This window comes from Pseudomonas sp. GW823-FHT02E01 (assembly GCF_058797535.1).
On the sequence record NZ_JBXAJS010000006.1, the window covers coordinates 454,154 to 499,793 of the forward strand.

Below are 45,640 nucleotides of genomic sequence, written 5' to 3' on the forward strand. Positions count from 1 at the left end.
CACGGTGTGCGCGGCTACGTGCGGATGCTCGCCAACCTGTCGGCGATCATTCAGTTTTTGCCTGAGGACCTGCGGGATTTTTCCGAGCGTCACCCACAGGTCAAGACCGACCTCGAAGAACGCCCCAGCGCCGGGGTGATTCAGGGCGTGCTCGACGGCGTGGCCGACCTCGGGATCTGTTCCATCGACAGTGACATCAAGGGCCTGCACAGCGTGCTGTATCGTCAGGACAAACTGGTGGTGTTGATGCCGCCGCACCATCCATTGGCGAGTCGGTCCAGCGTGGCGTTCGCCGATACGCTGGACAGTGATTACGTTGGGTTGCATGCCGCCAGTTCGATCAACATGCGTACCCATGCGGCGGCGCGCCAGGCCGGCAAGGTACTGCGGGTTCGTATTCATGTGCCGGGGTTTGATGCGATGTGTCGGATGATCCAGGCCAATATGGGCATCGGCATTTTGCCGCACAAGGCTTATGAATTGTTTGGCCGGGCCCTGGGTTTGCACGCGGTGCCGCTGACGGACGAATGGTCGGACCGGGCGTTGATTCTGGTGGTGCGCGATGAAGCTTTGTTGTCGCCGGTGAGCCGGATGTTGTTTGAGCATTTGCGGGGTACAGCCTAATAGTTCTCGGCTGAATGGGCGGGCCTCATCGCGAGCAAGCTCGCTCCCACACTGGGTCGGCGCCGCACTGAGGATCCCTGTGGGAGCGAGCTTGCTCGCGATGACTGACCTGAGGCCACGACAATTTCCCAGAGCGTTCGCATTTCGCGAACGCCCGTTGCCAACTGAAGGTTGGATTCCCGAGCTACCTGTCCTCTAGCCTTGGCACATATTCCAAGAACAAGAGGTACCCCGCGATGACTGCCCCTTTGAGTGCGATCAAAGTGATCGAGATCGGCACGCTGATCGCCGCGCCGTTTGCGGCGCGCATACTGGCCGAGTTCGGCGCCGAGGTGATCAAGATCGAATCCATGGGCCAGGGCGATCCCCTGCGCAAATGGCGCAAGCTGCACGAAGGCACCTCGCTGTGGTGGTACCTGCAATCGCGCAACAAGAAGTCCCTGGCGCTGAACCTCAAATCCCCTGAAGGCATCGAACTGGTCAAGCAACTGGCGACCAGCGCCGATGTACTGATCGAAAACCTGCGCCCCGGCGCCCTGGAAAAACTCGGCCTCGGTTGGGACGTGTTGCATGCGCTCAACCCCAACCTGACGCTGGTGCGGATTTCCGGTTACGGCCAGACCGGTCCGTACCGTGATCGTCCGGGTTTCGGTGCCATAGGCGAGGCCATGGGCGGGATTCGCTACACCACCGGCACACCCGGTTCGCCGCCGGCGCGGGTCGGTGTGAGCCTTGGCGATTCCCTGGCTTCGCTGCATGCGGTAATCGGTGCGCTGATGTCACTGCTAAGGGTCAAGACCGGGCAGGGCGGCGGGCAAGTCGTGGATGTGTCCCTGGCCGAAAGCGTGTTTAACGTCATGGAAAGCCTGGTGCCGGAATACGACATGCTTGGCCATGTGCGCGAGCGCAGCGGCGGTGCCTTGCCGGGCATCGCGCCGTCCAACACCTACCTGACGGCGGACGGCGCCTACGTGGTGATTGCCGGCAACAGCGATCCGATCTACAAACGCCTGATGCAAACCATCGGCCGCGCCGATCTGGCCGAGGCCCCGGAGTTCGCCCACAACGACGGGCGTGCAGCCAAGAGCAACCTGCTCGACGCCGCCATCACCCACTGGACCAGCAGCCTGCCCATCGACGAAGTGCTGGCCGCGCTGGAGGCCGCCGAAGTCCCGGCCGGGCGCATCTACTCGGTGGCCGACATCGTCGCCGATCCGCACTATCAGGCGCGGGACATGCTGCTCAATGCCGAGTTGCCCGGTGGCGCCACGGTGAAGATGCCAGGCATCGTGCCGAAACTCTCCGAGACGCCCGGCGGCGTGAACTGGTCCGGCCCCGGGCTGGGCCAGCACACCGACGGCATCCTCGCGCAATTGGGCCTGACTGCAACAGACATCGAACGCCTGAAAGTCGAAGGAGTGGTGCAATGATCACCGATTATTCCAACAGCCTGATCGTGCAGGAAGTGTCCCCGCGCGACGGTTTGCAAATCGAGCCGACCTGGGTTGAAACCCACGACAAGATCGCTCTGATCGATCAACTGTCGCTGGCCGGGTTCAGCCGCATCGAAGCCGGTTCGTTCGTGTCGCCCAAGGCGATTCCTGCGTTGCGCGATGGCGAGCTGGTGTTCAAGGGCATTAGCCGGCAACCTGGGGTGATCTATGTCGCGCTGATCCCCAACCTCAAAGGCGCGCAACGGGCATTGGCGTGCAGTGTCGATGAGCTGAACCTGGTGATGTCCGCGAGCCAGACCCACAACCTGGCGAACATGCGCATGCGCTGTGAAGATTCGTTGGCCGCGTTCGGCGAGATTGTGCAGTTCGTCGGCGACAGCCCGGTGCGACTCAACGCCAGCATCGCCACCACCTTCGGCTGCCCGTTTGAAGGCAAGATCGATGAGGACCGGGTACTGCAAATCGTCGACGCCTATCAGGAGCTCGGCATCCAGGGCATCACCCTGGCCGATACCACGGGCATGGCCAACCCGCGTCAGGTCGACCGGCTGGTGCGTCGGGTGCTGCAACGGGTCTCCCCATCAGACCTGACCCTGCATTTTCACAACACTCGCGGTCTTGGCCTGTGCAACGTGTTGGCCGCTTACGAAGCTGGTGCCCGGCGTTTCGACGCAGCCCTCGGCGGCCTCGGCGGCTGCCCGTTCGCACCGGGGGCATCGGGAAACATCTGCACCGAGGATCTGGTGAACCTGTGCGATGAAGTCGGCATTCACACCGGCATCGATTTGCCGCTGCTGCTGAAACTGTCCCGGGGACTGCCGGCGCTGCTCGGCCATGAAGTGCCCGGTCAACTGGCCAAGGCTGGGCGCAATTGTGACCTGCACCCCGTGCCCTCCTGAGCAAACTGCCCTCCTGTAGGAGCGAGCATGCTCGCGATGGACGTCAACGATAACGCTAGATGCCAGATACCCCGCGGCGATCTCAGGTTCATCGCGAGCGAGCTCGCTCCTACAGTGAAATCGAACATTTACCAGACAACAAAAACAATCGGACACCCACGGGAAGTCCGCCTGGAGAAACGCAATGAGCCTTAATGCACTGGAGGCCGGCGCGAGCCCGGCCGTTAGCCACGACGAAGAAAAAGCCCTGGTCAGCAAAGTCGCCTGGCGCCTGATGCCGCTGATCATGGTCTGCTACCTGTTCGCCTTTTTCGACCGCATCAACATCAGCTTCGCCAAGTTTCAGCTGCAGGCCGACCTGAGTCTGAGCGACACCGCTTACGGCCTCGGCGCCGGGTTGTTCGTGGTCGGTTATGTGATTTTCGAAGTGCCCAGCAACATGATGCTGTACAAGGTCGGCGCCCGGCGCTGGATCGCCCGGATCATGATGTCCTGGGGCCTGGCCACGGCGGCCATGGTGTTCGTCAACAGCGAATGGCAGTTCTACGTGCTGCGCTTCGTGATCGGCGCGATGGAGGCGGGTTTCGCTCCGGGCGTGCTGTATTACCTGACCCTGTGGTTCCCGCAGCACTATCGCGGGCGCATCACCTCGATGCTGTTCCTGGCGTCGGCGTTCGCTGGTCTGGTGGGCGCGCCGTTCTCCGGCCTGGTGCTGCAACACCTTGACGGTGTGCTGCAAATGCGTGGCTGGCACTGGCTGTTCCTGCTCGGTGGCGTTCCGTGTATCGGCCTCGGTTTGCTGGTGCTGACCCTGCTCAAGGACCGCATCGAAGACGCCCATTGGCTGACGCCTTCGGAGAAGACTTTGCTGGCCAGCCGTATCGCTCAGCATGAGCCGCACAAGAGCGGTGGTTCGCTGCTCGCCGCGCTGCGGATTCCGGGCTTCCTGACTTTGGGGCTGATCTATTTCCTGATTCAGGTGGCGTCCTACGGCTTGAATTTCTGGGCGCCGCAACTGATCCGCAGCGCAGGTACCGAGAGTCCGGTGATGATCGGCTTGCTGACCGCTATCCCTTATATCTGCGGCGCCATCAGCATGGTGGTGATCGGACGGCTGTCCGATGCTTCTGGCGAGCGGCGCAAGTTTGTCGCCGGTCTGGTGGCGGTCGGTGCGGTCGGGTTCTTCTGTGCGGGGATCTTCGCCAGTCACACGACCTTCCTGATTGTCGCGTTGGGCCTGCTCGGTGCCGGGATCATCGCCTCCATCCCGAGCTTCTGGACCCTGCCGCCGAAACTGCTGGCCGGTGCTGGCGCGGGCGCGGCCGGCGGGATTGCGGTGATCAACACCCTGGGCCAGTTCGGCGGCATCGTCAGCCCGGTGATGGTCGGCCGAATCAAGGACCTGACCGGCAGCACCACGCCGGCGCTGTATGTCATTGGTGTATGTGCGCTGATTGCGGTGGCGCTGTTGCTGTGGGGGTTGCCGCAGAAGTTGCGCACACTCGATAAGTTTTAAAAGATCGCAGCCTTCGGCAGCGCCTGCTCGGACCACGCATCCCGGTAGGCGCTGCCGGAGGCTGCGATCTTTTGATCTTCAAGAAGTCGCTGTCATCGCTTTTTCCGCAGCGTCACTAAACTGAATCAACACCACCCCGGCCATCAACAGCACCACCCCAAACACCTTGGGCAAGCTGACTGGCCGCTCCACCAACCCAAACCAGCCGAAGTGATCCAGCAACAACGACGCCACCACTTGCCCCGCCAGCGCCAATGCCATGAACCCCGCGGCACCCAGCTTGGGCAGCAGCACCAATGCCAGGGAAATGAATATCACCCCAAAAGCGCCACCGGCCCACATCCAGAGCGGCGCCTTGCTGATGAATGCCAGTGATGGCAACGGCAAGCGCATCGCAACGATGATCGGCATCAGCACCACGACGCTCACCAGCAACGAGGCGAGTGTCGCCCACAGCGGATGGCCCAACCCGCGCCCGAGATTGACGTTGATCGCGCTCTGAAACGGCACCACCGCCCCGGCGATCATCGCCAGTCCAATCAGACCGGCCCAATGCAACGTACTCATGATCGATCTCCAACAGGTTTTGCTGGACTCTAGGGTATTCGTCGCGCAGATTTAAATTCCGTTTTGTTATCCAGAACATGCAGCAGATGAATAATCTTCGCCGTATCGACCTCAACTTGCTGGTGATCCTCGACGCCTTGCTCAGCGAGCAACACGTGACCCGGGCGGCCGAGCGTCTGCACTTGAGCCAGCCAGCGGTCAGCCATGCGCTGGCGCGCTTGCGTGACCTGCTCGGCGATCCGCTGCTGGTGCGCGCCGGTGCCGGTCTTGTGCCGACTCCGCGAGCGCTGGAACTCGTGGTACCGCTGGCCGCAGCCCTGGCCCAGGTGCAAGCGCTGCTGGCGCCGAACGCCTTCGATCCCGCGACCACCCAGCGCACCTTCCGTCTGGCGATGTCCGACTACGGCGCCGCCATTGTCTTGCCGGGACTGATCCGAACGTTGCGCCGCGAAGCGCCGGGCATCGACCTGCAAATCAGCCATGGAAGCCGCGAAAGCATGCTCGAAGGGGTGCTCAACGGTGACATTGATGTCGCCGCCGGTGTATTCCCGGAAATGCCCCATGAGCTGCGCAGCACGCCCCTGTTCGAAGAGCACTATGCCTGCCTGGTGGACCGCAACAGCCTGCCCGCCGATGGTGGCCTCGACCTGCCCACTTACCTGGCTCGGCCTCACGTCCTGCTGGAAATGCGCGGCAGCGGCACCCCGGAAATCGAACGTGCATTGACTGCATTGCGCGAACGTCGTCGTGTGGCTGTCAGCCTGCCACACTGGAGCGTGGCCCCGGAGCTCATCAGCGGCACCGACCTGATCCTCACCGTCGCGTCGCGCGGCTTGCGCGATATCGATCAGTCTTCATTGGTTGTCGTGCCACCGCCGTTTCACATTCCGTCGTTCACCTTTGTGTTGGCGTGGCATAAACGGCGGGGTGGGGATCAGGCGTTGAACTGGTTGAATGAGCGGATCGTCCAAGGGACCCACCGTTGACTGATTTCTGTCGCGATCAGGCAGTCGGCAGTTGAGGTCCTGATATAGACTGGCCATCATTCACCAAGCCGTTCAAAAGGACTCCCCATGACCCCATCGTTGCTAATGGCCGTGCTTGCCTCGGGTTTTATCTACGGCATCACCCCGGGGCCGGGTGTGCTGGCGGTGTTCGGCATTGGCGCGGCCCATGGGCGACGGGCCGGGGCGGGGTTTCTGTGCGGGCATTTGCTCGGTGATGTGGTCTGGTGCAGCACGGCGCTGATTGCGATTGTCGGTGCGCGGGAGATCGGCAGTACCGCGTTCGACGTGCTCGGTGTGCTCAGCGGCCTGTACCTGTTCTGGCTCGGCTGGCGTGCGGTGCGCGCCCGGCGTAGCAGCGGTGATGCGCCGCAGGGCCCGGCGCGGCAGCCGTTCTGGCACGGCATCCTGTTTGGCCTGACCAATCCCAAGGCCTATCCGGTGGCGGTGGCGACGTTCACGGCATTGCTGTCGAGTCGCGCGGAACTGCTCAACTGGTCAATGCTGCCGGCGCTGATCGCCCTGAGTTTCGTCGGCGGGTTGCTCGCCTACGCTATTCTCATCGGCATCGTCGGTGCACGGCGAGTGCGCACCTTGTACCAGCGTCATGAACTGGCAATCACCCGGTTGTGCGGGGTAATGTTCATCGGTTTCGCCATCAATGCGCTGGTCCATGCGTTGCCGGGGCTGATGCCGGAAAAGGCTTGAATGTAATCACAGGGATGCAAGGCTGACGGGGCAGGGATGATTGAAGAGCGCTGCATTATCGGGGCACCCACGCTGAACCATGGAAAACCGGAATTCCGCGCCGCTGGCGAGTTATATCGATCTGTTGCTGGACGCCGTCTGTGCGGTGGATAAGCAGGGCCGCTTCGTCTTTGTCAGCGCGGCATGCGAACGCATTTTTGGCTACAGCGCCGATGAGATGATCGGCGAGGCGATGATCGACATGGTGCACCCGGGCGATCGCCAGCGCACCCTCGACGCCGCCCGGGAGATCATGGGCGGTGAGCCCAAGCTCAACTTCGAAAACCGCTACCTGCGCAAGGATGGCAGTGTGGTGCACATCCTCTGGTCGGCACGCTGGTCCGAGGACGATCAACTGCGCATCGCCGTTGCTCGTGACATCACCGAGCGTAAGCAGGCCGAGTCCCGGCAGGCAGCGTTGTATGCGATTTCCGAAGCGGCCCATGCGGCAGAGGATCTGCTGGCGTTGTTCAAGCGCATCCACATGATCATCGGCGAATGGCTGCCGGCATTGAGTTTTTCCGTGGCGCTGTACGACCAGCACTGCGCACAGCTGAACTTTCCCTATCACGTCGATGACCACGAGCCACAGCCCGAACAGCCCGGAACCATGACCGGGCGCCTGTGTGTCGAGGTGATCTGCACGGGGCAGCCGATCCTGTTGACTCCGGGCCAGTGCCCACCTCTTGCCGGCTTCGAAATGCTGCAGACCGAACAGAACGCACCCTGTTGGCTGGGTGTGCCGCTGAGTTCGCAAAACGGCACCATCGGCGCGCTGGTCGTCAAAAGCATTCCGGGCGGCGAACGCTACACCGAGCAAGACAAGGAGCTGCTGCAATACGTCTGCGCCCAGGTCGCCACGGCCATCGAGCGCAAGCAATTGCACGCCCGCCTGCAACACATGGCCCAGTACGACCAACTGACCCAGTTACCCAACCGCGAGCTGCTGCGCGAACGGCTCAAGGCGTCACTGCAAGTGGCCCGGGAGGGCGGCGGGCGCATGGCGCTGCTGTACGTCGACCTTGACCGCTTCAAGCAAGTCAACGACACCCATGGGCACGCGGTCGGCGACATGCTGTTGCAAGCGGTGGCCAACAGGCTCAAGGGCTGCGTGCGGGAAATCGACACCGTGGCCCGCATCGGCGGCGATGAGTTCGTGGTGTTGCTGCACAGCATTCACGCGGCGGACGATACCGACCTTGTGGTCGAAAAAGTCCGTCAGGTCCTGGGTCAGCCCCTGCGCCTGGACGGGCACAGCCTGAATATCCAGCCCAGCATCGGCGTCGCCCGATACCCCGATCACGGCACCGAAGAGAAGCAATTGTTCCGGCATGCCGACGAGGCGATGTACTGCGCCAAACGCGAGCATCACCTGCGACTGGTCTGAAAAACCGCGCACCGTTCGTCGTGGCATCCACGTAATTTTCTAAACCTTTTGGGGCGCGCAAATTCAGATTCTATGCGGGCTACAGCTCGCCGCGACTACCACCAAGAGGAAGAGAATCATGCCTAATTCAAGAAACTCGAACTCGGGGAACTTCGCCAACGATCGAACGAAGGCCTCAGAAGCCGGTCGCAAGGGTGGGAAAACCACCACGACGACTGTCGACAAAGAGCCTGCGAAACCCGACATGGGCCGCAAGCCCGGACAGAAATCCAAGTAATGGATGATGGTGGTTTTGATTGAGAAGCGGGGGCGAAAGCTCCCGTTTGAATTTGAAGAGGAGGGCGCGACCATGAACCGGATGGCCACCCGATTATGTAATACCAGTCTTGCCACGTTACTGGGCCTGTTTGCCAGCGGCGTCTTTGCCCAGTCGACTGCCGAGTTCATCGACGAGGCCTCGGCAAAAGGTATTGCCGATATTGAAGCAAGTCGCCTGGCACACCAGAAAGCCGAGTCCAAAGAGGTCAAGGACTACACCATTATCGTCATCAACGACCGCACCACGGCGAACCAGCACCTGGCGAAAATCGCCAAGCAACTGGATATACCGGTCGCCCCTCGGGAAGAAATTGTCGAAAAGGCCAAAGCCCTGATGCCACAAGTCATGGATGGGGCGACCTACGATGAGGCCTATACCGTCAGTCAGGTGAAGACCACCCAGGAAGCCATCGAACAGCTGCAGCAGGAGGCGCAGACCACCGACGTGCCGCAAATCAAGGCGTTCGCCGAAGAAACCCTGCCTAAATTGCAAAATCACCTGGAAATGGCCAAGGCGTTGCAAGCCAGTCGTTGACCTGAAGGTTTGAACACAAACGGCGCGGGGCTTCAGTCACGCGCCGTTTTTCTGTTCAGCACAGATCCAGATGCGGCTTGGGGTTATGCGTTGGATTCAGGCCATTGAGGTCAAACACTCGACGTGATCGAAAAGGTTATTTTCTGAAACCTTTAGCGGTGCTCGCCGCGGTATCGTAGCGTCCCGAGGACAACGTACCGACAGGAGAACGCAATGAGTTGGTCCGCCAAACAGTACGTCGCTTTTGAAGATGAGCGCACCCGTCCCGCCCGTGACCTGCTGGCGGCCGTCCCCGCCGGGGACGTGCGCTTGGCCATCGATATCGGTTGTGGGCCCGGCAACTCCACCGAGTTGCTGGTCGAGCGTTTTGCCGATGCCACGGTGCGTGGGCTGGACAGTTCCAGCGACATGATCGACGCCGCGCGCAAGCGCTTGCCGCATGTGCAATTCGACATCGCCGACATCGACACCTGGAATGACAGTGGCCCGTTCGATGTGATTTTCGCCAACGCGGTGTTGCAGTGGGTGCCTGATCACGCCACCTTGCTACCATCGCTGGTGAGCAAACTGGCGCCGGGTGGCAGCCTGGCCGTCCAGATGCCTGACAACCTGAATGAACACTCGCACCGCTTGATGCGTGAAGTCGCCGCTGATGGCCCATGGGTCGGCAAACTGGCAGGTACCGCCGGGCAAAGGACCGAAATGGCCGATGCCAGTGGCTACTATTCGATTTTGAAAGCCTGTTGCACCCGCGTCGATGTGTGGCGCACCACTTACCATCATCCGCTCGCGGGCGGTGCATCTGGCGTGGTGGAGTGGTTCAAGGGCAGTGGCTTGCGACCGTTTCTCGATCCGCTGGACGAGGCGGAGCGGGCGCAGTATCTGAAGCAATATCAGACTGCTATCGAACGGGCGTATCCGGCCCTGGCCGATGGTTCGGTGCTGTTGCCATTCCCGCGACTGTTTATCGTCGCGACCCGCTGAAGCAAAACAGGGACAGTTGATGAGCGTCATCTGCCCCTTTTTTCGATTTTGAAAAATCACTGTGGCTTGTTCTTTTTTGAGCGCCGGGCACTCAAGTACTCAAAGGCAAAGGAGGCAAAGCCGAACAACCCGATCAATGAAATGATCATGATTCCCAACTCTGAATTGTGCATGTTGATCTCGAGGCGAAGGATGAGCCGGGAGAATAAGGGAACTGTTGTTGGGCTCAACGCAGCTCTACGGCTTCTTTACTCGCTTACGGTGATCTATACGCAAAAGATATGAGCGTCCAGGTGGCAGGGTCACATTCAGTGCTGAACACCAACCCACTGTTTTGAGTCATATCAGGGGCTCCAATCAGTTACTCGATCACGTCGATTTCCACCAGTGCCCACGTACAGCCAGCGTACCTTGGATTAGATGTGTGCAGGGTAACGCTGCTGGCTGAGGGGAAGGGTGCACCGTTCTCGGCGAGCATCTCGAAATACCCCTCAATGGCTTGTTGAACCATGGCTATTGCATCTTCCAGATCTTCACCGGCGCTATAACAACCTGGCACATCCGGGACTTCAACGCCCCACGCATGTTCGTCGTCCATGAAAATCGCAATCGGGTAAAACATGTTCATGGTCCTCCGTGAACACAGCGGGTGAGGTTATGAACCCCAAAGGGCGCCCCCGAAAGGCGCCGGGTGGACTGTCAGGATGGTTCTGCATCCATGCGTCGAGCGATAACGTCCAGCACATCGCAACCATCGCGCAATGGCACGCAGCAGAGCAATGCGAAGTCGCTCAGGACCACGGTGTCGGAGGTCAGGTCGCCACGCATCGCGAGGTTTTCCAGGAGCTGGGTGACGGCTCGAATTCTGTAACTGGCGGTGCTGAGCAGGGAATGCAGGGGTTGGGTGGTGTTGACGTAGAGGGAGGGGAGGTCGTCGGCGTTGCTGGTTAAAGCCATATATTCATTCATGAGTGATTCCTTGAATTGAAGTGAACTACCACTCAGTGTCGCCAAACAAAAGGTGGTAGCTGTACGCAGGTTGGCGAACCGGGACAAGGCAAACCGGTAGACCCAAAGGTCTCCCACGCACAGCCACCATAAACAGGTAGCCAAGTGCGTTCAGAAACGCTCCGAGATTGCTCGGAGGTTCCTATGCTTTGTCATCGAGTCGCCAAACCCGATACGCCATTTGGACGCGGTCGGACTATAGGTCTCATGACAAAGGCACAGCAATGCGCAAGTCTACGGACATTTCCCAGTGTCGTGTAGGACGTTGCTTTTTCTAACGTTGATCTCTGTTTGGCCTTTAAAAACGGGACCTTAACATTAGCGTTGGCAGGCGCATCACCAAATCCCGCGCAAAAAAACCGGCCACTTGGGCCGGTTTTTTCTGTCTCTACATCCCCGGGAAAAGGTGACGGATATGTTTATCAACGTAGAGCTGGATCGGTCATGATTCGACCAAATTCCGGGTACAAAAAAGGCTAAAAGTGCCTTTTTTTACTTAATCCACCTCTCATCTTTCAATCCTCAAACGCAGAACGCACAGCCTCCACAACGCGCTCTGCCACGAGCTCATCTTCAAGTTGCGGATACCCTTTCTTCAGCTTGCCCGACACCGTCCAGCCATTCTCCTTGATAGAGCGAATGATGCGATTCGCGTCCTGGTCTGGCATTTCCAATACCTCTTTCAACTGTTCCTGTGCTCGCTGAAAGATCACCAGTACTCTGGCTTCATCCGCCATTTCCTTTTTAATCGTGTGCTCGATAACGCGTGCGGTGTACAGGACGTGTTCGGTCAGATCGGGATAGCGCCAGGCAAAACGCGCGTCCTCATATTCATCGAAGATGAAGTTGCTGCGAGTACCGTCCTCGTAGGTCACGAGTTCGCCGAACCGATGGGCCGTCGCGTAACGTCGCATGAACGGTCGCGAGAATACTTCGAGCGTACGATCGTAGCCGGCCCTGAAGTCGATCGAGCTTGTGATTGTGGCAGAGACCGGCAATATCACGCCGTCGGGCACAGCCTTGTCCCGAACCAGGGTGTCGTTGATCAGGAAGCGGTGAATCCGGCCATTTCCGTCGCGCATGGGATGGATGTACACGAAGCCAAATGCCAACACTGCGGCACGTGCCACTGACTCAGCACCACGGGTTGCGACCTCAAACTCGTTGAGGCCTGCCAAGAGCTGAGCGAGGTCTGCGAAATGGGGGGCAATGTAATGCACGATGTCCTCGCGCATCGTGGCTTGCCCCACAAATACGGGAGAGCGCCGCAAGCCCAGTCCGATGGCGTCATGTCCAAGAATGCCAGCTTGCAGGGAATGCAGGCTGTCGTTGCTCAACGGGTCTTTGATATGACCGCAGTGCTGGGCAATGACATGGGCAAACCGCTGGATGCGATCCGCCTGGCCGGCTTCCTTTTCGATGAGAAAACTCGCGCGCGATTCCTTGAACGTCAGCCAACTGGCCGTACGCATCAGGATGTCGGCACCAAAGGCCTGATCCAATTCACCCAATGCTTCGCGCAGATTGAATTGCAGAGCTTCTCGCACTGGCACCGTACGACGAACCAAGGGGCAGAACTCAGCCGTCCCCGGCAGGTTGTTGTTGATGCGCCAACGACGAGTTCGCAGAGCGTCGCGACGAGTCAGATAGTCTTGGGGCGAAAGTACATCAACATAGCCGCCATTGGTCACGTCAGGCACATCCAGGCGTTCGCCTGTCAGCCATTCGTAGAGGAACCCCGTGCGGCGGGCGTATTGACCGAAAGGCTCCCGTCGACACCACTCTTCGACAGGCTGCGGGCCTATGGTTGCAAACAGGCGGGCGAAGAACTCGAGGTGGATCTCTTCGTACTTGAGGCCGAATTCGAAATGTCCTGCGAAATCGTCTGCGGGCCGATAGCTTGTCGGGTATCGGTTCTCCACATTGCCGTCGGTTTCGCGATTGACACGTACAGTGCCGATCATGGATTCGACGCGCAGAGTCTGTGCCAGTGCGATGTCGTAACGGGTCGCGAGGGTCTTGAAACCGACTTGCATTGACGAAATCCTTTACTGGGGCAAGAAAAACGTTAACAGAACCTTGATCTTATGCGAAAACGCTAATTTCGAAACGGTGAAAACACTAATGTCGGATTGAATTTGATAACAAATCCGTACTTTTCGAAAAAAACGCTAACAGGTCTCAGGATAGACGCTATCGCCCAAGGGCACTTGCTAATCGATCAGGGAAAATGGCGGAATGGCTGAAGAAGCAAAATCCACCAAATCCCGGACACAAAAAAACCGGCCATCAAGGCCGGTTTTTTCTGTCTCTGCATCCCCCGTCAAAACAACCCTGACGTGAGATCAAAATTCAATTGGAGCGGGTGAAGGGAATCGAACCCTCGTTATCAGCTTGGGAAGCTGGAGTAATGCCATTATACGACACCCGCTCAGAGCGCTGACTTTGTACCAGATACGGCTGCGGATTTGAAGTTTTTCTTTACGTGGAGCGGGTTTAACGCAGATGTGACAAAAAAGCCCGGACCGCATGACGGTCGATCGCGGGCAAGCCTCGCGCCTGCAGAATACGTTTAACGCAGCAGGGCGGGGCTTGCTCGCGATGACGCTACTTCAGCCTGCCAATGCATGGTGTTCCTGGGCGTTGTGGTAACGCGGTCGGCTTTCGAGTTGCGCTGGTTTCAGGAAGCCCATCAGTGCGTTGCGGCTGTCTCGGCAGGCGGCTTTGTGCTCCATGTCGAGAAAGTGACCGGTGGCCTGAATGGTGCTGAACGTGCTGTGTTGCACGTGGCCGGCGAACAACCGGGCATCGTCGGCGGCGGTGTATTCGTCCCATTCGCCGTTGAGGAACAGCACCGGCACGTCGATTTTCTTCGCCGCGTGCAGGTAGCACTGGCGGTCGCTGTGCAGCACGTCGCTGATGTGGAAGTGCATCTGCCCGTACTCATGTTCGGCCAGGGAGCTGACGTGGCGATAGTTGAAGCGCTTGAACAACGACGGCAGGTGTTTGCCGATGGTGTCGTTCACCAGGTGCCCGACCCGGTCGCGGTCCAGGTTGCCGAGGTGTTCGACGCCGCGCTCGAGGTAGTCGAGCATGTGCGCGTTGATCACCGGGGAGAACGAGCTGATCACGGCTTTTTCGATGCGCCGTGGCCGTTGCGACAATGCCATCATGGTCGCGGCACCGCCCCAGGAAAACGACAGCACGTGCTCGGCGGCGAAGTGGTCGATCAGCTCAAGCAGGATCTGTCCTTCGATTTCCTTGGTGAGCATTTTTTCATGTAGGTTGTGGGCTTTTGACCGGCCCGCGTAGGGCTGGTCGTAGCAGACGACGTTGAACTGCGGATGGAGGTTTTTCACGGTTTGTGCAAACGACGCAGTCGTAGCCATCGAGCCGTTGACCAAGATAATGGTCTTCTCTGCGGCGTCTGCGCGATAGAACTCCGTGTAAACCCGATACTGACCCTGTATATCCAGCACAGCGATTTCTGGCCTCATGTCATAAGACTCCTGGCAAGCGGGTATGCGCGCAAATGAGATTGCACGAGCTTTGTGACAGGTAGGCATACGCCTGGAATTTGAGAGGCCCATGTCGATCCATTGCAGTCCGGTCGACGGGTATTGTTATTGGCGGGCAGTCTGCCGGATGAGGCCGGAACCCTAGGGTTCCTACCGGCAAAAAGTTTCTTAGAAGTATGGGGTGACTCGTCGGTCACATTTCGGCCGACGTCCTGATTCAAGCAGGGGTCACATCATTGCGCAAGTGCCGTTGGTAAATTGTTCGACAACTTTCTGCTGAGCGGTCGCGCGCTTAGATCGATCCGATCTCTTCGTCGGTCAGCGGGCGGTATTCGCCCGGTTTCAAGGCGTCGTCGAGCACCAGCGACCCCATGCGTTCGCGATGCAGGCGCATCACCTTGTTGTCGAAGTGGCCGAACATGCGCTTGACCTGGTGATAGCGGCCCTCGACGATGCTCAGGCGTGCGCATTTTGGCCCGAGCAGCTCTAGCCCGGCGGGTTGCGTGGTGAGGTCTTCGAAGGCGAAGTACAGCCCTTCGTTGAATTTGATCGCGTATTCGGGGCCGATGTCCTGCTCGGTTTCGACGTAATAGACCTTGGGCAGTTTGGTCTGCGGTTGGGTCAGGCGCCGCGACCAACTGCCATCGTTGGTGATCAGCATCAGGCCGGTGGTGTTGAAGTCCAGGCGTCCGGCGATGTGCAGTTCGTCCTTGTCCGGTTCATGGATCAGATCGAGCACGGTCGGGTGCTGCTGATCCCGGGTGGCGCTGACGCATCCGGCGGGCTTGTGCAACATGAAATGGCGCAGGGGTTTACCGACTTGCAGCACCTCGTTGTCGACTTCGACGCGGCTGAATTCGCGGACTTCGCTGTGCGGGTCGCTGACGACTTTTCCGTCAACCCTGACGCGTTTTTCCACCAGCAACAGGCGCACCTGCTTACGGTTGAAGCACGGCAGGTTGCTGAGGAAACGGTCGACACGCATGACTTAAGGATCGGAAAGGACAGGGGCGCGCATCTTACTTGATCGACCCGGACGCTGCTTGCAACTGCGCCTCGACCTCAGCGCAGCGCGGGCACAGGCACGAGGCGTCGCGCAGTTCCGCCGGCAGCGCCTGGAGCACCGCCGGGTCGATGCTGACGCCGTAGCACCAGCAGGCGCGGTCGGCGGTTCGCGGGTCGGCCAGGGCGCAGTCGTTGGATGCACCGCAGGCCGGGCAGAGGTCAGGCTGGTTCATAGCTGAAGTGAGGTTTTTCCACGCAGGTTCGGTTACGGCCAGTTTGCTTGGCCCGATACATCGCATGATCCGCCCGTGACAGCAGGCTGTGCAAGGTATCATCGGGCTGCTGGGTGGTGATGCCGATGCTGACGGTCACATGCAAGGCCTGACTGTTGTAGGCATAGCGCTGTTGTTCCACGTGCTGGCGAATTTTCTCGGCAATCATCAGGCCGGTCTTACCGTCGGTGTCCTTGAGCAGCACGATGAACTCTTCACCACCCCAGCGGCAGACGATGTCGGAGTGCCGCAGGCAACTTTCCAGATCCCGGGCGAAACCGATCAGTACCTGGTCGCCGGCCAGGTGGCCGTAGGTGTCGTTCAGCGCCTTGAAGTGGTCCAGGTCCAGCAGCAAAGCGGTCAGCGGCTTGGGCTCGCGCCGGGCTTCGTGCATGGCCTGCGCGGCCAGCAGGTCGAAGCCGCGACGGTTGGGCAGTTCGGTCAGGCTGTCGAGGATGGCCTGGGCCTGGATCTTGTCCTGATAGCGTTTGATCACCCGGCTGAGCAGGGCCAGCACGATCAAGGTGACCAGCAGGCAGATCAGCAGGTTGAGGTACAGCGACTGGCGGATTTCACCTAGGGCACTGTCTTCGCGTTTGTCGACGAACAGGTACCAGTTCAGCTCCGGGATAAACCGCACGTTGAGGAAATGCCCCTGGCCCTGCACGGAGTATTCATAGCTGCCGCTGTGGGGTTTGGGCAGCCGGCTGACCAGGTCTTTCATGCTGTCGAGTTCGCTGAGTTTCTGCCCGATGTGCGCACCCTGCGGACCCCCTTCGGCGCCGGTGAGCACCAGGCGCCCGAAGTTGTCGACGAAATACACACTGCGTTGATAGCGCTGCTGGTACTTGTCGATCAGCTTGATCACGGCATCGACGGTCAGGCCAACCCCGGCCGCGCCGATGAATCGGCTGTTGTAGTCGTAGACCTTGTAGTTGATGAAGAAGGTCAGGTTGTCCTTGTTGGCGAGATCCGGGTCGACGTTGATCTCGTACGGATCCTTCATGTCCCGCACGCGAAAGTACCAGGCATCGCGGGGCTCGGTGGTCTTGACCTGCTTGAGCACACCCTTGGCGTGGTAGTAGGTCAGGCTGGTGTTGGAGACGAAGAACGCGGTGTAGGCGCCGTAGTGGGTCATGACCTCGTTGAGGTAACGGGTCATCTGGTCGGAATCCTTTTCACCATTGACCACCCAGTCGCGCATGAAGGTGTCGCGAGCCATCATCGAGGAAATCAGGATCGGCCTGACGAGGTCTTTCTGGATTTCCGAGTAGACCGTATCCGAGGTCAGCGGCAGTTCGGTGTTGACGATGTTGTCGCGGATCGAGGCCCGGGAGGCGTAGTAACTGAGGAAGGAGGTGGCGAGGAAACCTGCGCCCAGCAATGCGACCAGCGTGAGCACCAACGAACGTTGAGAGTACAGCGGCGAGCGAAGCGGCATGGCAGTTCCATTGGCAGTCATCCGATGGTTGCATTCTAATGGCACTGCGGGGAAATAACTGCTCCATGTGTGCCGCGAATGGTCGTTCCCACATTCCACGAAGGGTTACGCCCGCCGCCAGCGTGAATGAGGCGGCACTTTGATGGTGCTCGTGTGCACCGCATTGGAACCTGTCCGCCGCTGATCAGACGGTGGGTGTGACGTCGCACTTGGCAGGGGATTGCCAGTCAAAACAGGTGTAAGTCGGAGCGTGCCGACTGCTGTTACAGGTCTTTACGGAGGCCGCCATGTTGCGTCGATTATTGTTAGGTGCAGTACTGGGTCTTGGATTGTCTGGCTGCTACTACTACGCCGGTCCTGCCGACGTCTACGGGGGACCTTATTACTACCCCGGCTACTACTCGCCCTATTACTACGGTTACTACGGTCCGCGTTATTACGGTGGTTATCGCGCCTATTACTACGGTGGGCATGGTTACTACCGTGGCCACGGCGGCGGACACGGACATCATGGCGGTGGACATCGAGGTGGCCACCGTTAATCAGGGCGCGAATGGATGAAAAACCTTTCATCGGCCAGATGTTTCCACTTGTTTCGATGGCGCACCAGATTCCGAATTCGGTGTCTGATCTTTCGACAGTCACCGAACATTTGACTGTCGCCTGCCAGCGTCGCTGGTGTGGCTTACCCGCGGTCCAGGAGGCCGCCATGCTCTGTCGAATTCTTCTGCTAGCTGTGTTGGGATTGTCCCTTGGTGGATGCGTGCCTTATTACGATGAAGGAGGCAGTTACTACAGTTCCGAGGTCTATACCTCGCCATCGCCAACCTATTACGCCGGGGGGAGTTCCTACTACTCCAATGGTGGCGGTTACTACACACCGCCGCCCCGGTACTACGTGCCGCCAGCGCGGTATTACCAGCCGACACCGCGCTATTACTCACAGCCACGGATCTATCAACCGTCGCGCTATTACTCGCAGCCGCGGATGTATCAACCATCGCGCCATTACCAGTCGGCCCCTCGTTACTATCAGCCGTCGCGTGGCGACTACCGCACGCATCACAACCATGGCTGGGACGGCCGTAACCGCGGGAACTGGAACAACGACTATCGCGGTAACGGTCGAGGCTATCGCAGCGGGCGGGGCGGCCACCGATAGCTTTGTACAAAACACAACTCTGAATGTGGGAGCGAGCTTGCTCGCGAAGGCGGAGTGTCAGTCAACATCAATGTTGCTGAGATGACGCTTTCGCGAGCAAGTCGAATCGTCGCACCGCCGCTCCCACAGTGTTGTGTGCAGTTTTCAGTATTCGGACAAATCCGCCAGCGGATGCCGACCTTCCCAAGCCTTGTGAAAATGCGCCTCTACCACCGCGTCCGGCACGTTGTTGATGTCCGGCCAGTGCCAGTGCGGCTTCTGGTCCTTGTCGATCAGCCGGGCACGTACGCCTTCGCTGAATTCCGGATGCCGACAGCAGTTGAGGCTCAGGGTGTATTCCATCTGGAAGACTTCGGCCAATGACAGGTGTCGGGCTCGAATGATCTGCTCCCACACCAGACGAGCGGTCAGCGGAGCGCCTTCGCTCAGGGTCCTGGCGGCGCGGCTCAGCAACAGGTCGGTGTGATCGCGCAAGGCGCTGATGGCCTTCCAGGCGCAACGCACGTCGCTGACATCCAGCAGTTCGTCGATCTGCTGGCGGCGCGGCAGCCACTGGGCTTCGGGCATCTGCGCCACGGCTTCCTGCTGCAAGGCCTTGAGCAGGCTGTTGAGCTGCATGGGTGTCTGTTCCTGCCAGTTCAATTGCAACAGGCCTTCGATCAATTGCGGCTGCTGCTCATCGAGCAGGAAACGATCGGCCAGGTCCAGGTCGATGGCATCGCGGCCGTTCATGTGCGCACCGGTCAGGCCCAGGAACAACCCGAGCTTGCCGGGCAGGCGCGACAGAAACCAACTGGCGCCAACGTCCGGGTACAGGCCGATGCTGATCTCCGGCATGGCCAAGCGGCTGCTCGGCGTGACGATGCGGATGCCTGCCCCTTGCAACAGTCCCATGCCACCGCCGAGCACATAGCCGTGGCCCCAGCAGATCAGCGGTTTCGGGTAGGTATGAAGTTTGAAGTCCAGGCGATATTCCGCCGCAAAGAACTGCGCGGCCAGTGGCGGTACTTCGCCCGGATGGACGCGACAGGCTTCCACCAGGCTGCGCACTTCGCCGCCGGCGCAAAAGGCCTTGGCACCATTGCCGCGCAACAGAACGCAGACGATCTGCGGGTCCTTGGCCCAGGCCCCCATTCGGTCGCGCAGGGCGTTGATCATCGGCAGGGACAGGGCGTTCAGGGACTTTTCGGCATCCAGGCTGGCGATGCCGATGCGCGCGCCGTCGGTGCCGGTGAGTTCTTCGAAGTGCAGATTCATCGTGACCTCGATCGGGAATTTGAGGGTTAAGTATGATCGCTGTGTGGGAAAGTGCCGGATCTGCGTCAGATCAATTGACAAGCGTGATGCGCTTTCCTAGGGTTCGCCCCATTGTTTTTTCCGGATGTAACCATGACTGCTGACGACCGTATCAAACTCGAACCGGGCTGGAAGGAGGCACTGCGTGCCGAATTCGACCAGCCCTACATGGCAGAGTTGCGAAACTTCCTGCAACAGGAGCGGGCGGCCGGTAAGGAGATCTATCCGCCGGGGCCGATGATTTTCAACGCGCTCAATTCCACGCCGCTGGACAAGGTCAAGGTAGTGATCCTCGGGCAGGACCCTTATCACGGCCCGGGCCAGGCCCATGGCTTGTGCTTCTCGGTGCAACCGGGCGTGCCGGCGCCGCCGTCGCTGGTGAACATTTACAAAGAGCTCAAACGCGACCTGAACATCGACATTCCCAACCATGGCTACTTGCAAAGCTGGGCCGAGCAGGGCGTGTTGATGCTCAATACCACCATGACCGTGGAGCGTGCCAATGCCAATGCGCACAAGGACAAGGGCTGGCAGTTTTTCACCGATCGGGTCATTGAAGTGGTCAGCCAACAGCAACCGCACCTGGTCTTCATGCTGTGGGGCGCCCATGCCCAGAGCAAGCAGAAGCTGATCGATGCGACCAAGCATCTGGTGTTGACCTCGGTGCATCCGTCACCGCTGTCGGCCTATCGCGGCTTTCTCGGTTGCGGACACTTCAGCCGGACCAACAAGTTTCTGGAGCAGAATGGCGAGACGCCGATCGAGTGGCGGTTGCCGCCGGTTTGATGGGCTGAGCAAGAGGGCCCCATCGCGAGCAAGCTCGCTCCCACAAGGATCACGCGAACCCTGTGGGAGCGAGCTTGCTCGCGATGAAGGCAACTCGGTCTATCAGACTGAATCCGGACCCCGGTTCCAGTACTTGAACAACGGCTCCGCCAGAAACAACACAAACAACAGCCGCATCACCTGCATCGCCGTCACCAGCGGCACCGACAGTTGCAGGGTTTCCGCTGTCAGGCTCATCTCGGCAATCCCGCCGGGCATCATGCCCAAGGTCAGTGAACGCAGATCCAGATGGGTCAGCGCACTCAAACCCAATGCCGCCGCCGTGGCGATCAGCATGGTCAACACCGTGCCGATCAGGGTGCGCCCCATGAACGACGGCGCACGCCGGAAAAACTGCCGGTTGAAGTGACAGCCCAGACCGCTGCCGATCAACCATTGGCCAATCTGGCTACCGCCGTTGGGCAAGCCGATGTGCAGGTCCCAGCCGATGCTGACGGCCGCACTGACCAGCAACGGACCGAACAGCCAGGGGTTGGGTTGACGCAGGCGCTCCCAGATCCAGGCCGCCAACGCGCCAGCGGGAAACAATACCGCCAGCCAGCGCCAATCGATGCTGCCAGCGTGGGAAATCGGCGCACCGTCGCCCAACAAATACTTGAAGGCTGCCGGCACGCAGAGCACCACGACCAACACCCGCAAACTCTGCCCCGCCGCCACACGGCTGAGTACCGCCCCATTGCGGGCGCCGAGGTTGACCATCTCCCCGGAACCGCCGGGCATGCTGGAAAAGAACGCCGTGGCGCGATCTTCTCCGGTACGGCGCATCAGCCACACGCCGACCACGGCGGACAGGCTGGTGACCAACGCACCAAAGAAAATCAAACCGAAATGACTCAGCACCTGCTCCATCACCACCGGGGTGAAGTGCAGGCCGATGCCGATACCGACGATCCACTGGCCGCACTTGCGCCCGCCAGGGATTTCGGCCAATTGCCAGGGTGTCAGGCAGCGCACGAGGATGATCGCCAGCAACGAGCCGACCATCCACGGCAAAGGCCAGCCGACCTGGCTGGCGAGGAAACCGCCAAGCAGGCCGACCAGCGGGGTTCCCCACCAGAGTTTGAAGGGGGACCGATCAGACATCGGCGACAACGCGTTGCGCCACTGAGCGTTTACGCCAGATCCGCACAATCGGCACCAGCAGCATGACCACGATCAACCCCCAGACACCGACGGTGATGCCGCTCGACCAGAGGATGTCCAGCGAACCGTTGGAGATCGACAGCGCCCGACGCAGGTTCTGCTCCATCAAGCCGCCAAGGATGAAACCCAGTAGGACCGGCGACAGCGGGAAGTCGAGCTTGCGCAGGATGTAGCCGAAGATGCCGATACCGATCATCAGGAACAGGTCGAAGGTGGTGGCATGCACCGCGTACACGCCGATAGCGGTGATGATCGCAATCATCGGCACCAGCGCCCAGTTCGGCACGGCGAGGATTTTGGTGAAGATGCGGATCATCGGGATATTGAGGATCACCAGCATGATGTTGGCGATAAACAATGACGCAATCAGGCCCCAGACGATGTCCGGTTGCTGTTGGAACAGCAGGGGGCCGGGCGTGATGTTGTACAGCGACAGCGCACCGATCATCACCGCCGTGGTGCCCGAGCCGGGAACACCGAGGGTCAGCATCGGCACCAACGCGCCGCAGGCTTCGGCACCGATGGCGGTTTCCGGGGCCGCAAGACCGCGTTTGTCGCCCTGGCCGAATTTGCCGCTTGGGCCGGCAATGCGTTTCTCGGTCATGTAGGCCACCGCACTGGCCAGCGTCGCTCCGGCACCCGGCAGTACGCCCATGATGAAGCCGAGCACGCCACAACGCATGTTCACCCAGAACACCGAAGCGGCTTCCTTGAAGTTGAACAGCATGCGCCCGGTCGCCTGGAAGGCTTCCTGGCCACGGTGGGTTTTTTCCAGCAGCAACAGGATTTCACTGATGGAGAACAGGCCCAGCACCAGCACTACGAATTGAATGCCGTCGGTGAGGTGGATGTTATCGCCGGTGAAGCGGTACACACCGCTGTTGGCGTCAATGCCGACCGTCGACAGAAACAGCCCGATCAGCGCGGCGATGAAGGTCTTGAGCGGGCGGTCGCCGGCCATGCCGCCGAGACAGACAATCGCAAACACCATCAGCACGAAGTATTCCGCCGGGCCGAAGGCAATCGCCCATTTCGCCAGCATCGGCGCGAACACCACCATCCCGCAGGTGGCGATGAACGCGCCGATGAACGAACTCCAGGCCGACAGCGACAGGGCAACACCGGCCAGGCCTTGACGGGCCATCGGGTAGCCGTCGAGGGTCGTCATCACGGTGGAGGCTTCGCCGGGAATGTTCAGCAGGATCGAACTGATCCGGCCGCCGTATTCGCAACCCAGATACACCGCCGCCAGCAGGATCAATGCCGACTCCGGCGGCAGGCCCAGTGCGAACGCAATCGGGATCAGCAATGCCACACCGTTGATCGGCCCCAGCCCCGGCAGCAGGCCGACGACGGTGCCGATCAGCGTGCCGCTGAGGGCGGTCACCAGGTTGTAAGGGGTTAGTGCGACGCCGAAGCCGTGACTCAAATAACCAAGCGTATCCATATCAGTTCTCCAGAACGTCGAGCAGGCCCAGAGGCAGTGGCACGTCCATGACTTTGTCGAACAGCAGGTACAGACCGACGCTCATCAGGCTGATGATTATCGCGCCCGGCAGCCAGCGTCCGCCGTACAGGCGAGCCATCGGTATGCCAACCAACATGCTGCTGAGAATGAAGCCCAGCGGTTCGAACAGCCCGGCGAAGACCAGCAGCAACAGTACGCAAACACCAATTTTGGTCAGGGTTTCGCGATCCAGCGGTGGCTCTTCATCGGTGTGCTTGATCGGCGAAGGGCGATACACCATGTACACCAGCGCCAGGCCCATCAGTCCCAGCATCAGCAGGGGGAAGGCTCGCGGGCCGATCGGTTCGTAGGAAAAAGGTGCCTGGTAGGGCCAGGCCATCGCCACCAGGCTGAGGCAGGCCAGCAACAGCACCGAAGCAAAAATGCGTTGTAAGAGCATGGGGAACTCCTGTGCCGCGACTCCGCCAAACGGAGCCGCGGCCGCTAGACAGAGGCGATCACTGGATCAGGCCGAACTCTTTGGCCAGCACTTTGTAGTCCGCAACCTGCTTCTTCACGTAGGTGTCCAGTTCCGGGCCGGTCATGGCGAACGGGAACAGTTCACGCTGGTCGCGCAGCTTGGCGAACTCGGGGGAGGCCAGCAGCTTGTCGAAGGAGTCCTTCCACCAGGCATAGTCTTCATCGCTGACTTTTGGCCCGAGGTAGAAGCCGCGAACCACCGGCCAGACGATGTCGTAGCCTTGCTCGCGGGCTGTCGGAATGTCCTTCATTTCCGGCTCGTCCAGGCGCTTGTCGGAGAACACCGCCAGCAGGCGCATGTCGCCACTCTGGATGTGCGGCATGGAGTCGGAGATGTCGGTGCTGCCGACCTGGATGTGGCCGCCGAGCAGGGCGGTAGCAATCTCGCCGCCACCTTCGAGGGCAACGTAACGCAGGTCACGGGGGTTGATCCCGGCGGCCTTGGCGATCAGCGCGGTTTGCATCCAGTCCTGGCTGCCGACGGTGCCGCCGGAACCGATCACCACTTTGCTCGGATCTTTCTTCAGTGCCTGGACCAGATCGTCGAGGGTCTTGTAGGGCGAATCGCTTTTCACCGCGATGGCGCCATAGCTGGTGCCAACGGCGGCCAGCCAGCGCACGTGGCTTTCATCGAAACGACCGAACTTGCCCTGGGCCAGGTTCAGCAGCGAACCACTGGACCAGGCCACCAGGGTGCCGGCATCGGCCGGACGTTGGGCGACCACTGCGTTGTAGGCCACTGCGCCAACGCCGCCGGGCATGTAGGTCACGCGCATCGGTTTGGTCAGCAGTTTTTCGTTGATCAGCGCGCTTTGCGCCAGTTTGCAGGTCAGGTCGAAACCGCCGCCGGGCGAGGCCGGTGCGATGCATTCCGGGCGTTTGGGTTCGGCAAGCACATGGCCGGTAAACAGCAGTACGCTGGCCGCGAGGGCAATTTTACGCATTGACAGGTTCATTCAAGTCTCCTTGGGAGTTGTTGTTATGGACGCACTGAATTACCAAAGGGCAACGCTATAGCTCACCAGCAGACGCACTTCATCGGCATCGCGAGCAGAGTAGTTGGAGCGGTAGGTGGCATTGCGCAGGCGCACGGCGACATCCTTGAGCGCGCCGCTTTGTACAACATATTTAATCTCGGAGTTGCGTTCCCACTCTTTGCCTTCGTCACCGTTCTTGAGCTTGATGTTGTCACCGCTCACATAGCGGCTCATGAAGGTCAGACCGGGGACGCCGAGGGTGACGAAGTCGAAGTCATAACGGGCTTGCCAGGAGCGTTCTTCGGCGCCGGCAAAGTCGTTGATCTGCACGAAGTTCACCAGGTACGGGTCGGCGCCATCCACATACGGGAATGCGCTGTCGCCGGACATGTGCTGGTAGCCCGCGCTGAACTTGTGGCCACTCAAGGCGTAACTCACCAGGCCGTTGAGGGACTTGTTGTCGATCTTGCCGCCACGGGCCTCGCCCTGGTCATCACTGATGGCAAACCGCAGGTCGGTGCCAAAAGTGCCGGGGCCAAATGGCTGCGAAGCGATCAAACCGAGGAAATGCTGGTTGTAGACTTCATCGAGTTGCGCGAAGTGGTAGCTGCCGGTGATCTTGTCGGTGAGCTTGTAGTCCAGGCCGCCAAAATCAAAGTGCTTGCCGGCCACGGTGCCAGCGAAACGGCCGTTCTTGTTGTTGAGGGCAATGTCCTCGAAATCGGTGCTGTCGCGGTCCTTGGCTTTATCCAGACGCCCGCCGGTGAAGGTCAGGTTCTTGAGCTCTTTGGAGGTCAGCATGCCGCCCTCGAAGGTCTGCGGCAGGATGCGCCCGTCATTGGGCTTGAGGATCGGCAATTCCGGGATCAGGGTGCCGATTTTCAGCTCGCTGGCGGAGATTTTCATTTTGCCGGTCAGGCCGAGCTTGGAGTATTCGTCGACGGCGCGCCCATCGTCGGTCGGCAGCAGGCCGGTACCGGTACGGTCCGGGCTCGAATCGAGCTTAACCCCCATCATGCCCAGCGCATCGACACCGAACCCCACGGTGCCGTCGGTGTAGCCTGATTTCAGATTGAGCATGAACCCCTGGGCCCACTCGTCACGCTTGGACTGTTGGGCGCTGGTGCCGTCGCGAAAGTCGCGATTGAAGTACATGTTGCGGGTTTCGAAAGTGGCCGAGCTGTCTTCGAAGAATGCGGCCTGGCTCAACGGCGAAAAGCCGGCAAGGGCGGCAGCGCTGGCAAGCGCAGTGTGGCTGAAACGGGAGAGGCGGGCAGGCGCGATAGCCTGGGTCTGCAGGGACTGCATGGATGACTTACTCCGTTTATTGTTCTTATTTGTCGAAAACGCTTCGAGGCGTTTTTCGTATCGCTGTGTGGCTGCAGCGACGGCAGTCGAAACTGTCCGTGGCTGGACTGTAACGGGCTAACCTTTCGCTAACCTTTCAGCTGACTTTCACGGTTTTCGGGCTTCACAGCGGCGGTTGCGGCTGTAAACTTCGCGCCAGAGAATGGCGTCGACCATCCCGGAATGAGGTAAAGATCCATGCGTGTTCTGCTCGTCGAAGACCATTTGCAGCTCGCCGAAAGTGTCGCCCAGGCGCTCAAGAGCACCGGGCTGACCGTGGACGTTCTGCACGATGGCGTGGCAGCCGACCTGGCGCTGGGCAGCGAGGAATACGCCATGGCGATCCTCGACGTCGGCTTGCCGCGCATGGATGGTTTCGAAGTGCTGGCGCGTTTGCGGGCGCGGGGCAAGAACCTGCCGGTGTTGATGCTGACCGCCCGCAGCGACGTCAAGGACCGGGTCCACGGCCTCAACCTCGGCGCCGACGACTACCTGGCCAAGCCGTTCGAGCTGACCGAGCTCGAAGCCCGGGTCAAGGCCTTGTTGCGCCGCAGTGTGCTGGGCGGTGAACGAATTCAGCGTTGTGGTGTACTGGCCTATGACCTGGAAACCCGGCGTTTCACCCTCGGGGAAGAATTGCTGACCCTGACCTCCCGCGAACAGGCCGTGCTCGAAGCCCTGATCGCGCGCCCCGGTCGGGTGATGAGCAAGGAGCAGCTGGCGTCGCAAGTGTTCGGCCTCGACGAAGAGGCCAGCCCCGATGCCATCGAAATCTACGTGCACCGCCTGCGCAAGAAACTCGACGGTCAGCCGGTCGCCATCGTGACCTTCCGCGGCCTCGGTTACTTGCTGGAAAGCCGCGATGCATAAGCCCAGCAGCCTGCGCTGGAGGTTGCTGTGGAACCTGGCGCTGCTGCTGGTGGTGTTGATGCTGGCCAGTGGTTTGAGCGCCTACTGGAACGGACGCGAAGCTGCCGATACGGCCTATGACCGGACCCTGCTGGCGTCGGCGCGAACCATCGCTGCCGGCGTCTCCCAGCGCGACGGCACCCTGAGTGCCGACGTGCCCTACGTGGCCCTCGATACCTTTGCCTACGACAGTGCCGGGCGAATTTTCTACCTGGTCAACGACATCAATCAGAAGCTGATTTCCGGTTACGAAAACCTGCCCGCGCCACCGCCGGGAACGCCGCGCACCGATGACTATCCGGCGCTTGCACGTTTCTACAACGCCCAGTACCGCGGGCAGAACGTGCGCGTGGTGAGCCTGCTCAAGCCCGTGAGCGAGCCGAACATGAATGGCATGGCGGAAATTCGCGTGGCGGAAACCGATGAGGCGCGCGTCAGCATGGCCCGCAGTCTGGCGGCGGATACTTTGCTGCGCCTGGGCATGCTGGCAATCGGTGCGTTGATGCTGGTGTGGTTCGCGGTGAGTGCTGCGTTGCGCCCGCTGGAGCGCTTGCGCACGGCGGTGGAAGAGCGCCAGCCGGACGATCTGCGCCCCTTGCCTTTGGTGGAAGTGCAGCGCGAATTGTGGCCGCTGGTGCGCGCACTCAATCACTTTACCGAGCGCTTGCGTGGCCAGTTCGAGAAGCAGGCACAATTCATCGCCGACGCCGCCCACGAACTGCGCACGCCGCTGGCGGCACTCAAGGCGCGCCTGGAGCTGGGTCTGCGCTCGGCCGAGCCCGATATCTGGCGCAGCACGCTGGAGACTGCCGCCCAGGGCACTGATCGATTGACTCATCTGGCCAATCAGTTGCTTTCCCTGGCGCGGGTCGAAAATGGTGCCCGGGCGATTGCCGAGGGCGGCGCGCAGTTACTCGACCTGAGTCAGTTGGCACGGGAACTGGGCATGGCCATGGCGCCGTTGGCCCACAAGCGTGGTATCGCGCTGGCGCTGGAGGCGGATGAACCGGTCTGGCTGCGGGGCGAGCCGACGTTATTGAACGAACTGCTGAGCAATCTGGTGGATAACGCACTTGCCCACACGCCGCCGGGTGGCAACGTGATTCTGCGGGTCTCGGCGCCCGCCGTGCTGGAAGTCGAAGATGATGGCCCCGGCATACCTCTTGAAGAACGCGATCGGGTATTCGAGCGCTTTTATCGCCGCAATCAGCAAGTGGCCGGTTCCGGATTGGGGTTGGCGATTGTCGGTGAGATCTGCCGCGCGCATCTGGCCCAGATCAGCCTGCACGATGGCGAGCGGGCGGGGTTGAAGGTGCGGGTGAGTTTTGTTGCGGGGGATTGATGCCGCGTCTGTTCAGGCCCCTTCGCGAGCAAGCCCGCTCCCACATTTGATCAGCGGCGACTCGGTTCAATGTGGGAGCGGGCTTGCTCGCGAAGGGGGGCAACGCGGTCTTTGATCAGTAAAACATCGTGCGTGTTTCTTCCAGGTCGGCGCACATCGCCTTGTCGTCAAAATCGATTACAAGTGCCTTGTAGGCCGGTACGTTCAACGCATCGGTACTGGCGAGCGGGTGATCGGTGTCCTGCAGGCAATACAGGCTGGCCACCTGCACCAGATCCACATAGTCGACCTGCGCAGACTGGCGCTTGAAGTTCAGGTATAGCCGCGGCACTTGCACCAGCATGTCGGGAAATTCCCAGACCCTGAGCAGTTTTTCACCGATTAGCGGATGAATCCGGTCGATCACATGGTTGAGGCTGACCGGGTCGGACAGCAGCTCGTAGTGATCTTCGGCGTAGGTCAGGATCGGCAGCACGCCGATCTGGTGCACCAGACCGCCAAGGGCCGCCTGATCGGGCTTTAGTCGGGTGTAACTGCGGCACAAGGCGTAGCTGACGCCGGCGATTTCCAGGCTTTTACGCCAGACATCGCGCATTTTCTGTTCCACCACGTCGGAGCGGGCATGGAAAATCTGCTCCATGACCAGGCCGATCGCCAGGTTACAGCTGTAGTTGATGCCCAGGCGGGTGATCGCGGTATGCAGATCGGTCACTTCCTGGGTCGCGCGCAACAGTGGGCTGTTGACCACTTTGATCAGGCGTGCCGACAGCGCGGTATCACGGCCGATCACTTTGCTCAGGGTACTGACGCTGACTTCCGGGTTTTCCGCGGCCTTGCGAATCTGCAGGGCCACTTCCGGTAACGTTGGCAGAACCAGGTCATCGTTATTGATGGCCTCAACCAAATCCTGTTGGACCTTTTCCGCCAGCTTGCTCATTTAATCTCTCTAGGTGTCGCGCCAAGTGCTGCCGTTATTGCTGGATTTCGCGGTCGCGGTCCAGTTCATAAGGCAGGTCGAGCAGCTGCAAGGACGGCCCTTCGAGCACGCCCAGGTGGATGTCTCCACTTTCTGCTGCTTCGGCTTGCAACACAGCCAGGAGTTCAATGTTCTGTCCGGCGCGGGCCGCCAGCACCACTTCGCCGATGGCGCTGCCGTGGGTCGGGGAAAACAGCGGGGTACCCGGTTCAGGCAGTTCGCCGGCAGCCAGTTGCAGGCGATACAGGCGGCGCTTGAGTTTGCCCAGGTACTGCATCCGCGCGACGATTTCCTGCCCGGTGTAGCAACCTTTCTTGAAACTCACGCCACCGACCGCTTGCAGGTTGAGCATCTGGGGGATGAACAACTCGCGGGTGCCGGGCATGACCTGGCCGATCCCGGCGCGGATCTGGCCCAGCAGCCATTGATTCAGATCGCCTTCGCTCAGCACAGCCGAAAGCTTGCCTTTGACCGCATCGGCTTGACCGGCGGCAACCCACAGTTCGGCACGTTCAGGCGAGACGCGTATGGCAATCAATCCATCGTTGCGCACGACGCTGTCGGTTTCTGCCGGCAGGTCCAGGCCGAGGCTGACCAGCGCGGCGTCGCCATGGTCGATGCCGAAGCGGACCCAGGCGGCACTTTCGTCGGTCAGTTTCGACTTGGAAAATACTGCGTATTTTTTCAGGTCCGCCAGTTGCGGTTCGAGCAATTCGGTGGCCATGGCCAGGGCCACGCCGTCACCTTCGAGCAGGATGCGGAAACTCGATTGCATCCGGCCTTTTTGCGTGCAGCGGGCACCGAGGCTGGCCCGGGAATCGCTCAGGTAGTTGAGGTTGCAGGTCAGTTGGCCTTGCAGGAATTTGCTGGCGTCCGCGCCGCGGACCGCGAGAACACCTTCATGAGAAAGGGTGCAGAAAAAAGCAGAATCGGCCATGGGTCATCGCAGGGTAAAAAGTCTGATGGACATCATAAGGGGCCGCCTTCGAAATGGGTAGTTAACAAAGGCTCGACGGTGGCCGACCAAAGCCGACTGTTCGACGGGGCGCGGGCCTGTATACTTGCGGCCTATTTGAGGAGCGCTCCATGGTCGAAGATGTTGAACTGAACCGCCTCTACTGGCACAGCCGCCGCGGCATGCTTGAGCTTGATGTGTTGCTGGTGCCGTTTGTGAAAGAGGTTTATCGGCACCTCAACGAGGTTGATCGCGCCTGCTATGTCAGGTTGCTCGAATGCGAAGATCAGGACATGTTCGGCTGGTTCATGGAACGCAGCGAATCGGAAGATCCTGAGCTGCAACGCATGGTTCGCATGATCCTGGATCGTGTCCAGCCCAAGTAATGGGTTCGAATGCCGCTGGCATGCCTCACGGCAGTTGCTGGCGGCCTATCTTCTGGCCCAGCTGTTCGCGTTGGGTTCGTTGTTTTTACTGTCGATTCCGGTCTGGGCCAGCTCGCTCGGCGCCGTGCTGTGCGTGGTTCACGGAGTCTGGCTGTTGCCCCGGCAAATCCTGCTGACCCACCCGCAGGCCTTTTGCGGCTTGCGGCGCGATGCCGATGGCTGGCAGTTGTGGAGTCGTGCCAAGGGCTGGCAGCCCGTGCAACTAAGGCCGGACAGCCTGGCGCTGCCGTTGGTGGTGGTACTGCGTTTTCGATTACGGGGCGAGCGCCGGGTCAGGGCCATTTGCGTACCCCGGGATGCGCAGGCGGCGGATGTGCACCGACGCCTGCGGGTGCGGCTCAAATTCAGCCGACGTAGGTGGGCGGTACCAGAATAGTGTCCAGCGCGACCGGCAACATGTCCGGGTAGTCGAGGGTGTAATGCAGGCCACGGCTTTCCTTGCGTTCCATGGCTGACAGAATCATCAGCTCGGCAACCTGGGCCAGGTTGCGCAGCTCGATCAAGTCCCGGCTGACCTTGTAGTTGCTGTAGAACTCGTCGATTTCATCCAGCAACAGCTGCACGCGATGTTGCGCCCGTTGCAGGCGCTTGTTGGTGCGCACGATGCCAACGTAGTCCCACATGAATCGCCGCAGCTCATCCCAGTTGTGCGCAATGATCACGTCTTCATCGGAATCGGTGACCTGGCTCGCATCCCAGGCGGGAAGGGGCGTTGGCATCGGAACCCGGGGCAACTGTTCGAGAATGTCCGCGGCCGCCGAGCGGGCATAGACGAAACATTCCAGCAGCGAGTTGCTGGCCATGCGGTTGGCGCCGTGCAGGCCGGTGAAACTGGTTTCGCCGATGGCATACAACCCCGGCACATCGGTGCGACCCTGTTGATCGACCATCACGCCGCCGCAGGTGTAGTGCGCCGCCGGGACCACCGGGATCGGTTGTTTGGTGATGTCGATGGAAAATTCCAGGCAGCGTTCGTACACCGTCGGGAAGTGCGTCTTGATGAAGGCTTCGGGTTTGTGGCTGATGTCCAGATAGACGCAGTCGATGCCCAGGCGCTTCATTTCATGGTCGATGGCCCGGGCAACGATGTCTCGTGGGGCCAACTCGGCCCGTGGATCGAAGCGCTGCATGAAGCGCTCGCCGTTGGGCAGCTTCAGGTGGGCACCTTCGCCTCGCAGGGCTTCGGTGACCAGGAAACTCTTGGCTTGCGGGTGATACAGGCAAGTAGGGTGGAACTGGTTGAATTCCAGGTTCGCCACCCGGCAGCCCGAGCGCCAGGCCATGGCGATGCCATCGCCGCAGGCGCCGTCAGGGTTACTGGTGTAGAGGTAAACCTTGGCGGCACCACCGGAGGCGAGGATCACAAAGCGGGCGCCGTAGGTGTCGACTTCACCGGTACCGCGATTGAGCACATAGGCGCCGAGGCAGCGATCACCTTCGAGTCCCAGGCGTTTCTCGGTAATCAGGTCAACCGCAACCCGCTGCTCCAGCAGTTCGATGTTCGGTCGTTTCCGGGCCTGGTCGAGCAGGGTAGTGAAAATGGCAGCGCCGGTGGCATCGGCTGCGTGGATGATGCGCCGATGGCTGTGACCGCCCTCGCGGGTGAGGTGGAACTCGAACCCGCCATCTTCGTTACCCGATTGTTCATCGCGGGTAAAGGGCACGCCCTGGTCGATCAGCCATTGAATCGCTTCCCGGCTGTGCTCGACGGTAAAGCGCACGGCGTCCTCATGACACAGGCCGCCGCCGGCATTGAGGGTGTCATCGACATGGGACTCAACGGTATCGGTGTCATCGAGAACGGCCGCAACGCCGCCCTGGGCCCAGAAAGTCGAGCCATTGGCGAGGTTGCCCTTGCTCAGAACGGCAATGCGCAAATGACCGGGCAAGGTCAGCGCAAGGCTCAAGCCGGCAGCACCGCTGCCAATTACCAGAACATCGTGTTGAAACTGTTGGCTCATTTCAGGATTCCGCTCAAAGCGACCCGGGTCGGGGGTGGCGCAGCTGGACTTTCGAGTCAATGCAGCCGCACTGCCCACTAGTATATAGAGGGGGGGAGCGGCACAATACCCGAGCTAGCATGGCATTGTGAAACTACCGTGACGCAAAACATCGGTCGCTTCGTCGGATGTTTTTCTGCCCGTTGGGCGCGAGAATGACTGTATCGCCGATTTAACAGTCTTTTTCCCTTCACGGTTGCACAATGTCGGGTTGGTACGGCTATAAATAATTGGAACTTTTGCCAAAGGGCCAAGATCAATAGACGGTTGCCTGAAACAAGGGACAGTGTCGGCTTCAGTGCCGGATTGCAGTTCGATCCTTGCTGAAGAATCCGATGACAAGATTATCCGCGCAGCCGGGTCAACTCGTGCTGCGCTTTTCGTGCGTGCCAAATCAGAGCCCGCAGGAAACTTGCCTGGAGGGGGAGAACTTTTGCGAAAAGCCCGAGTCTATGTTTGCAAGTCTGGTGGTTTACTTCTGCAAGCCTCCTCCGAGCTCATCGAGGAGTGTTCATGCTAACCCAGGAAGAGGATCAGCAACTGGTCGAACGCGTTCAGCGCGGCGACAAGCGTGCTTTCGATCTGCTAGTGCTGAAATACCAGCACAAAATTCTCGGGTTGATCGTGCGTTTCGTGCACGACACCCATGAAGCCCAGGATGTGGCACAAGAAGCCTTTATCAAGGCATACCGTGCACTTGGAAATTTTCGCGGAGACAGCGCGTTTTATACGTGGCTTTACCGCATCGCCATCAACACGGCGAAAAACTATCTGGTTTCACGCGGCCGTCGGCCGCCGGATAGCGATGTCAGTTCCGAGGATGCAGAGTTCTACGATGGCGATCATGGCCTCAAGGATCTCGAGTCGCCAGAGCGGGCTTTGCTGCGGGATGAGATCGAAGGCACCGTCCATCGAACCATTCAGCAACTGCCGGAAGATTTGCGTACGGCTTTAACTTTACGTGAGTTTGATGGTCTGAGTTACGAGGACATTGCGAGTGTCATGCAATGTCCGGTAGGCACCGTGCGCTCCCGGATTTTCCGCGCCCGGGAGGCCATCGACAAAGCCCTGCAGCCGTTGTTGCAGGAAAACTAAAGACAGCGGCGACAGCCAAGAGAGGAACGCCATGAGTCGTGAAGCCCTGCAGGAATCGCTGTCCGCAGTGATGGATAACGAAGCGGACGAATTGGAATTGCGTCGGGTATTGAATGCCTGTGACGATGTAGAAACCCGTGAAACCTGGGCTCGTTATCAGATCGCTCGGGCAGTGATGCACAAGGATCTGCTGCTTCCACGCCTGGACATCGCCGCGGCTGTTTCTGCTGCCCTGGCTGACGAAGCCGTACCGGCAAAAGCTTCCCGTGGTCCATGGCGCAGCCTGGGTCGTCTGGCGGTCGCTGCCTCGGTGACCCTGGCGGTGCTGGCCGGCGTGCGTCTGTACAACCAGGATGAGATCGCCGGTGTCGAACTGGCCCAGCAATCCGCTCAACCCGGACTGGCTGCTCCACAAGTAAAAGGCCCAGCCGTTTTGGCAGGCTACAATGAGAGTTCGGATGCTACTGGCCCAATGGCCAACGGCGTACTGCAAGGTCAGCCAGGCTGGCACGATCAGCGTCTGCCAGGTTACTTGCGCCAACACGCACAACAGGCTGCATTGAAAGGCACTGAGAGCGCTCTGCCTTACGCTCGTGCCGCAAGTCTGGAAAACCGTTAAGGAGGATCATGCGCGCCATACCTCTACTTTCGCTTCTGCTCAGCGGCTGGTTCATCGTTCCAGCCCAAGCCGGTGAAGCCCAGGACTGGTTGACCCGCCTGGGCCAGGCAGAGCAACAGCAAAGCTTTCAGGGTACTTTCGTCTACGAGCGTAACGGTAGTTTTTCTACCCATAACATCTGGCACCGCGTCCAGGATGGAAAGGTCCGCGAGCGTTTGATCCAGCTCGACGGTTCCGCTCAGGAAGTCGTTCGCATTGATGGGCAAACCCAATGCGTCAGCGGCACACTGATAGCAGGGCTTGGGGACTCCCCGAACTCCGCCGCCCGTGCACTCGATCCTCAAAAGCTCAAGAATTGGTATGACCTGGCCGTCATCGGCAAGTCGCGTGTCGCCGGGCGTTCGGCGGTGATCGTATCGCTGACACCCCGTGATCAGCACCGCTACGGTTTTGAACTGCATCTGGACAAGGAAACCGGCCTGCCTCTGAAGTCCTTGCTACTGGACGACAAGGGGCGGTTGTTGGAGCGCTTCCAGTTCACGCAAATGGATACCGCTGACGTCCCTTCCGAACAAGACCTGCAGGCCAGTAATGATTGCAAGCCGGTCAATCTCGAAAGTGACAAGGCCTCTGCCGTCAAGGCTGCCCAAGTCTGGCGTTCCGACTGGTTGCCGCCCGGCTTCGAGCTGACCAGCAGCACCGCTCGCAAGGATCCGCAGACCAAGACCCAGGTCAATAGCCTGATGTATGACGATGGCCTGACGCGTTTTTCGGTATTCCTCGAGCCGTTGAATGGCGCAACAGTCACCGACACCCGTACTCAGTTGGGGCCGACCGTTGCGGTTTCCCGGCGCCTGGCCACGGCACAGGGCGACATGATGGTGACTGTCGTTGGCGAGATACCGGTCGGTACTGCTGAACGGATAGCGCTTTCAATGCGCACCGACGCCGCTGCAACCAAGCAGTGAGCTGAATTTGAAATGTTTCGTGAGCATTTCAGTTTGCAAAAATCCCGTAAATTTTTTATAGGTCAGAGCCCCTCGGCTCTGGCCTTGTTTGTTGTTCCCGGAACAAAAATACCGGCGTATTGTTCCCGGTGTTCCTTGCTCCATATCGCTTAACCATGCTCGTCGTAACGGGAGCCGTATGTCGATACCACGCTTGAAGTCCTACCTTTCCATTATTGCCACCGTGCTGGTGCTCGGTCAGGCGGTCACCGCCCAAGCGGTCGAATTGCCTGATTTTACGCAACTGGTCGAACAGGCCTCGCCTGCGGTCGTGAACATCAGTACCACGCAAAAGCTGCCGGATCGCAAAGTCAACCAGCAGATGCCCGACCTCGAAGGCTTGCCACCGATGCTGCGCGAGTTCTTCGAACGGGGCATGCCGCCACAATCGCGCTCACCTCGTGACCGTCAGCGCGAGGCAACCTCCCTGGGTTCGGGTTTCATCATCTCTTCCGATGGCTATATCCTGACCAATAATCACGTGATCGCCGATGCTGACGAAATCCTCGTCCGCCTGGCCGATCGCAGCGAAATGAAAGCCAAGCTGATCGGTACCGATCCACGTTCCGACGTGGCGCTGCTGAAAATCGAAGGCAAGGATCTGCCCGTGCTCAAGCTCGGTAAATCCCAGGACCTGAAGGCTGGCCAATGGGTTGTCGCGATCGGTTCGCCATTCGGCTTTGACCACACGGTGACCCAAGGTATCGTCAGTGCCGTCGGTCGCAGCCTGCCGAACGAAAACTATGTGCCGTTCATCCAGACCGACGTGCCGATCAACCCGGGTAACTCCGGTGGTCCGCTGTTCAACCTCAACGGTGAGGTGGTCGGGATCAACTCGCAGATCTATACCCGCTCCGGTGGCTTCATGGGCGTGTCGTTTGCAATCCCGATCGACGTGGCCATGGATGTTTCCAATCAGCTGAAATCCGGTGGCAAGGTCAGCCGTGGCTGGCTGGGCGTCGTGATTCAGGAAGTGAGCAAGGACCTGGCCGAGTCGTTCGGCCTGGAGAAACCGGCCGGTGCGCTGGTCGCCCAGATCCAGGACGATGGTCCGGCTGCCAAGGGCGGCCTGCAAGTTGGCGACGTGATCCTGAGCATGAACGGTCAGCCAATCGTCATGTCGGCCGATCTGCCGCATCTGGTTGGCGCGTTGAAGGCTGGCAACAAGGCCGATCTGGAAGTGATTCGTGACGGCAAGCGCAAGAATGTCGAATTGACGGTCGGCGCGATTCCGGAAGAAGGCAAGGAGCTGGATGCGCTGCCAAAATCCAGCATTGAGCGCAGCAGTAATCGCCTGGGTGTTTCCGTGGTCGAGCTGACTGACGAGCAGAAGAAAACCTACGACCTCAAGGGTGGTGTGCTGATCAAGGAAGTGCAGGACGGCCCTGCTGCCATGATCGGCTTGCAGCCGGGTGATGTGATCACCCATCTGAACAACCAGGCCATCGGTTCCACCAAGGAGTTCGCGGACATCGCCAAGGCGCTGCCAAAGAACCGTTCGGTGTCGATGCGGGTACTGCGTCAGGGGCGTGCGAGCTTCATCACCTTCAAGCTGGCTGAATAACCCGGTTGTTGGTTGCATAAAAAACCGCCTCGAAAGAGGCGGTTTTTTGTGTCCGGACCTTTTATCGCCGGGGCGTCAGCCCATCATGTCCTTGATCATGCGCTCTTGTTCCATCAGCTCGCGTTGCCGCGCGTCGATCCGCGAAGACAGCGGGAAGTTGCTGCCAGCCCTGCGTTTGGCGAAGTCCAGTTGCTGAATGGCCTGTTTGTAGTCCCCGACCAGCGCAAAGTATTCAGCGCGAGCCTGATGCAGGCCGATGATATTGCCCGACAGGCCGCGCGTCTCGGCAACCTGATACCACACGTCCGGGTCATCCGGGCGGGACTTGAGCAGGCTTTCGAGGGCTTTCTCCGCATCCGCAGTACGGTTTTGCTTGAGCAGCAGGTCGACGCGAATCTGGTTCAGCGGGTAGTTGCCAGAGTATTGGCCCATCAACCGGTCAACCCGGGACTGGGCATCCGCCAGGCGATTATTGGTGATATCCAGATCGACCTGAGCCAGGTTGTAGATGATTTCGTTGGGTGACTTGGCCAGCAACTGCTTGAGGTTTTCCCGTGCTTCGTTCAGTTGGCCGCCCTTGATCTGGGCGATCGCCAGGCCGTAGCGTGCCACGTCGTTTTTCGGGTTCTCGTCGAGCTGGGCGCGGAAGCGCTTGGCGCCAAGCCCCGGGGTTTCTTCATAGATCAGCTGTACGCGTGCGCGGATCAGTTGGTAGCGCATGCTGTCTTCGATACCGCCCTTTGGAAACTGTTCGGCGCGGTTGCGGGTGTCGGCGATACGCGATTCGGTGACCGGGTGGGTCAGCAGAAATTCCGGTGGCTTGGCATCGTAGCGGTACTGACGCCCCAGCCGTTCGAACATGGTTGGCATCGAGCGGGGATCGTAACCGGCTTTTTCCAGATTGAGGATGCCGATACGGTCGGCTTCCTGCTCGTTCTGGCGGGAGAATCGCCGCTGTTCCTGGATGGCTGCGGCCTGTGTGCCGGCAATGGCCGCGATCCCGGCGTCACCGCCACCGGCGGCTGCCAGCACGATACCCGCCAGCAATGCAGCCATCATGGGTACTTGCATGCGTTGCTGCGCTTCGACGCCCCGGGCAAAGTGGCGCTGCGACAAGTGAGCCAATTCGTGCGCCAGTACCGAAGCGTATTCGCCCTCGGTCTGGGCGTTGAGGAACAAACCACCGTTCACCCCGACGATCCCGCCCGGCGCTGCAAAGGCGTTGAGCTGCGGGCTGTTGATCAGGATGAATTCCAGGCGTCGGTCAGTGACCTGGCTGGTCTCGACCAGTCGGTAAACGCTGGATTCCACGTAATTCTTGAGCTGCGGATCGTTGAGCTGCGAAACCTGACTGCGCAACATTGCCAGCCAGGCGCGGCCGAGCTGGTATTCCTGTTGCGGAGAGACAATGGCAGAACTGGCGTCGCCGAGTGACGGCAGGTCGTCGGCAAAGCCCGGTGAGGCGAGCAGGCAAGCGAGCGTCAGCAGGGTGGGGCGCAAAAAAGTCATGCACAAAGCCTTAGTCGACAAAGACCTTACTGTAGCCGGACACCGGCGTTGCGACCAGATATTCTAGGCAACACAACCACCTGACCCGGAGTGATGCAATGACCGACGCTGTAGAGCATGACGTTGAACTGGACGCCAGCGGCCTGAATTGCCCGTTGCCGTTGCTCAAGGCCAAGATGGAGCTCAACCGGCTGGCCAGTGGCGCGGTGCTCAAGGTCATCGCCACCGATGCGGGTTCGCAACGCGACTTTCGCACCTTTGCCCGATTGGCCGGTCATACCCTGCTTCGTGAAGAAGATGAGGCGGGTGTTTACCGCTACTGGTTGAAAAAAGCCTGAAATCGGCTGCGTTTACTCCTAAGGATTATTGATGTTCAAAGTGTTGCGCGACTGGATTCAGCGCTATTTCTCCGATGAAGAAGCGGTGGTGCTGGCTGTCCTGCTGTTTCTGGCGTTCACCGCCGTACTGACCCTGGGCGGTATGCTGGCGCCGGTGCTCGCCGGGATGGTGCTGGCGTACCTGATGCAGGGGCTGGTGGTGACCCTCGAGCGCCTGCGGGTGCCGGGCGGGGTCGCGGTGGGGTTGGTCTTTGCATTGTTCATGGGGCTGTTGCTGGTGTTTATCGTGGTGGTCGTGCCGTTGCTGTGGCATCAACTGATCACGTTGTTCAACGAGTTGCCCGGCATGCTCGCCAAGTGGCAGTCGCTGTTACTGCTGCTGCCCGAACGCTATCCGCATCTGGTGTCCGATGAGCAAGTACTGCAGGCCATCGAAGCGGCACGGGGCGAAATCGGCAAGTTTGGTCAGTGGGCACTGACGTTCTCGCTGTCGAGCCTGCCATTGCTGGTGAACATCATGATCTACCTGGTGCTGGTGCCGATCCTGGTGTTTTTCTTCCTCAAGGATCGGGCCATGATCGGCCAGTGGGTGCGCGGTTACCTGCCCCGTGAGCGGGCATTGATCACCCGGGTCGCCCATGAAATGAACCGGCAGATCGCCAATTACATTCGCGGCAAGGTCATCGAAATCTTCATTTGCGGTGGCGTGACCTACATCGCCTTTGTTGTCCTTGAACTCAATTACGCGGCGCTGCTGGCACTGCTGGTGGGGATTTCGGTGGTGGTGCCTTATGTCGGCGCCGTTGTGGTGACCGTGCCCGTATTTCTGATTGCACTGTTCCAGTGGGGCTGGAGCGATCAGTTCATATACTTGATGGCGGTCTACGGGATCATTCAGACGCTGGATGGCAACGTGCTGGTGCCATTGTTGTTCTCGGAGGCGGTCAACCTGCACCCGGTGGCAATCATCTGCGCAGTGCTGTTGTTTGGCGGGTTGTGGGGGTTCTGGGGGGTGTTCTTCGCGATTCCCCTGGCGACGCTGTTCAAGGCCGTGCTGGATGCCTGGCCGCGCAAGGAGCCGGAGGTCGCGCCGCTGCTTTAAGGGGCAGGTTTGATCGTTCAGTGGGGCTGATGACCCCTTCGCGAGCAAGCTCGCTCCCACAGTTGACCGAGTTGTTCAGAAAATCACGGTTAGCTGTGGGAGCGAGCTTGCTCGCGATGGCGTCCGAAAGAACGCCCGGAAATCAGGCCTTATTCAGAGCCTGGGCCGCGGCCAATACCGCATCGACATGCCCCGGGACCTTCACGCCGCGCCATTCCTGGCGCAACACGCCTTTGGCGTCGATCAGGAACGTGCTGCGATCCACGCCCATGTATTCCTTGCCGTAGAGCTTTTTCAGCTTGATCACGTCGAACAGTTGACAGATGGCTTCGTCCTTGTCGCTGATCAGCTCAAAGGGGAATTCCTGTTTGCACTTGAAGTTCTCGTGGGATTTGAGGCTGTCGCGAGACACGCCGAACACTTCGGTATTGGCGGCCTTGAACGCAGCGTATTGATCACGAAAGCCCTGCCCCTCGGTCGTGCAGCCCGGGGTGCTGTCCTTGGGGTAGAAGTAGATCACTACCTGCTTGCCTTTCAGGCCGGCGAGGCTGACGGTTTGCCCGCTGGTGGCGGGGGCTTCGAAATCGGCAACCGGTTGGTCGATGGCAACGGCCATGAAAGCTTCCTTACATTGGGTTCTGTGGGCGCCAGGGTTCGATCAGGGCATCGAGGTTCAGCGCGTCGGCAAAATCCAGGAACTGATCGCGCAGCCAGCTGATTTGCACGCCGGCCGGCAAGGTCACGGTAAACGTGGCGTTGAGCATGGTGCCGCCGGTCTGCGGAGCCTGATAAGTGTCGCAGGTGAGGTTTTCCAGCTCGACATTGTGGTCCATGAAGAACTGGCACAGCTCGTTGATGATGTCCGAGCGGTAGGCCGAGCTGACATAAGCGACGTACGGCAGGGCCTGAGGGCGGTTTTCCAGGGCCGCGCTGCGCACCACGTTGACCGTGAACGCATGCCGCTTGGCCAATACTGGCAGGCTGCCTTCCAGGCGTGCCAGGGCATCCCAGCTACCGGAGATTTCCAGCACCAGGGCACTGCATTCGCCATGGCGGGTCAGGCGAGAGGTGACAACGGCGCAGCGGTTTTCATGGCTGGCGCGGCACAGGACGTTGGTCAGCTCCATGGGGTTGGCGCCGAGGGCACTGATAACAAGGAATTGTTCGCGAACTGTGGGGGTGGACATGCAGCATTCCTAAAGCGATGAGCGGTCGGTACGTCCAGAGGGCGTTTTGCCGGGGCGAGCCTGCGGATGCGAATTCAGAAACCCCCAAGCGGCAGGTCGCGACGTGCTCCGGCAGGGCGGGAGCGAGAGGCGGCAACGCTGGATCAGGGCTTGTGATGCCGTAAATGGAGGCTGAAACCCGGCGCGCGAGCTTGTCTGTACCGATCAAAGTCTGAAGGGTAGCGAAAACCGGCGCCAAGGGGAATGGCGGCAGCACAGTACTTCGCTTGTGCAAGCATCTTGGCGCCAGTACCATTACGGCTCTCTTTTTCCGGCAGGAGCGGTTTCATGATTGCGGGCAGTATGGTGGCACTGGTCACACCCATGGATGCACAGGGGCGTCTTGACTGGGACAGCCTCAGCAAACTCGTGGACTTCCACCTTGAAAACGGCACCCATGCCATTGTCGCCGTCGGCACCACCGGCGAGTCGGCAACGCTTGATGTAGACGAACACATTGCCGTCATCAAGGCCGTGGTCAAGCAGGTCAACGGTCGCATTCCGGTCATTGCCGGTACCGGCGCCAACTCGACCCGCGAAGCCGTCGAATTGACCCGTAATGCCAAGGAAGCCGGCGCCGATGCCTGCCTGCTGGTAGTGCCGTACTACAACAAGCCGACCCAGGAAGGCCTGTACCTGCACTTCAAGCACATCGCCGAATCGGTCGACATCCCGCAGATTCTCTATAACGTTCCCGGCCGCACCTCCTGCGACATGCAGGCCGAAACCGTGATCCGCCTGTCCACCGTGCCGAACATCATCGGTATCAAGGAAGCGACCGGCGACCTCAAGCGCGCCAAGGCCATCCTCGACGGCGTAAGCAAGGACTTCATCGTCCTTTCCGGCGATGATCCGACCGCGGTCGAGCTGATCCTGATGGGCGGCAAGGGCAACATTTCCGTTACCGCCAACGTCGCGCCGCGTGAAATGGCCGATCTGTGCGAGGCCGCCCTCAAGGGGGATGCCGAGACTGCACGGGCAATCAACGAAAAACTGATGCCGCTGCACAAGGACCTGTTCATCGAAGCCAACCCGATTCCGGTGAAGTGGGCTTTGGTTGAAATGGGCCTGATGCACGAAGGCATTCGCCTGCCGTTGACCTGGCTGAGCACACCTTGTCACGAAACGCTGCGCACGGCCCTGCGCCAGTGCGGCGTCCTGGTTTAATTGAGGAAGTACAACGCATGAAGCGAATGGCCGGACTTTCCGCACTTGCCTTGATTATCTCCAGCACCAGTGGCTGTGGATGGATCTGGGGCCCGGAAGGTTATTTCCGTGACCGTGGTAGCGATTACCTGGAAGCGCAACAGACTGCACCGATGCAAATGCCACCGGATGTCCGTACCGCCAAGCGTCTGGATCCGCTGTTGCCGATCCCGCGCAACGTGGCCGATGACACCGCCAAGGGCGAATACATCGTTCCTCGGCCGCAGCCGCTGACCGCGGGTGCTGACGCCGGTGCCTACTCCCTGCAGAAGAGCGGCGGCTCCAGCTCCATCCTGGCGCAGAATCCGCCGGCTGAAGTCTGGCCCGTGGCCGTTCAGTTCTTCCAGGACAACGGTTTCCGTCTGGATGAACAGCGTCCGCAAACCGGTGAATTCACCACGACCTGGCAGCATTCCGATGAACTGTCTGCGGCCATGGCCAAGCGCCTGAGCGCGGCCGGCGTCAGCACGGACAGCGAAACCCGCGTGCGGGTGCGCATCGAGCCGGGCGTGCAGCGCAATACCAGTGAAGTCTATGTGGTCAGCGCCGAGCGTCCCGCCGGCAGCACCGCCGACGTGGCCTTCACCAACCGTTCGGTCAACACTGGCCTGGACGCGGCACTGGTCGACGACATGCTCGCGAGCATGAGCCGTATCTCCGAGAAGGGCGGTTCGGTTTCCATGCTGGCTTCGCGTGATTTCGACGCGCCAAGTCGTGTCAGCCTGAGTGAAGACGGCAGCGGCAACCCTGTGCTGAACGTCGGTACCGACCTGGATCGTGCCTGGTCGAGCGTCGGTCGTGCGCTGGAACAAGGCGAATGGCGTGTTGAAGACATCAACCGCAGCCTGGGCCTGTACTACATCAACCTGGCCGAAAAAGCCGAGAGCAAAGACGACAAGCCAGGCTTCTTCAGCAGCCTGTTCGGCAGCGCGCCGAGCAAGGAAGAGCTTGAGGCCCGCGCCGAGCGTTATCAGGTTCGCCTGAGCAAGGTTGGCGAGAACGTCCAGGTCACCGTAGAGAAAAACATCAACACCGTGGCGCCGGCCGATGTGGCGCGTAAAGTGTTGAGCAAGATTCAGGACAACCTGGGCTGATCCTATGCGTTTTGCCGTTCTCGGCAGCGGTAGTCAAGGGAACGGCACGCTGATAGCCAGCGCTGATACGTACGTATTGGTGGATTGTGGTTTTTCCCTGCGGGAAACCGAAAAACGCCTGCTGCGCCTGGGTGTGAACCCTGCGCAGCTGAGCGCGATACTCGTGACCCACGAACATGCCGACCACGTGCATGGCGTGGGTTTGCTGTCTCGGCGCTACAATCTGCCTGTCTACCTCAGTCGCGGGACCTTGCGCGGGATGCGCAAACCTATTGAGCCCGCAGGCTTTCTGGCCGGCGGCGATCAACTGCAAATCGGCGACTTGAGCATCGGTGTCATTGCCGTGGCCCACGATGCACAAGAACCGACGCAATATGTTTTCAGTGACGGTTTACGGCGCTTCGGCCTGTTGACCGACCTGGGCTCGTATTGTGACAAGGTGCTGGACGGCTATCGGGACCTCGATGCGTTGATGATCGAGTCCAATCACTGTCGTGACATGCTGGCTCGCGGTCATTACCCGTACTTTCTCAAGCAGCGGGTAGGCGGTGAACTGGGGCATTTGAATAACCACCAGGCGGCATTCCTGGTGGCCGAGCTGGGCTGGAAAGACCTGCAACACCTGGTCCTGGCCCATCTGAGCAGCAAGAACAACCTGCCGCGGCTGGCCCGGCAATGTTTTGTCGACACCCTTGGGTGCGACCCGGACTGGCTGCAACTGGCCGATCAAGATTCAGGGCTCGATTGGCGACATATCGCCTAGCCCATCTACTTAGCAAGCGGAGCCCATCATGGAAAAACGTGAAGAACTCTACCGCGGCAAAGCCAAGTCGGTTTACAAGACCGACGACGCTAACCGCTTGATCCTGCTGTTTCGTAACGACACCTCGGCGTTCGACGGCAAGCGCATCGAGCAGCTCGACCGCAAAGGCATGGTGAACAACAAGTTCAACGCCTTCATCATGCAGAAGCTCGAAGCGGCCGGCGTGCCGACCCAATTCGACAAATTGCTGGGCGACAACGAATGCCTGGTGAAGAAGCTCGACATGATCCCGGTCGAATGCGTCGTGCGTAACTACGCCGCCGGCAGCCTGGTCAAGCGTCTGGGTGTCGAAGAGGGCATGAAGCTCAACCCTTACACCTTCGAGCTGTTCCTGAAGGACGACGCCAAGGGCGACCCGTTCATCAACGAATCCCACGTCGTGGCCTTTGGTTGGGGCACCGCCGAGCAACTGGTGCGCATGAAGGAGCTGTCGCTCAAGGTCAACGAAGTCCTGAGCAAACTGTTCGACGACGCCGGCCTGCTGCTGGTCGACTTCAAACTGGAGTTCGGCGTGTTCCACGATGGCTCCATCGTGCTGGGCGACGAATTCAGCCCGGACGGCTGCCGTCTGTGGGACAAGGCCACCGGTAAGAAAATGGACAAGGACCGCTTCCGTCAGGGCCTCGGTGATGTCATCGAAGCCTATGAAGAAGTCGCCAATCGCCTGGGCGTACCGCTTTAACCGACGCAAGCATCTGATAGCACAGAAATATTTCGCTTAGGGGGTTCGCTTCCTGCGAAAGTGTTGTTATGATGCGCGCCGTTGGAGAGATGCCAGAGTGGCCGAATGGGACGGATTCGAAATCCGTTGTACCTTCACCGGTACCTAGGGTTCGAATCCCTATCTCTCCGCCATTATTGAACAAGACGAAGCCCCTGTAATCGTTAAAGATTACAGGGGCTTTTTCGTTTCTGTCGTATTGGTCGGGTGTTTCGTGCCCCGGCATTTTCGATGCGATGCCTGCTGTGCTCTTGGGATCCGCCGGGTATCCATTTGCCGTAGGGCTTTCTCACCGTTGTATCTATATGTCCAGGTGATGTGGTTTGGGTTCGTTGCTGCCCCAGTGCTTTATATAGATGCTGGAGGTTCTCATGGTGGCGGCCCGGGTGCTTTGGCAAGGAAGAAGAATTTTCAGGTGGGGGGTTGACCACGTATTTTAATACTGTATTATTCGCCTCCCGCTAACGAGCAGTTTGATGTGGCTCTTGGTTTAAGTAGTTGATTTTGTTGAAAAATCAGAAACTTTTAAGGTTGCAAATTGAAAAGATGCGCTGTAAGATGCGCACCTCGGTTGAGACGAAAGATCTTAACCAGCCGCTCTTTAACAACTGAATCAAGCAATTCGTGTGGGTGCTTGTGGAGTCAGACTGCTAGTCAACAGATTATCAGCA

The 45,640-nt window shown here is 59.8% G+C and carries 46 protein-coding genes, 2 tRNA genes and 1 pseudogene (1 of these 49 only partly in view); 28 read left to right on the forward strand and 21 right to left on the reverse strand.

Going from position 1 to position 45,640, the window contains the following annotated elements; genetic code table 11:
- The 4 genes from AC1RDQ_RS17660 to AC1RDQ_RS17675 form a co-directional block, all read left to right on the forward strand.
- On the forward strand, window positions 1-624 hold the 3' portion of the coding sequence (locus AC1RDQ_RS17660; RefSeq protein WP_057716051.1) for a LysR family transcriptional regulator. Its footprint begins 285 nt before the window's first position; the window shows 624 of its 909 coding nt (coding positions 286-909); its start codon lies off the left edge, out of view; its stop codon occupies window positions 622-624.
- 236 nt (window positions 625-860) lie between these two features.
- Window positions 861-2,054, forward strand: coding sequence for a CaiB/BaiF CoA transferase family protein (locus AC1RDQ_RS17665; RefSeq protein WP_492587793.1), 1,194 nt, complete (start codon window positions 861-863; stop codon window positions 2,052-2,054).
- Window positions 2,051-2,977 (forward strand): hydroxymethylglutaryl-CoA lyase, encoded by a 927-nt coding sequence (locus AC1RDQ_RS17670; RefSeq protein ID WP_492587794.1) that lies wholly within the window; start codon window positions 2,051-2,053, stop codon window positions 2,975-2,977. Before AC1RDQ_RS17665 ends, AC1RDQ_RS17670 begins: the two co-directional genes overlap by 4 nt.
- Before the next feature lie 184 nt (window positions 2,978-3,161).
- Window positions 3,162-4,493 carry an MFS transporter gene (locus AC1RDQ_RS17675; protein WP_057716048.1) on the forward strand — a complete coding sequence of 444 codons (1,332 nt, stop codon included), beginning with the start codon at window positions 3,162-3,164 and terminating at the stop codon, window positions 4,491-4,493.
- Between the two features lie 78 nt (window positions 4,494-4,571).
- Here the strand turns inward: AC1RDQ_RS17675 and AC1RDQ_RS17680 are convergent, their stop codons facing one another.
- The gene (locus tag AC1RDQ_RS17680; protein WP_492587795.1) at window positions 4,572-5,060 is read right to left on the reverse strand and encodes a DMT family transporter; all 489 of its coding nucleotides are present in this window, start codon (window positions 5,058-5,060) and stop codon (window positions 4,572-4,574) included.
- 77 nt (window positions 5,061-5,137) lie between these two features.
- Between AC1RDQ_RS17680 and AC1RDQ_RS17685 the strand changes: the two genes are divergently transcribed.
- The 6 genes from AC1RDQ_RS17685 (at window position 5,138) to tam (ending at window position 10,035) form a co-directional block, all read left to right on the forward strand.
- The gene (locus AC1RDQ_RS17685; RefSeq protein ID WP_492587796.1) at window positions 5,138-6,046 is read left to right on the forward strand and encodes a LysR family transcriptional regulator; all 909 of its coding nucleotides are present in this window, start codon (window positions 5,138-5,140) and stop codon (window positions 6,044-6,046) included.
- Window positions 6,047-6,133: 87 nt separating this feature from the next.
- Window positions 6,134-6,772, forward strand: a complete 639-nt coding sequence (locus tag AC1RDQ_RS17690) for a LysE family translocator (RefSeq protein WP_057716045.1) — start codon at window positions 6,134-6,136, stop codon at window positions 6,770-6,772.
- A 79-nt stretch (window positions 6,773-6,851) separates the two neighbouring features.
- Window positions 6,852-8,198, forward strand: coding sequence for a sensor domain-containing protein (locus AC1RDQ_RS17695; protein WP_057716044.1), 1,347 nt, complete (start codon window positions 6,852-6,854; stop codon window positions 8,196-8,198).
- A gap of 118 nt (window positions 8,199-8,316) precedes the next feature.
- Window positions 8,317-8,475, forward strand: a complete 159-nt coding sequence (locus AC1RDQ_RS17700; protein ID WP_007976786.1) for a KGG domain-containing protein — start codon at window positions 8,317-8,319, stop codon at window positions 8,473-8,475.
- Between the two features lie 72 nt (window positions 8,476-8,547).
- On the forward strand, window positions 8,548-9,051 hold the full coding sequence (locus tag AC1RDQ_RS17705; RefSeq protein ID WP_492587797.1) for a DUF4142 domain-containing protein: 504 nt from the start codon (window positions 8,548-8,550) through the stop codon (window positions 9,049-9,051).
- Between the two features lie 213 nt (window positions 9,052-9,264).
- Window positions 9,265-10,035, forward strand: a complete 771-nt coding sequence (gene tam, locus AC1RDQ_RS17710) for a trans-aconitate 2-methyltransferase (protein WP_492587798.1) — start codon at window positions 9,265-9,267, stop codon at window positions 10,033-10,035.
- 370 nt (window positions 10,036-10,405) lie between these two features.
- Here tam and AC1RDQ_RS17715 read toward each other — a convergent pair.
- The 8 genes and pseudogenes from AC1RDQ_RS17715 to AC1RDQ_RS17750 all read right to left on the reverse strand — a co-directional run.
- Window positions 10,406-10,657, reverse strand: a pseudogene (locus tag AC1RDQ_RS17715) (type II toxin-antitoxin system HicB family antitoxin); the annotation flags it as partial.
- Between the two features lie 77 nt (window positions 10,658-10,734).
- Window positions 10,735-11,004, reverse strand: coding sequence for a hypothetical protein (locus AC1RDQ_RS17720; RefSeq protein ID WP_057716042.1), 270 nt, complete (start codon window positions 11,002-11,004; stop codon window positions 10,735-10,737).
- Window positions 11,005-11,558: 554 nt separating this feature from the next.
- A complete protein-coding gene (locus AC1RDQ_RS17725; RefSeq protein ID WP_492587799.1) occupies window positions 11,559-13,079 on the reverse strand; it encodes a Fic family protein in 1,521 nt (506 codons plus the stop codon).
- A gap of 321 nt (window positions 13,080-13,400) precedes the next feature.
- Window positions 13,401-13,474, reverse strand: a tRNA-Gly gene (locus AC1RDQ_RS17730).
- 181 nt (window positions 13,475-13,655) lie between these two features.
- Window positions 13,656-14,540, reverse strand: a complete 885-nt coding sequence (locus AC1RDQ_RS17735) for an alpha/beta fold hydrolase (RefSeq protein ID WP_057716040.1) — start codon at window positions 14,538-14,540, stop codon at window positions 13,656-13,658.
- Window positions 14,541-14,853: 313 nt separating this feature from the next.
- Window positions 14,854-15,546 (reverse strand): pseudouridine synthase, encoded by a 693-nt coding sequence (locus tag AC1RDQ_RS17740; RefSeq protein WP_057716039.1) that lies wholly within the window; start codon window positions 15,544-15,546, stop codon window positions 14,854-14,856.
- A gap of 34 nt (window positions 15,547-15,580) precedes the next feature.
- The gene (locus AC1RDQ_RS17745) at window positions 15,581-15,799 is read right to left on the reverse strand and encodes a cysteine-rich CWC family protein (RefSeq protein WP_057716038.1); all 219 of its coding nucleotides are present in this window, start codon (window positions 15,797-15,799) and stop codon (window positions 15,581-15,583) included.
- On the reverse strand, window positions 15,786-17,279 hold the full coding sequence (locus AC1RDQ_RS17750) for a sensor domain-containing diguanylate cyclase (RefSeq protein ID WP_492587800.1): 1,494 nt from the start codon (window positions 17,277-17,279) through the stop codon (window positions 15,786-15,788). Before AC1RDQ_RS17750 ends, AC1RDQ_RS17745 begins: the two co-directional genes overlap by 14 nt.
- A gap of 287 nt (window positions 17,280-17,566) precedes the next feature.
- Between AC1RDQ_RS17750 and AC1RDQ_RS17755 the strand changes: the two genes are divergently transcribed.
- Together AC1RDQ_RS17755 and AC1RDQ_RS17760 are read left to right on the forward strand one after the other, a co-directional pair.
- Window positions 17,567-17,821 carry a hypothetical protein gene (locus tag AC1RDQ_RS17755; protein WP_079246796.1) on the forward strand — a complete coding sequence of 85 codons (255 nt, stop codon included), beginning with the start codon at window positions 17,567-17,569 and terminating at the stop codon, window positions 17,819-17,821.
- Window positions 17,822-17,988: 167 nt separating this feature from the next.
- Entirely contained in the window at window positions 17,989-18,441 is a 453-nt protein-coding gene (locus tag AC1RDQ_RS17760; RefSeq protein WP_150814277.1) for a DUF1517 domain-containing protein, read from the forward strand.
- A gap of 144 nt (window positions 18,442-18,585) precedes the next feature.
- Here the strand turns inward: AC1RDQ_RS17760 and dspII are convergent, their stop codons facing one another.
- Window positions 18,586-19,698 carry an enoyl-CoA hydratase/isomerase DspII gene (gene dspII / locus AC1RDQ_RS17765; RefSeq protein ID WP_154947598.1) on the reverse strand — a complete coding sequence of 371 codons (1,113 nt, stop codon included), beginning with the start codon at window positions 19,696-19,698 and terminating at the stop codon, window positions 18,586-18,588.
- 132 nt (window positions 19,699-19,830) lie between these two features.
- Here dspII and ung point away from each other — a divergent pair, with 132 nt between their 5' ends.
- Complete coding sequence (gene ung, locus AC1RDQ_RS17770) at window positions 19,831-20,523, forward strand: uracil-DNA glycosylase (protein ID WP_492587801.1); 693 nt, start codon at window positions 19,831-19,833, stop codon at window positions 20,521-20,523.
- 102 nt (window positions 20,524-20,625) lie between these two features.
- Here the strand turns inward: ung and AC1RDQ_RS17775 are convergent, their stop codons facing one another.
- The 5 genes from AC1RDQ_RS17775 to AC1RDQ_RS17795 are packed head-to-tail and all read right to left on the reverse strand — an operon-like array spanning window position 20,626 to window position 25,998.
- A complete protein-coding gene (locus tag AC1RDQ_RS17775; RefSeq protein WP_492587802.1) occupies window positions 20,626-21,666 on the reverse strand; it encodes an AbrB family transcriptional regulator in 1,041 nt (346 codons plus the stop codon).
- Window positions 21,659-23,173, reverse strand: a complete 1,515-nt coding sequence (locus AC1RDQ_RS17780; protein ID WP_150814280.1) for a tripartite tricarboxylate transporter permease — start codon at window positions 23,171-23,173, stop codon at window positions 21,659-21,661. Before AC1RDQ_RS17780 ends, AC1RDQ_RS17775 begins: the two co-directional genes overlap by 8 nt.
- A gap of 1 nt (window position 23,174) precedes the next feature.
- Window positions 23,175-23,633, reverse strand: coding sequence for a tripartite tricarboxylate transporter TctB family protein (locus AC1RDQ_RS17785; RefSeq protein ID WP_057716032.1), 459 nt, complete (start codon window positions 23,631-23,633; stop codon window positions 23,175-23,177).
- Window positions 23,634-23,691: 58 nt separating this feature from the next.
- Entirely contained in the window at window positions 23,692-24,669 is a 978-nt protein-coding gene (locus AC1RDQ_RS17790) for a Bug family tripartite tricarboxylate transporter substrate binding protein (protein ID WP_218495108.1), read from the reverse strand.
- 39 nt (window positions 24,670-24,708) lie between these two features.
- A complete protein-coding gene (locus AC1RDQ_RS17795; protein ID WP_154861749.1) occupies window positions 24,709-25,998 on the reverse strand; it encodes an OprD family porin in 1,290 nt (429 codons plus the stop codon).
- 237 nt (window positions 25,999-26,235) lie between these two features.
- On the opposite strand from AC1RDQ_RS17795, the gene AC1RDQ_RS17800 reads away from it, so the two are divergent.
- Both AC1RDQ_RS17800 and AC1RDQ_RS17805 read left to right on the forward strand, forming a co-directional pair.
- The gene (locus tag AC1RDQ_RS17800; RefSeq protein WP_007979804.1) at window positions 26,236-26,907 is read left to right on the forward strand and encodes a response regulator; all 672 of its coding nucleotides are present in this window, start codon (window positions 26,236-26,238) and stop codon (window positions 26,905-26,907) included.
- A complete protein-coding gene (locus tag AC1RDQ_RS17805) occupies window positions 26,900-28,288 on the forward strand; it encodes a sensor histidine kinase (protein ID WP_223504045.1) in 1,389 nt (462 codons plus the stop codon). The genes AC1RDQ_RS17800 and AC1RDQ_RS17805 overlap by 8 nt, the downstream gene beginning before the upstream one ends.
- 115 nt (window positions 28,289-28,403) lie before the next feature.
- Here the strand turns inward: AC1RDQ_RS17805 and AC1RDQ_RS17810 are convergent, their stop codons facing one another.
- Window positions 28,404-29,225 (reverse strand): HDOD domain-containing protein, encoded by an 822-nt coding sequence (locus tag AC1RDQ_RS17810; protein ID WP_492587803.1) that lies wholly within the window; start codon window positions 29,223-29,225, stop codon window positions 28,404-28,406.
- Between the two features lie 34 nt (window positions 29,226-29,259).
- Window positions 29,260-30,201: a CAF17-like 4Fe-4S cluster assembly/insertion protein YgfZ gene (ygfZ, locus tag AC1RDQ_RS17815; protein WP_492587804.1), complete on the reverse strand. Its 942-nt coding sequence runs from the start codon at window positions 30,199-30,201 to the stop codon at window positions 29,260-29,262.
- A gap of 149 nt (window positions 30,202-30,350) precedes the next feature.
- Between ygfZ and AC1RDQ_RS17820 the strand changes: the two genes are divergently transcribed.
- Together AC1RDQ_RS17820 and AC1RDQ_RS17825 are read left to right on the forward strand one after the other, a co-directional pair.
- On the forward strand, window positions 30,351-30,605 hold the full coding sequence (locus tag AC1RDQ_RS17820) for an FAD assembly factor SdhE (protein ID WP_057716026.1): 255 nt from the start codon (window positions 30,351-30,353) through the stop codon (window positions 30,603-30,605).
- Entirely contained in the window at window positions 30,589-31,041 is a 453-nt protein-coding gene (locus AC1RDQ_RS17825; RefSeq protein WP_349733342.1) for a protein YgfX, read from the forward strand. Before AC1RDQ_RS17820 ends, AC1RDQ_RS17825 begins: the two co-directional genes overlap by 17 nt.
- Here AC1RDQ_RS17825 and nadB read toward each other — a convergent pair.
- Window positions 31,010-32,626: an L-aspartate oxidase gene (gene nadB / locus AC1RDQ_RS17830; protein WP_492587805.1), complete on the reverse strand. Its 1,617-nt coding sequence runs from the start codon at window positions 32,624-32,626 to the stop codon at window positions 31,010-31,012. The genes AC1RDQ_RS17825 and nadB overlap by 32 nt on opposite strands.
- Before the next feature lie 552 nt (window positions 32,627-33,178).
- On the opposite strand from nadB, the gene rpoE reads away from it, so the two are divergent.
- From rpoE to AC1RDQ_RS17850, 4 genes are all read left to right on the forward strand, one after another.
- A complete protein-coding gene (gene rpoE, locus AC1RDQ_RS17835) occupies window positions 33,179-33,760 on the forward strand; it encodes an RNA polymerase sigma factor RpoE/AlgU (protein WP_003172477.1) in 582 nt (193 codons plus the stop codon).
- Between the two features lie 31 nt (window positions 33,761-33,791).
- Window positions 33,792-34,379 carry a sigma-E factor negative regulatory protein gene (locus AC1RDQ_RS17840; RefSeq protein ID WP_057716023.1) on the forward strand — a complete coding sequence of 196 codons (588 nt, stop codon included), beginning with the start codon at window positions 33,792-33,794 and terminating at the stop codon, window positions 34,377-34,379.
- Between the two features lie 8 nt (window positions 34,380-34,387).
- A complete protein-coding gene (locus tag AC1RDQ_RS17845; protein ID WP_057716022.1) occupies window positions 34,388-35,347 on the forward strand; it encodes a MucB/RseB C-terminal domain-containing protein in 960 nt (319 codons plus the stop codon).
- Window positions 35,348-35,525: 178 nt separating this feature from the next.
- Window positions 35,526-36,950, forward strand: coding sequence for a DegQ family serine endoprotease (locus AC1RDQ_RS17850; RefSeq protein WP_090453675.1), 1,425 nt, complete (start codon window positions 35,526-35,528; stop codon window positions 36,948-36,950).
- A 75-nt stretch (window positions 36,951-37,025) separates the two neighbouring features.
- Here AC1RDQ_RS17850 and AC1RDQ_RS17855 read toward each other — a convergent pair whose 3' ends face one another.
- A complete protein-coding gene (locus AC1RDQ_RS17855) occupies window positions 37,026-38,459 on the reverse strand; it encodes a M48 family metalloprotease (protein ID WP_057716020.1) in 1,434 nt (477 codons plus the stop codon).
- A gap of 98 nt (window positions 38,460-38,557) precedes the next feature.
- Between AC1RDQ_RS17855 and AC1RDQ_RS17860 the strand changes: the two genes are divergently transcribed.
- Window positions 38,558-38,797: a sulfurtransferase TusA family protein gene (locus AC1RDQ_RS17860; protein ID WP_007979782.1), complete on the forward strand. Its 240-nt coding sequence runs from the start codon at window positions 38,558-38,560 to the stop codon at window positions 38,795-38,797.
- A 31-nt stretch (window positions 38,798-38,828) separates the two neighbouring features.
- Entirely contained in the window at window positions 38,829-39,899 is a 1,071-nt protein-coding gene (locus AC1RDQ_RS17865; RefSeq protein ID WP_057716019.1) for an AI-2E family transporter, read from the forward strand.
- A gap of 142 nt (window positions 39,900-40,041) precedes the next feature.
- Here AC1RDQ_RS17865 and AC1RDQ_RS17870 read toward each other — a convergent pair whose 3' ends face one another.
- The gene (locus AC1RDQ_RS17870; protein WP_110658539.1) at window positions 40,042-40,515 is read right to left on the reverse strand and encodes a peroxiredoxin; all 474 of its coding nucleotides are present in this window, start codon (window positions 40,513-40,515) and stop codon (window positions 40,042-40,044) included.
- 10 nt (window positions 40,516-40,525) lie between these two features.
- Window positions 40,526-41,086 carry a glycine cleavage system transcriptional repressor gene (locus AC1RDQ_RS17875; protein ID WP_007979776.1) on the reverse strand — a complete coding sequence of 187 codons (561 nt, stop codon included), beginning with the start codon at window positions 41,084-41,086 and terminating at the stop codon, window positions 40,526-40,528.
- 327 nt (window positions 41,087-41,413) lie between these two features.
- On the opposite strand from AC1RDQ_RS17875, the gene dapA reads away from it, so the two are divergent.
- The 5 genes from dapA (at window position 41,414) to AC1RDQ_RS17900 (ending at window position 45,103) form a co-directional block, all read left to right on the forward strand.
- A complete protein-coding gene (gene dapA / locus AC1RDQ_RS17880) occupies window positions 41,414-42,292 on the forward strand; it encodes a 4-hydroxy-tetrahydrodipicolinate synthase (RefSeq protein ID WP_056720657.1) in 879 nt (292 codons plus the stop codon).
- Between the two features lie 17 nt (window positions 42,293-42,309).
- Window positions 42,310-43,425, forward strand: coding sequence for an NlpB/DapX family lipoprotein (gene bamC, locus AC1RDQ_RS17885; RefSeq protein ID WP_057716016.1), 1,116 nt, complete (start codon window positions 42,310-42,312; stop codon window positions 43,423-43,425).
- A 4-nt stretch (window positions 43,426-43,429) separates the two neighbouring features.
- Window positions 43,430-44,188, forward strand: a complete 759-nt coding sequence (locus tag AC1RDQ_RS17890) for an MBL fold metallo-hydrolase (protein WP_057716015.1) — start codon at window positions 43,430-43,432, stop codon at window positions 44,186-44,188.
- A gap of 28 nt (window positions 44,189-44,216) precedes the next feature.
- The gene (gene purC / locus AC1RDQ_RS17895) at window positions 44,217-44,930 is read left to right on the forward strand and encodes a phosphoribosylaminoimidazolesuccinocarboxamide synthase (RefSeq protein WP_007944067.1); all 714 of its coding nucleotides are present in this window, start codon (window positions 44,217-44,219) and stop codon (window positions 44,928-44,930) included.
- Between the two features lie 83 nt (window positions 44,931-45,013).
- Window positions 45,014-45,103: transfer RNA gene (locus tag AC1RDQ_RS17900), tRNA-Ser, on the forward strand.
- The last annotated feature ends 537 nt before the right edge of the window (window positions 45,104-45,640 follow it).

Excerpts from the sequence above, each read along its gene's own strand:
- dapA (WP_056720657.1), top strand. The coding sequence starts at position 41,414 with ATGATTGCGGGCAGTATGGTGGCACTGGTCACACCCATGGATGCACAG.
- tam (WP_492587798.1), top strand. The coding sequence starts at position 9,265 with ATGAGTTGGTCCGCCAAACAGTACGTCGCTTTTGAAGATGAGCGCACC.
- AC1RDQ_RS17670 (WP_492587794.1), top strand. The coding sequence starts at position 2,051 with ATGATCACCGATTATTCCAACAGCCTGATCGTGCAGGAAGTGTCCCCG.
- AC1RDQ_RS17840 (WP_057716023.1), top strand. The coding sequence starts at position 33,792 with ATGAGTCGTGAAGCCCTGCAGGAATCGCTGTCCGCAGTGATGGATAAC.
- AC1RDQ_RS17680 (WP_492587795.1), bottom strand. The coding sequence starts at position 5,060 with ATGAGTACGTTGCATTGGGCCGGTCTGATTGGACTGGCGATGATCGCC.
- AC1RDQ_RS17860 (WP_007979782.1), top strand. The coding sequence starts at position 38,558 with ATGACCGACGCTGTAGAGCATGACGTTGAACTGGACGCCAGCGGCCTG.
- AC1RDQ_RS17725 (WP_492587799.1), bottom strand. The coding sequence starts at position 13,079 with ATGCAAGTCGGTTTCAAGACCCTCGCGACCCGTTACGACATCGCACTG.
- AC1RDQ_RS17795 (WP_154861749.1), bottom strand. The coding sequence starts at position 25,998 with ATGCAGTCCCTGCAGACCCAGGCTATCGCGCCTGCCCGCCTCTCCCGT.
- AC1RDQ_RS17755 (WP_079246796.1), top strand. The coding sequence starts at position 17,567 with ATGTTGCGTCGATTATTGTTAGGTGCAGTACTGGGTCTTGGATTGTCT.
- AC1RDQ_RS17805 (WP_223504045.1), top strand. The coding sequence starts at position 26,900 with ATGCATAAGCCCAGCAGCCTGCGCTGGAGGTTGCTGTGGAACCTGGCG.
- AC1RDQ_RS17865 (WP_057716019.1), top strand. The coding sequence starts at position 38,829 with ATGTTCAAAGTGTTGCGCGACTGGATTCAGCGCTATTTCTCCGATGAA.
- AC1RDQ_RS17845 (WP_057716022.1), top strand. The coding sequence starts at position 34,388 with ATGCGCGCCATACCTCTACTTTCGCTTCTGCTCAGCGGCTGGTTCATC.
- AC1RDQ_RS17820 (WP_057716026.1), top strand. The coding sequence starts at position 30,351 with ATGGTCGAAGATGTTGAACTGAACCGCCTCTACTGGCACAGCCGCCGC.
- AC1RDQ_RS17675 (WP_057716048.1), top strand. The coding sequence starts at position 3,162 with ATGAGCCTTAATGCACTGGAGGCCGGCGCGAGCCCGGCCGTTAGCCAC.
- AC1RDQ_RS17810 (WP_492587803.1), bottom strand. The coding sequence starts at position 29,225 with ATGAGCAAGCTGGCGGAAAAGGTCCAACAGGATTTGGTTGAGGCCATC.
- bamC (WP_057716016.1), top strand. The coding sequence starts at position 42,310 with ATGAAGCGAATGGCCGGACTTTCCGCACTTGCCTTGATTATCTCCAGC.
- purC (WP_007944067.1), top strand. The coding sequence starts at position 44,217 with ATGGAAAAACGTGAAGAACTCTACCGCGGCAAAGCCAAGTCGGTTTAC.
- AC1RDQ_RS17775 (WP_492587802.1), bottom strand. The coding sequence starts at position 21,666 with ATGTCTGATCGGTCCCCCTTCAAACTCTGGTGGGGAACCCCGCTGGTC.
- rpoE (WP_003172477.1), top strand. The coding sequence starts at position 33,179 with ATGCTAACCCAGGAAGAGGATCAGCAACTGGTCGAACGCGTTCAGCGC.
- AC1RDQ_RS17800 (WP_007979804.1), top strand. The coding sequence starts at position 26,236 with ATGCGTGTTCTGCTCGTCGAAGACCATTTGCAGCTCGCCGAAAGTGTC.
- AC1RDQ_RS17720 (WP_057716042.1), bottom strand. The coding sequence starts at position 11,004 with ATGAATGAATATATGGCTTTAACCAGCAACGCCGACGACCTCCCCTCC.
- AC1RDQ_RS17855 (WP_057716020.1), bottom strand. The coding sequence starts at position 38,459 with ATGACTTTTTTGCGCCCCACCCTGCTGACGCTCGCTTGCCTGCTCGCC.
- ung (WP_492587801.1), top strand. The coding sequence starts at position 19,831 with ATGACTGCTGACGACCGTATCAAACTCGAACCGGGCTGGAAGGAGGCA.
- nadB (WP_492587805.1), bottom strand. The coding sequence starts at position 32,626 with ATGAGCCAACAGTTTCAACACGATGTTCTGGTAATTGGCAGCGGTGCT.
- AC1RDQ_RS17790 (WP_218495108.1), bottom strand. The coding sequence starts at position 24,669 with ATGAACCTGTCAATGCGTAAAATTGCCCTCGCGGCCAGCGTACTGCTG.
- AC1RDQ_RS17735 (WP_057716040.1), bottom strand. The coding sequence starts at position 14,540 with ATGAGGCCAGAAATCGCTGTGCTGGATATACAGGGTCAGTATCGGGTT.
- AC1RDQ_RS17700 (WP_007976786.1), top strand. The coding sequence starts at position 8,317 with ATGCCTAATTCAAGAAACTCGAACTCGGGGAACTTCGCCAACGATCGA.
- AC1RDQ_RS17890 (WP_057716015.1), top strand. The coding sequence starts at position 43,430 with ATGCGTTTTGCCGTTCTCGGCAGCGGTAGTCAAGGGAACGGCACGCTG.
- AC1RDQ_RS17875 (WP_007979776.1), bottom strand. The coding sequence starts at position 41,086 with ATGTCCACCCCCACAGTTCGCGAACAATTCCTTGTTATCAGTGCCCTC.
- AC1RDQ_RS17695 (WP_057716044.1), top strand. The coding sequence starts at position 6,852 with ATGGAAAACCGGAATTCCGCGCCGCTGGCGAGTTATATCGATCTGTTG.
- AC1RDQ_RS17665 (WP_492587793.1), top strand. The coding sequence starts at position 861 with ATGACTGCCCCTTTGAGTGCGATCAAAGTGATCGAGATCGGCACGCTG.
- AC1RDQ_RS17760 (WP_150814277.1), top strand. The coding sequence starts at position 17,989 with ATGCTCTGTCGAATTCTTCTGCTAGCTGTGTTGGGATTGTCCCTTGGT.
- AC1RDQ_RS17745 (WP_057716038.1), bottom strand. The coding sequence starts at position 15,799 with ATGAACCAGCCTGACCTCTGCCCGGCCTGCGGTGCATCCAACGACTGC.
- AC1RDQ_RS17685 (WP_492587796.1), top strand. The coding sequence starts at position 5,138 with ATGCAGCAGATGAATAATCTTCGCCGTATCGACCTCAACTTGCTGGTG.
- AC1RDQ_RS17740 (WP_057716039.1), bottom strand. The coding sequence starts at position 15,546 with ATGCGTGTCGACCGTTTCCTCAGCAACCTGCCGTGCTTCAACCGTAAG.
- AC1RDQ_RS17850 (WP_090453675.1), top strand. The coding sequence starts at position 35,526 with ATGTCGATACCACGCTTGAAGTCCTACCTTTCCATTATTGCCACCGTG.
- ygfZ (WP_492587804.1), bottom strand. The coding sequence starts at position 30,201 with ATGGCCGATTCTGCTTTTTTCTGCACCCTTTCTCATGAAGGTGTTCTC.
- AC1RDQ_RS17785 (WP_057716032.1), bottom strand. The coding sequence starts at position 23,633 with ATGCTCTTACAACGCATTTTTGCTTCGGTGCTGTTGCTGGCCTGCCTC.
- dspII (WP_154947598.1), bottom strand. The coding sequence starts at position 19,698 with ATGAATCTGCACTTCGAAGAACTCACCGGCACCGACGGCGCGCGCATC.
- AC1RDQ_RS17780 (WP_150814280.1), bottom strand. The coding sequence starts at position 23,173 with ATGGATACGCTTGGTTATTTGAGTCACGGCTTCGGCGTCGCACTAACC.
- AC1RDQ_RS17870 (WP_110658539.1), bottom strand. The coding sequence starts at position 40,515 with ATGGCCGTTGCCATCGACCAACCGGTTGCCGATTTCGAAGCCCCCGCC.
- AC1RDQ_RS17690 (WP_057716045.1), top strand. The coding sequence starts at position 6,134 with ATGACCCCATCGTTGCTAATGGCCGTGCTTGCCTCGGGTTTTATCTAC.
- AC1RDQ_RS17750 (WP_492587800.1), bottom strand. The coding sequence starts at position 17,279 with ATGCCGCTTCGCTCGCCGCTGTACTCTCAACGTTCGTTGGTGCTCACG.
- AC1RDQ_RS17705 (WP_492587797.1), top strand. The coding sequence starts at position 8,548 with ATGAACCGGATGGCCACCCGATTATGTAATACCAGTCTTGCCACGTTA.